The sequence below is a fragment of the Streptomyces zaehneri genome (assembly GCF_032248645.1).
GTDB classification, from domain to species: Bacteria; Actinomycetota; Actinomycetes; order Streptomycetales; family Streptomycetaceae; genus Streptomyces; species Streptomyces coriariae.
Genome location: NZ_JASTTJ010000023.1, coordinates 1 through 56,848, shown reverse-complemented (window position 1 = coordinate 56,848; position 56,848 = coordinate 1). Strand labels below are relative to the sequence as shown.

Below are 56,848 nucleotides of genomic sequence, written 5' to 3'. Positions count from 1 at the left end.
TACGGCCATGGTGTGGGCTCCGGCCGGGCCGCGCCATGGCGTACGCCACACCTGCCGCCGGGACACCCGGCGGCAGGGGGTCCCACCAGCGGCGCTCCCGCACCGGATTCCCGCCGCCGGGGAGCGGCAGGCACCTGTCGTCCCTCCCCGACCCTTGACGGTGAGTGTTCCCTAGGGATTTGCTGTGCGTGATCGGCCGATTGCGGGCCGATGCCAGATCCGCCGCCGATGAGGATGAGGAAGTCCCGCGGTGCCCTTACCCCCGCCCCCTCCCGGCCGTGATCACGAGCGCGTCCGCCGGACCCCCGACCCGGCCCTGGACGACACCGAGCTCGGTCTCGCCCGCGCCGCGCTGGCCCAGGGCCGTCGCCGGCCCGTCCGCTCCCTGCTGGCCCGGACCGGCGCCGACTGGGACCGCCGCGCCCACCGGACGGCGGTCCTCGCCCTCGAGCCCCACACGGCTGCCCGGGCTCACGAATGGCTGCTCGCCGAACCCGGCAGCGCCGACGCCGCCGTCCTGCTCGCCCTGGCCCAGGTCCGCCGGACCCTGCGCGGCAAGGAGGACGCGGCGGTCGCCCGAGCCGCGTGCCGGTCCGCCGCCGCGCTCGCGCCCGCCGACCCCACCCCCTGGCTCGGCCTGCTCCAGCTCGAACGGGACGGCGGGGCGGCGGCCGTGCGGATCTTCGAGGAGGTCCGGTCCCGGCACCGCGACCACCATCACGCGCACCACCTCATGGTCGCCCGGCTCGCCGAGCGCCGGGCGGACGGCGGCCCCGACCCGCTGCACGAGGTCCACGACTTCGCCGCCTGGGCCGCCGAACAGGCGCCCGCCGACTCCCCGCTGGCGATCCTCCCCGTCGTCGCGCACGCCGAGCGCTACCGCGTCCTGGCCGCCCACGGTTTCGTGCCCGCCGACCCCGCCGCCTCCGGGCACTGGCGGGACGGCCGGGCCCGGGGCGTGACGAAGGCCGCCTTCGACTGGTGGCTGGAGTGGGAGCACGACGACCACCCCCGCCACCTCATCGACCTGAACTTCCTCGCCCACGCCAAGGTCCTGGAGGGCCGGGGCGCCGAGGCCGCCGCCCTCTTCCGCCGCATCGGCCGGCACGCCACCCCCGAGCCCTGGTCCTACCCGGACCGCGACCCCCACCGGGCCTTCCACACGGCCCGCGCCGCCGTGCTCGGTCTGAGAGCCGGGTAAGAAGTGATGACGGAAGTCTGACGGCCGCCCGGGATCCCTGGCCCCGGCGGGCCCCCGAGTGCTCGAATGGAAGCGTGAACCCCGAACCATCCGAGCCGGCCGAACCCTCCGAGGCAGCCGGCCCGGACGCAGCGCCCGCGGAACGCGGCACACCCGTCGGCCGGCGGGTCTTCCTCGGCACGCTCGCCCTCGGCGCCCTGGGGGTCGTCGCGGCGCCCCCGCTCCAGCGCGGTATGGAGGCCTTCCTCGGCAGCGCCGCCGACAAGGACCCCACCGGCCTCACCGGTCTGCTCCCCAACGGCGGCGGCTTCCGCTACTACTCGGTGACGTCCTCGGTCCCGCACAGGAACGTCACGAACTACCGCCTCACCGTGGACGGCCTGGTCGACCGGCCCGCCACCTACACGCTGGCCGACCTCAGGGCCCTGCCCCAGACCCGGATGGTCAAGGACGTCCAGTGCGTCACCGGCTGGCGGGTGCCGGGCACGCCCTTCGAGGGCGTCCGGCTGTCCGCCCTGCTCGACGCGGCCGGAGTCCGCGCCGAGGCCGGCGCGATCCGCTTCACCTGCTTCGACGGCGCCTACACCGAGAGTCTCACCCTCGCCCAGGCCCGCCGCGCCGACGTCCTGGTCGCGCTGCGCATGCAGGACAAGGACCTCGGCCACGACCACGGCGGCCCCGTCCGCCTCTATGTGGCGCCCATGTACTTCTACAAGTCCGCCAAGTGGCTCTCCGGCATCACCGTCACCGAGAAGGTGGAGCCCGGCTACTGGGAGGAGCGTGGCTACGACGTCGACGCCTGGGTCGGCCGCTCGAACGGACGGGACGATGAGCCTACGAGCTGAGGCGCCGCCGGCGACCACCCAGATCCCCCGCTTCACCCGCGCCGAACGGTGGGTGCACCGCACCACGGCCCTGCTGATGGGCGTGTGCGTGGTGACGGCGGCCTTCCTCTACATCCCCGAGTTCGCCCAGCTCGTGGGCCGGCGCGAGCTGGTGGTCCGGGTCCACGAATGGGCCGGCCTGGCCCTGCCCGTCCCGGTCCTGGCGGGCCTCGCCTCCCGCGCGTTCCGTGCCGACCTGCGCCACCTCAACCGCTTCGGCCCGCACGACCGCCGCTGGCTGGGTGCCGCCCTGCGCCGGGACAAGCGCCGCGAATCGCGTCCGGCGGCCAAGTTCAACGCCGGACAGAAGATCTACGCGGCCTGGATCGCCGGGGCGACCCTCGTGATGGTCGGCACCGGCCTGCTCATGTGGTTCACCCACCTCACCCCGATCATGTGGCGCACCAGTGCGACCTTCGTCCACGACTGGCTCGCCCTGACGATCGGCGTCGTCCTGGCCGGCCACATCGGCATGGCCCTGGGCGATCCGGAGGCCCGCCGCGGGATGCGCACGGGCTCGGTGAGCCGGGAATGGGCCCGCCGGGAACACCGCCTGTGGCGCCCTTAGCCGACCCCTCACCCCGGTCTCCTCACCCCGGTCTCCTCACGCCGATGTCCTCACCCCGGTCTCCTCACGCCGATGTCCTCACCCGGCCTCTCGGCTCCCGAAGTCCAGCAGCACCTTGCAGGAGCGGTCCCGGTCCGCGGCGAGCGCGAACGCCGACTCCGCGTCCCGCACCGGGACCACCGCGCTGATCAGCGCGTCGAACGCGGGCTCGGCCGCGAGCAGGCGCAGCGCCGCGTCGAACTCCGTGTCGAAGCGGAACGCCCCGCGCAGCTCGATCTCCCGGCTGACCACCAGGTTCCCGGCGAACGGGCTCTGCCCCGGCGGCAGCATGCCCAGCTGCACGACGACCCCGCCACGGCGCACCAGCCGCAGGCAGCTGTCGAGACCGGCGGCCACCCCGGACGCCTCGACGGCCACGTCCACCTCCGACGGCCACCCGGGATCCGCCGGATCGTCGGCCCGTACGACGGCGTCGGCGCCCACGGCGCGGGCATGGCCGAGCGCGGTGGGCAGCAGGTCGGTCACGGTCACCCGGGCCGCCCCGGCCGCCTTCGCCGCCGCGACCACCAGAGCGCCGATCGGTCCGGCACCGGTGACCAGGACGTGCCGCCCGGACACCGCCCCGGCCCGCCGCACCGCGTGCAACGCCACCGACAGCGGCTCGGTGAGCGCGGCCCGACGCGGCCGAAGCCCTTCCGGCAGCGGCCGCACCTGCTGGACGGGGACGACGATCTCGCCCGCGAACCCGCCCTGCACGTGCGGCGTCCGGGCCGCGCTGCCGAGGTAGCGGGTGTCGCGGCAGACATGGCGCCGCCCGTCCGCGCACTCCGGGCACACCCCGCAGGGCGTGGCCGGGTGCACGGCGACCGGCGTACCGGCAGGGGGAACCGAAGGGGAGGGGGAGCCGTATGCGACGACCGTCCCCACCACCTCGTGTCCCAGCACCATCGGCTCCTTCAGGCGGAAGTCACCGACCCCGCCGTGCCGGGTCCGGCCGCCGATGTCGAACAGGGGATGACTCATGCTCGTCCTCCTTCTCCGTCCCGCTCCGGTTCCTGCTCTCGCCGTACCGCTATATGACCAGCGAGAGGAGCAGGACCAGGCCGCCGGCGACCACGGAGATGATGGTCTCCATGACCGACCAGGTCTTGATGTTCTGGCCGACGGTGAGCCCGAAGTACTCCTTCACCAGCCAGAACCCCGCGTCGTTGACATGGCTGAAGAAGAGCGAGCCGGCGCCGATGGCCAGGACCAGCAGCGCGGTGTGCGTGGTCGACATGTCGGCCGCGAGCGGCGCGACCAGGCCGGCCGCCGAGATCGTCGCCACGGTCGCCGAACCGGTCGCCAGCCGGATGGTCACCGCGATCAGCCAGGCCAGCAGCAGCGCCGGGATCGACCAGTCCTTGGAGATGTCCAGGACCATCTGGCCCACGCCGCAGTCGATCAGCGTCTGCTTGAAGCCGCCGCCCGCGCCGACGATCAGCAGGATGCCCGCGATGGGCGCGAGGCCTTTCTCGACCAGCCCGGAGATCCGGTCCTTGGCGAACCCGGCGGGCCTCAGCAGGGTGAAGATGCCGACGAGCACGGCGGTGAGCAGCGCGATCAGCGGGGATCCGACGACGTCGAAGACGCGCTGCACGGTGTGTTCGGGGTCGTCCACGACGATGTCGACCAGCGCCTTGGACAGCATGAGGACGACGGGCAGCAGGATCGTCGCGAGCGTGGCGCCGAAGCCGGGCCGCTTCTCCAGGTCCTCGGAGGGCCGCTGCGCGATCATGCGGTCGGGAGCGGGGACGTCGACCCAGCGGGCGGCGACCCGCGAGAACAGCGGACCCGCGACGACGACCGTCGGGATGGCGACGAGCACGCCGAGCGCCAGGGTGACGCCCAGGTTGGCGCCGACCGCGTCGATCGCGACCAGCGGACCGGGGTGCGGCGGGACGAGACCGTGCATCACCGACAGACCGGCCAGCGCCGGGATGCCGATCCGCATGAGCGAGTAGTTGCCCCGCTTGGCGACCATCAGCACGACGGGGATCAGCAGCACCACGCCGACCTCGAAGAACAGCGGCAGACCGATCACGGAGGCGATCAGCACCATCGCCCACGGCATCGAGCGGCCGCCCGCCTTCGCGAGGATCGTGTCCACGATCTGGTCGGCGCCGCCGGAGTCCGCGAGCATCTTGCCGAGGATCGCGCCCAGCGCGATCAGTACGCCCACCCCCGCGACGGTGGCGCCGAGGCCGGTGGTGAACGAGGCGATGGCCTTGTCCAGCGGCGCCCCGGCGAACGCGCCCAGCGCGAGCGAGCCGATGGTCAGCGCCAGGAAGGCGTGGAGCTTGAACCGGGTGATGAGCAGGACGATCACGGCGATGCCCGCCAGAACGGCGATGCCCAGCTGCGCGTGGCCGGCCGAGGTGATCGGCTCGACGGTGTCCGCTGCCAGCATCTCGACACTGAGTCTGGTCACGGGTGATTCCCTTGCAGGTGACGGGGACGGGGGAGGGAAGTACGGGGTGTTACGGGAAGGTCAGGCAGCCTGAGGGAGCGCGTCGAGCGCGGTCACGGCCCGCCCGGTGATGGCTTCCGGGCTGCCGGAGACGTCGACGACGACGCCCGCCTCGTCCGCCTGGAGGGGCTGGAGCGTGGCGAACTGGGAGTCGAGCAGCGCGGTCGGCATGAAGTGGCCCTGCCGGTGCGCCATGCGGTCCTCGATCAGCGCGCGGTCACCCGCGAGATGCACGAAGACGACCCCGGGGGCCGTCGCCCGCAGCCGGTCGCGGTACGACCGCTTCAGCGCGGAGCAGCTGACGACCCCGCCGAGCCCGGCGCGCGCTTGCGCCCAGCCGCCGATGGCGTCGAGCCACGGCCGGCGGTCGTCGTCGTCGAGCGGGGTGCCGGCCGACATCTTGTCGATGTTGGCCTGCGGGTGGAAGTCGTCGCCCTCGGCGTACGGAACGCCCAACCGGGCGGCGAGCAGGGGACCGATGGTGGTCTTGCCCGTGCCGGCGACGCCCATCACCACGACGACATGGGGGGTGCGCATCTCTGCCTCGCTGTCTGCCTCGACGTCTGACGCCAACGGACGCCGACGACACTGAAACCGATTAGGTACGACGAATTCAAGAGTGTGTGACAAATAAGTCTGACTTTTTGGCTCCGTGATCTACCCCGTACTCTGAGTGCATGACCACTCCGGGCCGGGGTCTGCACGGCCAAGTACTGGACGCCCTGGGCCCCGCCATCACCGCGGGTGAGTACCCGCCGGGCAGCGTTCTGCGTACCGACGAGCTGGCCCAGCGCTTCGACGTCTCCCGCTCGGTGATGCGCGAGGCGGTCCGCGTCCTGGAGTCCATGCACCTGGTCGAGTCCCGCCGTCGCGTGGGCGTGACGGTCCGTCCCCGGGCCGCGTGGAACGTCTACGACCCGCAGGTCATCCGCTGGCGGCTGGCCGGCGCCGACCGCCCGCACCAGCTGCGCTCGCTCACCGTCCTGCGCTCGGCGGTCGAGCCGGTCGCGGCGGGCCTGGCCGCGAAACACGCCACGGCGGAACAGTGCGCCGAACTCACCGAGTGCGCGCTCGGCATGGTGGCCAACTCACGCGGCCACCGGCTGGAGGGGTACCTCGTCCACGACGTCGCCTTCCACCGGGTGATCCTCGCCGCCTCGGGCAACGAGATGTTCGCCCGCCTCGGCGACGTCGTCGCGGAGGTCCTGGCGGGCCGCACCCATCACGAGGTCATGTTCGAGGACCCCGACCCGACCGCCGTCACCCTCCACGTCCAGGTCGCGGAGGCGGTCCGCGAGGGCGACGCGGCCCGCGCCGAACGACTGACCCGGGAGATCACGGTCGGCGCGCTCCAGGAACTGGACATCCTGGCGCCCTAGCGGATCATGCGGAGCCCTCCGGGAACTCCCCGTCCACGTACACCCACGCCCCGGCCACCCGCTCGAAGCGGCTGCGCTCGTGCAGCGCGCCGCCCCGGTAGGAGGCCCGGAACTCCACGGTCCCGGTCGTGTGGAAGGCGCTTCCGTCCGCCGTCCCGATGATCTCCAGGCCCGTCCACCGCATCCCGGGATCGAGCTCGAGCCGCTCCGGCCGCGTCCGCGGATGCCACGTCCGCAGCAGATATCCCACGTCACCCCGCACGAAGGCGCTGTACCGCGACCGCATCAGCGCCTCGGCACCGGGCGCGGCCTCGGCGCCCGAATGGTAACGACCGCAGCAGGCTTCGTAGGCGGCGGGCAGCCCGCACGGGCAGTCGGCGGGGGAGGTGCGGACGGCGGCGGAGGCACGCTGTCGCGGGCGGGCGGTACGTCGGGCCATGACCCCATTGTGCCCGCCTCGCCGATCACGCCCCTCGGGGGGCGTCGTGCCCCGTGAGGGGCGCGGGGAACCGCGCGATCAGTCCCCGCCGGCCCGCGGGCCGAACACCGTGCCGGCTCACCACCGGTCGGCTCGTCACCGCGAGCACGGCGGCGGAGCGCTTACGCCGACTCCGCGCCCCGCCCGGCCGACGGGACCGGAAGGGGCGGCAGCGCCGTGCCGTACACCCACGCGTCGAACAGATCGTCCAGGGGCTCCGGTGCGAACCGTGCCACGTGCGCGGTGAGCGTCGACGTCGTCACCGAACCGCCCCGGTGCAGCCCGAGCCAGGCGCGCAGCATCCGGAAGAACGCGTCGTCGCCGAGCGCGCAGCGCAGCGCGTGCACGGTGAGCCCGCCGCGCTCGTAGAGCCGGTCGTCGAACATCGACTTTCGGCCGGGATCGGCGAGGCGCAGGTCCTGCGGCAGCGAGGCCAGCGACCGGTGCGCGACCGCGGCGAGCTGCTGAGCGCTGCGCCCGCCCGACCGCTCCGACCACAGCCACTCCGCGTACTTCGCGAAGCCCTCGTTCAGCCAGATGTGCCGCCAGTCGGCGATGGACACACTGTTGCCGAACCACTGGTGCGCCAGCTCGTGCGCCACCAGCCGCTCCGAACCCCTGGCGCCGTCCACGTGGTTGGCGCCGAACAGCGACAACCCCTGTGCCTCGACCGGGACATCGAGCGCCTCCTCGGTCACCACGACCGCGTACTCGTCGAACGGGTAGGGCCCGAAGAGCTGTTGGAAGAGGTGCATCATCCCGGGCTGGCGCGCGAAGTCCCGCGAGAACTCCGCCAGCAGCTCCGCCGGCAGATGCCCGTGCTGGGGGATGCCCCCGAGCCCCGGGTCGCCCAGCAGGACGGTCTGGTACTTCCCGATCGACAGGCCGACCAGATAGCTCGACGTCGGCGCCGCCTGCTCGTACACCCACGTGGTCGTCGAGGCCTTCGTGGTCCGCGTCAGCAGCCGGCCGCCCGCCACCACCGAGTACGCCGACGGTGTCGTGACCGATATCAGGTACGACGCCTTGTCCGCGGGCCGGTCGTTGCACGGGTACCAGGAGGGCGCCCCGACGGGCTGGCTCGCCACCAGCGCCCCGTCGCCCAGCTCCTCCCAGCCGATCCCGCCCCAGGGGCTGCTCACCGGCTTGGGGTTGCCCGACCAGTGCACCTCGACGGTGAAGGCGGCCCCGGCGCGCAGCGGCTTGGCCGGCCGCACGCGCAGCCGGCCGCCGCGGTGGGTGTAGTGCGTGGGCCGGCCGTCCACCCGGACCCGGCCGATCTTGAATTCGGCCAGGTTCAGCTGGAACTCCGGCAGCGCCGAGCGTCCCACGATGGCGTTGATCCGCGCCGCGCCCGACAGCCGGTTCGGGGCGGGCCGGTAGTCCAGCGTGAGCTCGTAGCGGTGCACCCGGTAACGGGAATCACCGTTCGCCGGGAAATACGGATCCGGCCCGACCGCCTGCTGAACTGCCACGTCCCCGTCCGCTCCCTGACCTGTGCTCGAACCACCCGCCGCCGGCGCGCCGCCCACCGACTGCGAGTAGCCCCTTCTCAGGGACGCCATGCCTCGATCGGATTGCCGAGCCAGCGGGTGTCGTCCGGGACGGACTCCGCGGCCATGACGAGCGACGCGGGACCCAGGGTCGTCCGGGCCCCGATCGTGCTGCCGGGCAGCACGATCCCGCCAGGGCCCAGCGTGGCACCCTCACGGAGGACCACAGTATCCGTCCGCAAGATCCGGTCGTGGAAGAGGTGAGTCTGCAGGACGCACCCACGGTTGACCGTCACCCCGTCCTCGAGCGTCACCAGGTCCGACTCGGGCAGCCAGTAGCTCTCCACCCACACGCCCGCGCCGATCCGTGCGCCGAGCCCGCGCAGCCACGCCGTCATCACCGGCGTGCCCGGCACGGCGCCCGCCAGCCACGGCACCGCCACGACCTCCACGAACGTGTCCGCCAGCTCGTTGCGCCACACGAAGCCGGACCACAGCGGATGCTCCCCGCTGCGGTGCCGTCCGACGAGCAGCCACTTGGCGACGATCGAGACGACGGCCGCCGCGCCCCCCGCCGCGAGCAGGACGAGCCCGGACAGCAGCGGCGCCCAGACGCCCAGCGCGCACAGCACCGCCACCGTCAGCACGGCCAGACCCGCCGAGCAGAACACCGGCACGATCCGGCACAGCTCCACCAGGGCACGCGCCCACAGCAGCCGCGCGGGCGGCTCGTACGTCCGGCTCTGGTCGCCCCCGGTCGTGTTCCGCGGCAGCTTCACCGGCGGAAGACCCAGGTAGGAGCTGCCCTTCTTCGCCTTCTTCGGCGTCGCCGACAGCACCCCCACCAGGCCGCCGTCCGGCACGCTCCGCCCCGGCGCGGTCATCCCCGAGTTGCCGAGGAAGGCCCGCCGCCCGATCTCCGCCCGCCCGATCCGCATCCAGCCGCCGCCGAGCTCGTACGGCGCGGTCAGCGTGTCGTCGGCGAGGAACGCGCCCTCGCCGACCGTGGTCAGGCTGGGCAGCGCGAGGACGGTCGAGACCTCGGCGCCCTTGCCGATCCGCATCCCGAGCAACCGCAGCCACACCGGCGTGACCAGCCCCGCGTAGAGCGGGAAGAGGGTCTCGCGCGAGTGGTCCATGAGCTGCGTGACGGTCCACGCCTGCCAGCCGATCCTGCTGTGCGTGGGATGCGTTCCCTCGCGCAGACCGACGCTCAGCAGCCGTACGGCGATCAGCAGCAGCACGGCGTACGCCAGACCGAACGCGAGCGTGGCCGGGACCAGGGCGAGGGCGGCGCCCCGCAGGGCCTCACCGAGCCCGCCGCCGGGCGTCACGAAGCGGCTCGCCACCAGCAGGGCCGCCCCGGCCGCCAGCACCGGCAGCGAGGTCAGCGCGAAACCGGACAGCCCGTACAGCACCCGCCAGGACGTGCCGCGCGCCGGCCGCTCCTTGGGCCAGTTGCGCTTGGCCTTGCCGAGCTTGACCGCGGGCGCGCCCGCCCACCGCTGACCGGTGGGAACCTGACCGGTGACCGCCGAGCCCGGCGCCACCTCGGCCCGCTTGCCGACCCGGGCGCCCGGGAAGAGCATGCTGCGCGTGCCGACGACGGCGTGCGCGCCCACCTTGACCGTGCCGAGCTCCAGCCGGTCGCCGTCCAGCCACCAGCCGGACAGATCCACCTCGGACTCCACGGCCGCGCCCCGGCCCAGCTTCAGCATGCCGGTCACCGGCGGAAGCGAGTGCAGGTCCACGTCCGGCCCGACCTTGGCCCCCAGGGCCCGCGCGTAGCGCTCCAGCCAGGCCCCGGTCAGCGAGGTCGCCCCGCTGAACTCGGCGAGCCGCTCCGCCGTCCACAGCCGCAGATGGACGCCGCCACCGCGCGCGTACCGTCCCGGCTGCACACCGCGCAGCAGCAGCCGCGCCCCGCCCGCCGCGACCGCGAGCCGTCCGGGCGGACTGAACAGCAGCAGGGCCGCGGACACGACCAGCCACCACGGGGCGGTCGGCAGCCAGGCGTACCCGGGCAGCAGATTGCCGGCGGCGACCAGCGGCACCGTCCAGCGCAGCCCCAGCAGCGTGAACAGCGGTACGAGCAGCAGCGTCTGGATCACCTTGGCGCGCGCGGGCACCGGGGCGACGACGCGGGTCGCCCCGTCGTCCTGCGCCGACCTCTCCAGATGCCGGGCCAGCTTGCGCAGGGTGGGCTGCTGGTAGATGTCGAGGACGGCAGCGCTGGGGTAGCGGGTGCGCAGCCGTGTGGTCAGCTGGGCGGCCGCGAGGCTGCTGCCGCCGATCGCGAAGAAGTCGTCGCGGGCACTGCCCACGGGGATGCCGAGGACCTCGGTCCACTGCTCCGCCAGCCAGGCCTCGGTGCCGTAGAGCTGCTCGGCCGGGCCACCCGTCTCCACGCCCTCCAGGGGCCAGGGCAGTGCGTTGCGGTCGACCTTGCCCGAGGTGCGGGTCGGCAGATCGGCCACCGGCGCGAGCAGCGGCACGAGGGCGGCCGGCAGCTCGGCGCGCAGCCGCCGCACGGCCGCCGCCTGGTCCCAGCCGTCCTGCGTCACGACGTACCCGACCAACAGCTGGTTGCCGCTGCGGGCGGTCCGCACGGCGGCGGCGGCCCCCGCGACACCCGGCAGCGCCTGGAGCGCCGCGTCCACCTCGCCCAGCTCGATCCGCCGCCCGCCGAGCTTGATCTGTTCGTCGGCCCGCCCGAGGAAGACGAGCCCCTCGGCGTCGGCGCGCACCAGGTCACCGCTGCGGTACGCCCGCTCCCAGCCCAGCGACTTCAGGGGCGCGTACTTCTCCGCGTCCTTCTCGGCGTCGAGATACCGGGCGAGTCCGACCCCGCCGATCACCAGCTGGCCGCTGCCGCCCAGCGGCACCGGTTCCCCGGCCTCGTCCACGACGGCCAGTTCCCAGCCCCTGAGCGGCAGCCCGATCCTGATCGGCTCCTCGCCGGACATCAGCGAGGCACAGGCGACGACGGTCGCCTCGGTCGGCCCGTACGTGTTCCAGACCTCCCGTCCCTCCGTCACCAGCCGCTGCACCAGCTCGGGCGGGCAGGCCTCACCGCCGAAGATCAGCAGCCGTACGTCGTTGAGGGTCTCGGGCTCCCACAGCGCGGCCAGCGTCGGCACCGTGGAGACGACCGTGATCTCCTGCTCGACCAGCCAGGGCCCCAGATCGGCGCCGCTGCGGACCTGGGAGCGGGGCACGGGCACCAGACAGGCCCCGTAGCGCCAGGCCAGCCACATCTCCTCGCAGGAGGCGTCGAAGGCCACGGAGAGCCCCGCCATGACCCGGTCGACGGGTCCGATCGGCTCCTCGGTGAGGAACAGCGCGGCCTCGGCGTCCACGAAGGCGGCGGCGCTGCGGTGACTGACGGCGACGCCCTTGGGCTTACCGGTGGAGCCGGAGGTGAAGATGATCCAGGCGTCGTGCTCGGTGCCGGGCCGGGCGGCGGCCGACGCCGGCGTGCCGTGGACGGTGATCTCGTGCCCGGTGCCGACGACGGCCCGGACGTCCGCCTCCCCGAAGACCAGCTCGGCCCGCTCGTCGGGGTCCTCGGCGTCCACCGGGACGTAGGCCGCGCCGGCGGCGAGGACGGCGAGGATCGCCACGTAGAGGTCGTTGGTGCCGGAGGGGACACGGACGCCCACCCGGTCGCCGAGCCCGACCCCGGCGGCGGCGAGCCTGCGCCGGAGGTTCTCCACCTCGACGGCGAGGGCGCGGTAGGTGAGGGTCGTGCTGCCGTCGTCCAGGGCGAGTTCGTCCGGGAAGGACCGCACGGACGCGTCGAAGATGTCGACGAGGGTGCGGGGGGAGGCGGCGGGGCCGCCGGAGAAGCGGGCGGTGTCGCCGAGTTGTGCGCGGATTTCTTCGTCGAGCAGGCCGAGAGCACTGCTCTCGTCGATGGCTGCCATCGGTCCTCGCGTCTCGATCCCGGAAGCCTCCGGGGAGCCGGCGGGCCCGCAGGTCTGCCTGGGGTTGTCCGGTCCAGCTCCGTAACAAGCCGGAAATTTTAGTACGACGCTAGGCTCGCCGTGGTGGCCCGGCCACTCGGGGAGGCCGACCGGGGCGCCGAGGAAGATCAACGGCACCGCTCTGACCTGGAAGCCTCGCGCTGCGGCGAGACTTGCCCCACATCGGCGGGAAGAACGCCTCTGCCGACCTGATGTCCCGGTTCGAGGCGCGCGCCGAGGGCGCGAACGGGGGGCGAACCGGGTTTCGGGGGTTCCGGCCGGCCCGCCGGAACCCCCGAAACCCGAAGCCGCCCGACACCTCGGCGGACGATCCCCCGGGACCGGGACCGGGACCGGGACCTGGACCGGGACCTGGACCTGGATCTAGACCGGGACCGGGAGGGACCGGGAACGGCGGCGGATCCGACGACGCGCACCGTGCGCCACGCGCTGCGGCGCCGCAGCGCCTCCGCGCCCATCGAGCGCGTTCGGTGCCGGCCTCGAAGGGCGCACGCCGGGTGTCGGCGGCGACCTCGTAGCGGAGCGCAGAGGAGCCACGTCCCGTGGGCGCCCCGCTCGGTGGCCTCTCCCGGCAGTTGCCCGGCTGATCACACCGGGTGCGGCGCGACCGGGACGCGGTGCGGCGCGGACCTGGGTCGCGCTTTCGGCCGGCCCCCGCTGGCGGCGCCGGAGGCCGGGTGTCCCGACCCGCGCCCCGGAGTCCTCCCACGTGGCTCCGGCAGTCGTATGGTTTGGGGTGATTTATGGTGAGCAAAGGAGTACGCCCCTACCGGAGGTGCAATGATGCGCGCCGCGGCAGCGATCGTCTCTCTGGCTGTCAGCGTGGCGCTCATCGTCGCGACGTCGGCTTGTGACCAGGGCGGGTCGCAGTCGTCGAGCGTCCACTACGGCGACTGCCCGGTCTCGGGACATCACGGCGAGTTCCACCTGTCTCCCGAGACGGCGGGCGCCCTCACGGTCAGGACGACCCTGCCCGCGCCCGGCTGGTGGAACGGCGACACACCGGACTCCATCAAGAGCGGCTACGAGTACTGCATGGCCGCCAACATCGCCTATCGCTCCGGACTCGACCGGGTGAAGGTCGAGAACGCCCCGTTTCCGGAGGTCGTGTCCGGCCGGTCCAAGGACTTCGACCTGGCCCTGGCGCAGATCACGATCACCCCGGAACGGGGCAAGGTCGCCGAGTTCTCCCCGCCCTACCTCTCCTCGACCCTGGGAGTGCTGATCAGGGACGGTGAGAAGATCGACGAGGACAACATCCGTGACGTCCGCATCGGAGTGGCCGAGGGCACCACGGGCGAGGAGTTCGTCGAGAAGCGCCTCAAGCCGACCAAGCCCGTCACCTCATTCCCCAACGACCCCGACATGGTCACGGCGCTGGAGGAGGGACGGATCGACGCGGTCGTCCACGACACGACGATTCTGCTCGCGTATCCCCAGAAGCGGGAGGGGAAGGTGCGCCTCGTGGGCCAGTACCGGACCGACCAGGGCTACGGCGCCCTGTACCCGAAGGGGTCGCCCGACAAGGACGAGCTGGACCGGATCATCAGGCAGCTGATCGACGACGGAACGCTCACCAAACTGTCGGCCGTCTATCTCGGGGCCGCTTTCGGCCAGGACCCGGCCAAGATCCCGTACTTCACGGTCGGCGGCGGCTCCTGAACGCTCCGGGCGTGCGCGCAACCGGGGTGGCGGTCCGGATTCCGTCCCGCTTCACAGGTCCGTCATCAGCAGACCGCTCAGGTCTCCGGGGACTCCGGCGGCGAGCGCCTGCTCCGCCCAGATGATCTTGCCTCGGTCGGTGTACCGGGTCCCCCAGCGGCGGGACAGTTGCGCGACGAGAAGCAGACCGCGGCCGCCCTCGTCGGTGAAGGCCGCGCGGCGCAGGTGCGGGGAGGTGCTGGTGCCGTCGGCGACCTCGCAGATGAGGCTGTCGCGGTCGTGCAGCAGCCGCAGGCTGATGGGGCTCGCTCCGTACCGGATCGCGTTCGTCACGAGTTCGCTGAGGATCAGCTCGGTCGTGAAGGCGGCCTCCTCGAGCCCCCAGGATTCCAGCCTGCGGGTGGCCGCGGCGCGGATCCGGGAGACGGCCGCCGGGTCGTCGGGCACCTCCCACTCCTCGACCTGCTCCGGGTCGAGCAGCCGGGTGCGTGCGACGAGCAGGGCGACGTCGTCACTCGACCTGGTGCGCAGCATCGCGTCGAGCACCGCCCGGCAGGTGTCGTCCGGGGTGGCGCCGTCCGTACGGGCGAGCGCCTGCCTCAGCATGCCGAGCCCGGTGTCGATGTCACGGCCGCGGGCCTCGACCAGGCCGTCGGTGTAGAGGACCAGCCGGCTGCCGGCTGCCAGCCGGAGTACGGCCGTCTCGACCGGCAGACCTCCTCCCACGCCGAGTGGCGGGGCGACGGGGATGTCGGGGAAGGTCACGGAGCCGTCGGGCGAGACCAGCGCCGGACCGGGATGACCGGCCCGGGCGAGGACACACCGCCCGGAGACCGGATCGTAGACCGCGTACAGGCAGGTGGCACCGGTGACGGCCTCGGTGTCGCCCTCGGCCGCCGCGTCCTGGTCGATCTGCGCGATCAGGTCGTCCAGGTGCGCGAGAAGCTCGTCCGGAGGCAGGTCCAGGGCGGCGAAGTTGTGCACCGCGGTCCTCAGACGACCCATCGTCGCGGCGGCGTGCAGACCGTGTCCGACGACATCGCCGACCACCAGGGCCACCCGGGCCCCCGGCAGCGGGATGACGTCGTACCAGTCGCCGCCCACCCCCGCCTGGGCGGGCAGGTAACGGTGCCCGACCTCCAGGGCGGACAGCTCGGGGAGCGCGCCGGGCAGCAGGCTGCGTTGGAGGGTGACGGCCGTGGTGTGCTCGCGGGTGTACCGCCGCGCGTTGTCGATGCACACGGCCGCCCGGGCGGCGAGTTCCTCGGCGGGGGACAGGTCGTCCGGCTCGAAGGAATCCTGCTCCGAACGCCAGAACTCCACGACACCCAGCAGCTGGCCTCGGGCCTGGAGCGGTACCGAGATCATGGAGTGGATACCGAATTCGACGACCCTCCGGGCCCGCTCCGGGTTCTGGACCCGCCATCCGTCGGCCATGGCGAGGTCCGCCACCAGGACCGGCCGGCCGGTGGTCATACCGATGGCCACGGGGTTGCCGGGCGCGTAGCGCATACGCCTCCCGACGGGATAGAGGGGCACGTCGTCCCGGATGCCCGCGGCCGCGATACGCCGCATTTCCCTGCTCGCCCCCGTCGGTTCACCCCCTTGCAGCACGGGCTCCAGCAACTCGACGGTGGCGAAGTCGGCGAAGCGCGGGACCGCCACCTCGGTCAGTTCCTCGGCGGTGCGCTTCATGTCGAGGGTGGTACCGATCCGCGTGCTGGCCTCGTAGAGCAGTTGCAGGCGCCCGCCCGCCACGTCCGCCCGGCCCGCGAGGGCGCGCAGCTCAGTGGTGTCCCGCAGGGTGGCCACGCTGCCGCCCTGCGAGCCCACCTGCCGCACGCTGACCGCGAGCAGGATGTCCCCGGCCAGGAAGACCTTGTCCGTGGCCGCCTCGTCCGACATCAGCAGTCCGGCCAGGGCCGGGCTCAGCCCGAGTCCGGTGACCGGCCTGCCCTCGGCCTCCGGCGGCAGTGCGAGCAGCCGGCGCGCCTCGTCGTTGACCAGCAGCAGCCTTCCGTCACCGTCCAGAATGATCACGCCCTCGCGGACCGCGTGCAGCACCGCGTCGTGGTGCTCGTACATGCGGGTCATCTCCACCGGCCCGAGCCCCCGGGTCTGGCGCCGCAAACGCCCGCTGACCAGCGCCGACCCACCCGCGGCCAGCAGCAGTGCGACACCGCCGGCGGCGAAGATCACCGGCAGTTGGCGCTGCACCACACCGGTCACCTTGTCCACCGTGACTCCCACGGTGACGAGGCCGACCGCGGTCCCCTTCTCGTCGAAGACGGCCACCGTCGAGTCGACCGCCTTGCCCAGACTGCTGTCGAACGTGGTCTGGTGGGGCTCGCCCTCGAGCGCCTGGCCGTAGGAGGTGGAGACGTGCTTGCCGATCTGGTCCGGGTCCGGGTGGGTCCACCGGAAGCCGTAGGGGCTCAGCGCCACGACGTAGTCGACGCCGGTCCTCTTGCGCACCGCCTCGGCATGCGGCTGGAGCGCCGCCGTCGGGTCGTCGCTCTTCATCGCCTCCGCGGTGCCCGGGGCGTACGCGAACGACTCGGCCGCCACCAGTGACCGGTCGCCGGCTTCCTGGATCGCGCGGTTGCGGTCCTGGATGACGAGTACCACCACGGCCGTGGTGATGAGCAGGAGGACGACCACCAGTTGCAGCAGGAAGACCTGACCGGCGACGCTGCGCGGTTTCCGCAACGACAGCAGACGTCGGCCGGCCGAAGGGTGACGGGCCTTCGGGCCGGCCTCCGGCGGCCCGTCCTTCGGTGGCACGCGGGCGGCCCGTCGGCTCGCTGGGGCATATTGCCCAAGTTTGCCCATTTTCCCAGTATCGGCGACCGGCCCGGCGGGCGCGGCCCAGGACCGGCCCGCCGGACCGGCGCGGTCAGCCCGGCGCCGCAGCAGGCGGGGAGCTGTCCGTCGCGGGGGTCCTGCGCGGACGCGGCGCGACACCCCGGCCCCGCGCCCGGCCGCTCGCCCTCGGACCGACGTGGCCCGAAGCCGACCGAACCGAGATCCGCGGGAACCCCGGCTGTGGCGCCCGAGGGCTCCGAGGAACGAAGAAGTGCCGGTGAGTCATATGACTCACCGGCACTCTGCGAACCTGTCGAGGACGATCTTTGATCGCCTTGTCTGGTTCTGTCTCTGTGTCCGAGGGGGGACTTGAACCCCCACGCCCGATAAAGGGCACTAGCACCTCAAGCTAGCGCGTCTGCCATTCCGCCACCCGGACAAGGTGTCTGTCGTGCGGGGTTTCCCTCGCGGCGACGTCGTAAACATTACCAGGCTTTCCGGGGTGCCCGATCACAGGCAGTCGCGCCCGTCGGATGCCGCGTCCCGCGTGAACGGCGTGTGTCGGGCCGGGACCGGCCTTGGGCGGGGAGCGGGGGAGAGGGAGGATGAAGGGGACCCACCAGCAGTGACAGCGGGAGGAACCAGCGTGAGCGCGACCGACGGCACGGCCAGGAGCGTCACCGGCGAGGACGAGGTCGTGGACCTCTGCCGCGAGCTGATCCGGATCGACACCAGCAACTACGGCGACCACTCGGGGCCGGGTGAACGCAAGGCGGCCGAATGGGTCGCCGAGAAGCTCGCCGAAGTGGGACTCGAACCGAAGATCTTCGAGTCGCACCCGGGCCGCGCCTCCACGGTGGCCCGCATCGAGGGCGAGGACTCGTCGAGGCCCGCGCTGCTCATCCACGGTCACCTCGACGTCGTTCCGGCCAACGCGGTCGACTGGACCCACCACCCCTTCTCCGGCGAGGTCGCCGACGGGTGCGTGTGGGGCCGCGGCGCGGTCGACATGAAGGACATGGACGCGATGACGCTGGCGGTCGTCCGCGACCGGCTGCGCTCCGGGCGCAGGCCGCCCCGCGACATCGTGCTCGCGTTCCTCGCCGACGAGGAGGCGGGCGGCACCTACGGGGCCCGTCACCTCGTCGACAACCACCCCGACCTGTTCGAGGGCGTCACCGAGGCGATCAGCGAGGTGGGCGGGTTCTCGTTCACCGTGAGCGAGGAGCGGCGGCTCTACCTCATCCAGACGGCCGAGAAGGGCATGCACTGGATGAAGCTGACCGTGGCCGGCACCGCCGGACACGGTTCGATGATCCACCGGGACAACGCCATCACCGAACTCTCCGAGGCGGTCGCGCGGCTCGGCCGGCACACCTTCCCGGTGCGGGTCACCAAGACGACCCGCGCTTTCCTCGACGAGCTCGGCGACGCGCTCGGCACCGAGCTGGACCCCGAGGACATGCAGTCGACCCTCGCCAGGCTGGGCGGGATCGCCAAGCTGATCGGCGCGACGCTGAGCAACACGGCCAACCCGACCCAGCTCGGTGCCGGTTACAAGGTCAACGTCATCCCGGGTGAGGCCACCGCGCACGTCGACGGGCGGTTCCTGCCGGGGCACGAGGACGAGTTCCTCGGCGACCTCGACCGGATCCTCGGCCCGAAGGTGCGCCGCGAGGACGTGCACTCCGACAAGGCGCTGGAGACCTCCTTCGACGGGCCACTGGTCGAGGCGATGCAGTCCGCGCTGCTCGCCGAGGACCCGACCGCCAAGGCCATCCCCTACATGCTGTCCGGCGGCACGGACGCCAAGTCCTTCGACGACCTCGGTATCCGCGGCTTCGGCTTCGCCCCGCTGAAGCTGCCGCCGGAGCTGGACTTCGCCGGGATGTTCCACGGCGTGGACGAGCGGGTCCCGGTGGACGGGCTCCAGTTCGGGGTGCGTGTGCTCGACCGGTTCATCGACGCGTCCTGAAGTGTCCTGGTGAAACGAGAATTCACCGGGCGGAGAACAGTCGAGGATAATCGGCCGCCTGTACGGGCGGAACTGGGAAGGGTGAATGCGCCGATAAGCTCGTAGCCTCATTAATTCCTCCTCGTTACTGGTGATGCGATCCGCTGCTTGGGATCGCATTGCCAACAAGGAGGAATAATGATCAAGAAGGTCGTCGCTGCTGCGGCTGCCACTGGTGGGCTGGTTCTCGCGGGCGCGGGTCTGGCTGTTGCCGATGCCGGTGCCCAGGGTGCTGCCGTGCACTCCCCGGGTGTCGCCTCGGGCAACGTGATCCAGGTGCCCGTGCACGTCCCGGTGAACGTCTGCGGTAACACGATCTCGGTGATCGGGCTGCTGAACCCCGCCTTCGGCAACACCTGCATCAACAAGTGACGTCGACCCGCTGAGGGGTCGTCCGTCCATACCTTCGGCCCCGGAGTGCGCGCCATGCGCTCCGGGGCCGACCGGTCTTTTTCCGAAGGAAAAGCCGAAGAAGTCGAAGAGCCCGAAATGAATCGAACAGCTGCCATGATGCGAGCGCATTCGGGACGAATGACAAGATCGAAAGCAGGGATTCAGCAATGCGACAGGTCACCCGTAAAAGCCTCATGACCGTGGCGGCGGCGACGGGGGTGATCGCCGCCGCGGGCGGCTACGCCCACGCCGACTCCGGCGCGAACGGCGGCGCCTCGGACTCACCCGGCGTGCTGTCGGGCAACTCCGTGCAGGCGCCGGTCAACGTTCCGGTGAACGTCTGCGGCAACACCCTCGACGTCGTCGGGGCGCTCAACCCGACCTTCGGCAACTCCTGCGCCAACAAGGGCGGCGGTGCGCGGTCGGGCGGCTACGGCGACCACCGGGGCGGCGGCTACGGCGGCCACCAGGACGGCGGCTACGGCGGCCACCACCAGGGCGGTGGCTACGGCGACCACCAGGGCGGCGGCGGAGGCCGGGGCGGAAGCCACGGCGGCGGCTACGGCGGGAACCACGGCGGCGGCCACGGCGGCTCCGGGACGCAAGGAGGCTCCGGGGGCGCTCACGCGGGCGGGCACACCGGCGGGTCGCCCGGTGTCGGCTCCGGCAACCACGTCCAGGCGCCGATCGACGTGCCGGTCAACGTGTGCGGCAACAGCATCGACGTCGTCGGGATCCTCAACCCGTCCTTCGGCAACGACTGCGCCAACGACAGCGGCACCGGCTCCCACACGCCCCCCTCGCGCGGCCACGAGACGCCGGGCAAGCCCGGAGAGCACGGCCCCGGCAAGCCGGGCGGGCACGGCCGGACCAACCCGTCCCGACCCGGGGGTGTGCCGTCCACCTCGGATCACGTGACCCCGGCCGGCGCCTCCGCCGTCCACGGGCCCGCCGCCCCCGCCGCGCAGCTCGCGCACACCGGCAGCGAGCTGCCGATGGGCCTCGCCCTGCCGGCCGGCGTCGGCGCGCTGCTCGCGGGCGCGGTCCTCTACCGCAAGGCGCGCCCCTCCGCGTAGGCCTGCGGGGTGCCCACGACGGAGCGGGCCCCGCCTCGGCGGGGCCCGCTCCGTACCCGTGGGATCACCTCACCACGTGGCCCGCACCTGGCGGATGATCCGCCGGCGCAACCGCACCCTGCGGCTGCCGTCACGCAGCAGGCTCAGGCGGTCCAACTCCCAGTGTCCGTACTCGGCATGGTCGGTCAGCAGTCGGGTCGCGTCCTTGCGGGAGACCCCGCGCGGTACGTAGACGTCGACAAATTCGTATTCCGGCATCGCATCTATTGTGCGGTCTGGGGTCCGGTACGGATAGCGTCTGCACTATGTCTGATGCTGCGCAGCCCACCGCTGCCGAGGTACGCGCCGCCGCCGAGGCGGTCAAGACCGCGCTCGACCGCCACCTGGCCGCGGTCGAACGCAGGACGGGGGAGGACGACCCGGCTGTCTACGAGGCGTTCAACGAGCTGGCCGCGGCCGCCGAGGTCTACGACGAACTGCTCTACGACCGATATGACGAGGTCACGCCCTTCGAGATCCCCGGCGCGGAGGACTCCCTGCCGCCGTACGCGGGTCCCGAGGAGCCGAACGCGCTGAGTGTGCTGATCCGCCGCGACTACGCCGTCGCCGAGCCACAGCGGCTGCTGGCGCAGGCCCAGCGGATCGAGGCGGCGGACGACGAGGGAGTGGGCGGGGCGGTCTCGGACACGGTGCACGGGGCGCTGGGCATCCTGTTCGGCGAGTTCGAACCGGACGAGATCGCCTCCCGGCACAAGGAGTTCGGCCTGGAGGAGGGCGACTCCACGCTGTGGGTGCTGGCGGCCGACGAACCGGCCGAGCCGGGCGAGTGGCTGGAGACACCCTTCGAGCAGGCCGACCCCGGGCGGGTGGTCTGCCGCTTCGACGTGAGCTCGGTGTTCGACGAACTCGACGACGGTGACGACGACGGCGACGACGAGGATCTCGTGGACGACGTCGAGGACGAGGAACTGGAGCCTCTGGACGCCGACCGCCGCTGACCGGCGGCCGGCAGCGGCCTGCGGGAGCGGCGTGCGGGAAACGGGAAGCGGAAGCTTCCGGATCTGCGTGACGGCGGCGGTTCCGAGGGGGAGACCCTCGGGACCGCCGCCGTTCGCGCTACTCGGCTGCCGGGACCTGGGTGCGCAACAGCACCGCGAGCCGGGTCGTGCGGGGCTTCGCCGGGACCTCGGCGACGGCCTTCGGCAGGGCCTGTTCCACGCCGTGCACCACGGACAGATGGCGCTCCCCCCGGCCGAACGCCGTGTACACCCAGGGTCGTGAGAGTGCCTGCCCGGCGTCCCCGGGCAGGACCACGACCGCCGCGGGCCACCGGCTGCCCGCGGCCTGGTGCGCGGTCAGCGCCCACCCGTGCCGCACGACCTGCTCCACCCGTTCCCTCGGCACGACCACCGGGCCGTCGGCGCAGGACAGGTGCAGCCCCTCCGCGTCGGCCGTCACCACCCGTCCGGGCACGGTACGGCCCGGCGCGGGCGAGTAGGCGATCCGGTCGCCGGGGTCGAAGCCGCCGAACCGGCCGGGGCCGGGATTGAGCCGTTCCTTGAGGGCGGCGTTCAGCGCGCGCGTGCCGGCCGCGCCGCCGTGCCCCGGGGTGATCGCCACCGTCTCCTCGGGGGTGATCCCGAAGGCCCGCGGCACCGAGTCGGCGACGAGCTGGACGGTCCGGTGCACGGCCTCGCCCGCCTCCCGCACCGGCACGATCACGATCTCCTTGCCGGGCGCGTCGACCTGGTTCAGCTCGCCGATGCCGACGCCGGAGACGAGTTCACCGATCGGCCCCGGGTCGGGCGTGCGCGAGGCGACCTGCGGGCACGCGCGCGCCGCGAGCAGATCGGCGAAGACCCGGCCCGGGCCGGCCGACCACAGCACCGCCGGATCACCGCTGAGCACCAGCCGTGCCCCGTCCGGCAGCGACTCCACCAGCATCGCGGCGCTCTCCACGTCCAGTTGCGGTGCGTCGAGCAGGACCAGCAGGTCGAGGGCGAAGGCCCCGTCGGCGTCCCGCCCGGGACCCTCGGTGCCGGCGAGCAGCCCGGGGACGGTCACGACGGCGCCGTCCTCGGCCCGCTCGCCGAGCAGAGCCGCGAACCGCTGCCGTCCGTCCGGCGTGTGACAGGCCGCGACCGCGCGCAGGCCCAGGGTCCGCGCCGCGGTGAGCAGCGCCGCCGGTTCGGCCCGGGAGGCGTCGCCGCCGGTGTGCAGCACCAGGCCGTGTCCGGCGACGGCGCGCAGCAGTTCGGCGGTGCTGCCGGACGCGCCGGCCGTCACCGACTCCCACCGCGCGGAGGACTCCTTGGCCAGGGAGTTGACCACCCGGGCCAGCGCGTCGGCGAGGCTCTCCTCGGCCAGTGCGTACCGCTCCAGGCCCACCAGGACACGGACCGGCCGGGACTCCGCGCCGTCTTCCCCGCCCTCTTCCTCGTCGGCCGCGCCGTTCGCGTGGTTCTCGGCGGGCTCCTCGGGCCGGCCGGTCCGGGCGGCGTCCACCGGGTCCAGGGCGTCCTGGAAGACGAGGGCCTCGCCCTCGGCCAGCGCGCTCTGCACGGCCGCCTCGGCGTCCGGCACGGCCTGCCGGCCGAGGGCGGCGGTGAGCGTCGGCAACTCCAGGGCGGTGTGCCCGGCCAGGGCAGCCTGTTCGAGCAGCCAGACCGTCACCGCGCGGCCGCGCCGTTCGTCGTCGGGGGCGCACTGCGGGCCGAGCAGCGCCCGCGCGAACCCGTCGGCCTGCTCGGGACGCACACCGGGGACGCGCAGCAACTGCCACGGGTCCTCACGCAGCAGATCCTCGGCGCCCTCACCGAGCACGGCGGCGGTCTGCGGCGCGAGTGCCTCGGGTGCGCCGCCGCCGGAGAGCACGCGACGCACGCCCTCGACGGCCTCGGCCGCGGGTGCCGGTGCGGCAACCGCCGCCGACTCGGGGGTCGCCGGCCGGTGACGGCGGACCGGCTCCGGGGCGGGGCGGCGCGGGGCAGGCGCCGGCTCGGCGAACACGGCGGCCGGGGGCTTCGCTCCGCCCTCCACCGCACGCACCGCCGCCAGCAGATCGGCGGCCTTCCCGCTCAGCTTGGTCCCGCTGGCGATGGGCTCCGCCTTCTCGGCCCGGCGCCGCTCGATCCGCTCCCGCTCGAGCTTCTGCGCGGCGAGCTCGGCCTGCGCCTCGGAGAGCTGCGCGGCCGCTTCGGCGGCCTCGTCGGCCTTGCCCGCCTCCGTCCCCGCTTCTGCCTCTGCTTCCGTCTCTTCTTCTGACTCCGCCGACGGGTTTGCGTCTGCGGAGAGGGTCTCCTCGCCTTCGCTCACGTCCTCCGCGTCGCGCGCGGGAGGGGTGTCGTCGTCGTTCGTCGAAGCGCTGTCGGCCGGCGCCGGTTCGGGCTGCGCCGTCGCCGTGTCGTCCGGGGTCCCGGGCTCCCCGGCGGCCTCCGGCGTCGCCGGTCCGGCGTTCTCGGTGCTCTCCGGGGGAACCGACTCCGTGCTCACAGCGTGCTCCAGTCGTGATCGGGATAGCGGTGCACGGGCGCCGACACGTCGTCGAGGGCCCGGCAGATCTCGTCAGGAAGACTAAGGGCCTCCACTGACAATGCGGCCGTGAGCTGCTGCGCGTTGCGCGCGCCGACGATCGGGGCGGCCACGCCCGGCCGGTCGCGGACCCAGGCGAGGGCGACCTGGAGTGGGGTCACCGCCAGCCCGTCCGCGGCGGTCGCGACGGCGTCCACGATGCGGCTCGCGGTGTCGTCGAGATACGGCTCCACGAAGAGCCCGAAGTGGTCCGAGGCGCCGCGCGAGTCGGGTGGCAGGGCGTCACCCCGGTACTTGCCGGTGAGGACGCCGCGGCCCAGCGGAGAGGAGGGCAGCAGACCGATGCCCAGATCCAGGGCGGCCGGCAGCACCTCGCGCTCCACGCCGCGTTGCAGCAGCGAGTACTCCATCTGTGTCGCCGCGAGGCGGGTCCGGGTGCCCGGCGCGGAGAGCTGCCAGGTGGCCGCCTTGGCGAGCTGCCAGCCGCAGAAGTTGGAGACCCCGGCGTATCTGGCGCGGCCGCTGGTGACAGCGATGTCGAGGGCCTGGAGGGTCTCCTCCAGCGGGGTGTCGGGATCGAAGGCGTGCACCTGCCACAGGTCGACGTGGTCCGTGCCCAGCCGGGCCAGCGAGGCGTCCAGGGCGGCGAGGAGGTGCCCCCGGGAGCCGTCGTAGCGGCGGTCCGGGTCGGGGACGCTGCCCGCCTTGGTCGAGATGATCAGGTCCCGGCGCGGCACCAGGCCCTCCATCAGTCGTCCGAGCAGGTATTCGGCGTCCCCGTCGCCGTACACGTCGGCCGTGTCGAGGAGGGTCCCGCCCGCTTCCCAGAACGTCTTCAGGACGTCCGCGGCGTCGTGCTCGTCGGTGTCGCGGCCCCAGGTCAGGGTGCCGAGCCCGATGCGGGACACACGCAGGCCGGTGCGGCCGAGATGCCTCTGCTCCATGGTCGCCGAGATTACTGGCCAGAACTGGGCAGTGGGTTGCCTGTGGATAACCGAATTTCCGGGAGGCGGAGCCGAGTTCCGCAGGCCGGGACCCCGGCTCCGATCGGCGCGACCCTCGCCACACCGCCCTCCCGTGCCCCCGGCCCCCGCGCTAAGGTCTCCGCAACAGCGTCGTTACTGATCAGTAAGGGGATCGGCCATGCAGCTCGGGATCAACCTCGGCTACTGGGGTGCCGGAATGGACGGCGACAACCTCGCCGTCGCCCAGGAGGCCGACCGCCTCGGATACGCCGTCTGCTGGGCCGCCGAGGCCTACGGCTCCGACGCGGCCACCGTGCTCACCTGGGTGGCCGCGCAGACCGAGCGCATCGACGTCGGCTCGGCGATCTTCCAGATCCCGGCCCGCCAGCCGGCGATGACCGCGATGACCGCCGCCACCCTCGACTCGCTGTCCGGCGGCCGTTTCCGCCTCGGCCTCGGTGTCTCGGGACCGCAGGTCTCCGAGGGCTGGTACGGCGTCAAGTTCGACAAGCCGCTGTCCCGCACCCGGGAGTACGTGGAGATCGTCCGCAAGGCGATGACGCGGGAGCGGCTGTCGTACGACGGCGAGCACTGGACGCTGCCGCTGCCGGGCGGTCCGGGCAAGCCGATCAAGCTGACCGTCCACCCGGAGCGCGAGCACATCCCGCTGTACATCGCCGCGATCGGCCCGAAGAACCTGGAGCAGACCGGCGAGATCGCCGACGGCGCCCTGCTCATCTTCCCGTCCGCCGAGCACCTCGAGGACACCGCGATCAAGCACCTGCGGGCCGGGCGCGAGAAGGCCGGCAAGACGCTGGAGGGCTTCGACGTCTGTCCGACGCTGCCGCTGGCCCTCGGCGACGACAAGGACGTCGAGCGCCTCGCCGACACCTTCCGTCCCTACACCGCGCTGTACGTCGGCGGCATGGGCAGCCGCAAGCAGAACTTCTACAACCAGCTCGCGCGCCGCATGGGTTACGAGGCCGCGGCCGACGAGATCCAGGACAAGTACCTGTCCGGTGACAAGCAGGGCGCCGCGGCCGCGGTACCGCACGAGCTGATCGACCGGACCACGCTGCTGGGTTCGGTGGAGCGGATCGCCGACCGGATGAAGGCCTACGCGGCGGCCGGTGTCACGACGCTCACCCTCGCCCCCGCGGGCTTCACCCTGGACGAGCGCCTCGCCTCGCTGCGGGCCGGCGCGCAGGCCATCGAGCTCGCCGGACTGAGCTAGCCGGACTGAGCTGGCCGCTCCGGGCAGGCCGGTCGCTGCCGCCCGGTCCGGGCCGACCGGGACGGGGGAGCGCTGGAATTTCAGCGGCCGTGGTGGGGGCTCGGGGGTCTTCCCCGCCACGGCCGTCACGCGGAACAACGCGCCACGCGGTGCCTGGTTACGCTTCCGGGCCGACTCCCGGGGTACCTCTTTCGGCGGAGTTGTCGGACACAGCTGTTGCAGCGCCTCCCGTGCCGCATTTGACTCGTTCCTTGCGGAATGCTGCGGAATCCTGCGCAATGCGGAGAGGTGCCCCACGATGCTTTCGGCCAAGAGCCTGTTCCAGGAGATCATCGACAACGACGAGTCCTTCGCGCTCTTCTGTTCCATCGCCGCAGGCGGGGAGTCGCAGGGCGGCTGGGAGAACGCCCGGATCGCCGCGCTCGTCCCGCGGAGCGAACGGCACCTCGCTCCCAAGATCGCCCGGCACGGCGCCGACGAGGACAAGCACGGGCGGATCTTCAACGCCCTGATGCGCAAGCGCGGGCTCGCCCCCGTGCCCGTTCCGCGCGACACCGACTACACGATGCTTCTGGAGCGCGCCGGCATCGGCCTCGCGCACGACCGGCTCCGGGCCGACCATCCGCTGACCGCGCACGACATCGTCACCTACCTCGCCCACAGCCGGGTCACCGAACAGCGGGCCGCCGAGCAGATGGAGCTGCTGCGCAGGCACTTCGCCGACCACCCCGACCTCGGCCGCGCGGTGAAGATGATCTCGAACGACGAGGACAACCACCTCGCCTACTGTCACGAGGAACTGCTGCGCCTCGCCCGCGCGGGGCACGGCCGCGCCATCCAGCAGACGCTCCGCCGCTGCGCGCTCGCCGAGATCCGGATCTACCGCGACGTGAGCCTGGCCGTCATGGCCCACATGGGAGACATCCTCGGCTGGCCGAGGGTCAGGTCGGCGCTTCTCGCGGCCGGCATCCACGCCGTGTACGCGTGGGAGCGGTTCGCGGGCTGGCGGCGGATGGTCTCCCTGGAGATGCCCGAGCGCCGCGACGCGCTCGGCGGTCCGGCGGTCCCGGCTCCCGAGTACGCCTGACCCCCGACGGCGGGGCCGCCCCCAACCGTCCCTAGAGCCATCCGCGGTGCTTGAACAGCCGGTACAGCAGCACCTCGAGCCCGGCCATCAGCGCGATCACCGCCGGATACGACCACACCCACCGCAGCTCCGGCATGTGCTCGAAGTTCATGCCGTAGATGCCCGCGATCATCGTGGGGACCGCGGCCATCGCCGCCCACGCCGAGATCTTCCGCATGTCGTCGTTCTGCCGGACGCTCATCTGCGCCAGGTGCGCCGAGAGGATGTCCGTGACCAGCCGGTCCAGCCCCTCCACGGACTCGTTCACCCGCATGAGATGGTCGCTGACATCACGGAAGAAGGGCCGCGCCCGTTCGTCCACGAACGGCACCCCCGGGCCGGACACGCTGGTGCCCGCCAGCCGGTTCAGCGGCGGCCCCAGCGGGCCGGTCGCCCGGCGGAACTCCAGGATCTGCCGCTTGAACCGGTAGATCCGCGAAGCGGTGTGCCGCGAGCCGCCGCCGTCCGGCGAGAACACCTCCGCCTCCAGCTCCTCCAGGTCCGTCTGGAGTTCCGTCGCCACGTCCAGGTAGTGGTCCACCGTGGCGTCGGCGATCGCGTACACCACCGCCGTGGGGCCCTTGGCGAGCAGCTGGGGCTCGTGCTCGAGCCGGTGCCGTACGGCGGCCAGCGGAGCGCCCTCGCCGTGCCGGACGGTCACCACGAAGCCGTCACCGAGGAAGACCATCACCTCGCCCGAGGAGACCGAGTCGCTCTCGGGCTCGTAGACGACCGGCTTGAACACCAGGAAGAGCGAGTCGTCGTAGATCTCCAGCTTGGGCCGCTGGTGGGCCTTCAACGCGTCCTCGACGGCCAGCGGGTGCAGGCCGAACTCGTGCGTGACGTGGTCGAACTCCTTCTCCGTCGGCTCGTGCAGCCCGATCCACACGAAACCGCCCGCGGCCCGTGCCTCGGCCAGGGCGTCCGAGAAGTCCTCCGGGCCCTCCGTACGGTGCCCGTCGCGATACACAGCGCAGTCGACGATCACTCGGCGCATTCTCCCTTCGGACGCTCACCGGCGCACGCCCGCGTGCGCCTACCCTGGGCCGCATGCCCACGTTGATCCTCGTCCGGCACGGCCGGTCCACCGCCAACACCTCCGGACTGCTCGCCGGCTGGACGCCCGGCGTCGCCCTCGACGAGCGGGGAGCCGCGCAGGCGGCCGCCCTGCCGGGGCGGCTCGACGCGCTGCCGCTCGCCGAGGTCGTCGCAAGCCCCCTCCAGCGGTGCCAGGAGACGATCCGGCCGCTCCTCGACGCCCGCCCCGGGCTGCGCGCCCACACCGACGAGCGGATCGGGGAGTGCCACTACGGCGACTGGTCCGGACGCAAGCTCGCCGAGCTGATGGACGAGCCCCTGATGGAGGTCGTGCAGGCGCACCCCTCCGCCGCCGCGTTCCCCGGCGGCGAGTCCATGCGGGCCATGCAGACCCGCGCCGCCGAGGCGGTGCGCGAGTGGAACGCGCGCGTGGAGCGCGACCACGGAGCCGACGCCGTCTATCTGATGTGCTCGCACGGCGACATCATCAAGTCGCTCGTGGCGGACGCCCTCGGGCTTCATCTCGACCTCTTCCAGCGGATCTCTGTGGAACCGTGTTCCGTCACCGCGATCCGTTACACCCGGCTGCGCCCCTTTCTCGTGCGCCTCGGCGACACCGGCGACTTCGCGTCGCTCGCCCCGCGCGAGGAGCCGCCGGCCGGGGACGCGACGGTCGGGGGTGGTGCGGGCGCACCGTGATCGTCGGCCGCAGTAGGGTGAAGCGGTCCGCAAACGCGCGCGTACCCGCAGGGACGTTCCCCCACTCGTTCCCCGGCCCACGATGACCCACGATTCCCATGGAGACAGGACGTGTCCCGTCAGGTGTTCCTCTACGACCCCCCGGACCGCTTCGTGGCCGGTACGGTCGGACTGCCCGGGCGCCGTACCTTCTTCCTCCAGGCCACCGCCGGCTCCCGAGTGACCAGCGTGGCCCTGGAGAAGACCCAGGTCGCCGCGCTCGCCGAGCGCATGGACGAACTGCTGGACGAGGTCGTACGCCGCACCGGCGGCAGCGCCCCCGTGCCCGCGATGTCGCCCGCCGAGAACACCGACACGGCCCCCCTCGACACACCGATCGAGGAGGAGTTCCGGGTCGGCACCATGGCCCTCGCCTGGGACGGCGAGGAACAGCGCATGATCGTCGAGGCGCAGGCCCTCGTGGAACTCGACGCGGACTCCGAGGAGGACCTCGCCGAGGCCGAGGAGAAACTTCTCCAGGACGAGGAGAACGGGCCCCCGATGCTGCGGGTCCGGCTCAGCGGCGCGCAGGCGAGGGCCTTCGCCAAGCGCGCTCTCGACGTCGTCAACGCGGGCCGGCCGCCGTGCCCGCTGTGCAGCCTGCCGCTCGATCCGGAAGGACACGTATGTCCGCGCCAGAACGGATACCGCCGGGGGGCGTGACGACCACCGACCCGGCCGCCGCCGAACTCCTCGCGCGCGGCGAGCTCACCGTCCGCGGGCGCATCCGCGACGCCTCCAACGCGGCCCTGTACTGCACCGTCGCGCACGAGGGCCGCGAGGCCGCCTGCGTCTACAAGCCCGTCGCCGGGGAGCGGCCGCTGTGGGACTTCCCCGACGGCACCCTCGCCCAGCGTGAGGTCGCCGCCTACGAGGTCTCCGAGGCGACCGGCTGGGGCCTCGTGCCGCCCACCGTGCTGCGCGAGGGGCCGTACGGCGAGGGCATGTGCCAGCTGTGGATCGAGACGGCCCCCGAGGCCGACCTGCTCGCCCTGGTGGACGCGCAGGAGCCCGAGCCGGGCTGGAGGGCGATCGGCTTCGCCGAGGTCGGCGAGGGCCGCACCGCGCTGCTCGTGCACGCCGACGACGAGCGGCTGCGCCGGCTCGCCGTCCTCGACGCGGTGATCAACAACGCCGACCGCAAGGGCGGCCACCTCCTGCCCACCGCCGACGGCCGGCTGTACGGCATCGACCACGGGGTCACCTTCAACGCCGAGAACAAGCTGCGTACGCTCCTGTGGGGCTGGGCGGGGGAGCCCCTGAGCGGCGAGGCCCTCGACGTGCTCAAGGGCCTCAGAGGCGCCCTGGAGCCCGGCGGGCGGCTGGCGGTCACCCTGGCCGCGCTCCTCACCCCCGCCGAGGTCGACGCCACGCGCGCGCGTGCCGACGCGCTGCTGGCGGCCGGGAAGCACCCGGAGCCGAGCGGCGACTGGCCGGCCATCCCCTGGCCCCCGGTCTGAACCGTCCGGCATGCGGACCGCCCCCACCGGCCCGGAGCATGCCGGACGGAATCACACAAGAGGGTCTTCCCGGCCATCTGGCCTGCTCCGGTTCGTATACGCAACTTCCGTCCGGTTAGGCTCATGACATGCATGCCTGGCCCGCTTCCGAGGTCCCCGCCCTGCCTGGTCAGGGCCGCGACCTGAGGATCCACGACACCGCGACCGGCGGCTTGGTCTCCCTCGACCCCGGTCCCGTCGCCCGTATCTACGTCTGCGGCATCACGCCGTACGACGCGACCCACATCGGTCACGCGGCGACCTACAACGCGTTCGACCTCGTTCAGCGCGTGTGGCTCGACACCAAGCGGCAGGTTCACTACGTCCAGAACGTCACCGACGTCGACGACCCGCTCCTGGAGCGGGCCGAACGCGACGGCGTCGACTGGGTCGCCCTCGCCGAGAAGGAGACGGCGCTCTTCCGCGAGGACATGACGGCCCTGCGGATGCTGCCGCCGCGGCACTACATAGGCGCCGTCGAGGCGATACCCGGCATCGTCCCGCTCGTCGAGCGGCTGCGGGACGCGGGAGCCGCCTACGAGCTCGAGGGCGACGTCTACTTCTCCGTCGAGTCCGACCCGAACTTCGGCCGGGTCTCGGGCCTGGACGCGGCCGCCATGCGGCTGCTCTCCGCCGAGCGCGGCGGCGACCCCGACCGCCCCGGCAAGAAGAACCCGCTCGACCCGATGCTCTGGATGGCGGCCCGTGAGGGCGAGCCCAGCTGGGACGGCGGCTCGCTCGGCCGCGGCCGGCCGGGCTGGCACATCGAGTGCGTGGCCATCGCCCTGGACCACCTCGGGATGGGCTTCGACGTGCAGGGCGGCGGCTCCGACCTCGCCTTCCCGCACCACGAGATGGGCGCCTCCCACGCCCAGGTGCTGACCGGCGAGTTCCCCATGGCCCAGGCGTACGTCCACGCCGGCATGGTCGCCCTGGACGGCGAGAAGATGTCCAAGTCCCGGGGCAACCTCGTCTTCGTCTCGAAGCTGCGCCAGGACGGCGTCGACCCCGCCGCCATCCGCCTCACCCTCCTCGCCCACCACTACCGGGCCGACTGGGAGTGGACCGACCAGGTCCTCGTCGACGCCGAGGCCCGGCTCGGGCGCTGGCGTGCCGCCGTCTCCCGGCCCGACGGGCCGCCCGCCGAGGCGCTCGTCGAGGAGATCCGCGAGGCGCTCGGCAACGACCTCGACGCCCCGGCCGCGCTCGCCGCCGTCGACCGCTGGGCGGCGCTCCAGCAGGAGCACGGCGGTACGGACATCGGCGCCCCCGGCGTCGTCTCGCGGGCCGTGGACGCGCTGCTGGGCGTGGCGCTGTAGCCGAAGGCGCCCGTACACCGGGTACGACGAGGGGCGGTGCGCCGATGCGCACCGCCCCTCGTCGTTCTGCGTCCCGCCCGGTGTCCTAGTCCTCCGAGGAATCGCTGTCGTCGGAGGCGTCGCCGCTCGGCTTCGGCGGCTTCGGGGGCCGGGTCCGCTCCCCGGGGTCCGGCGGACCGCCGCCGTCCCGGCGCCGCAGATAGCGCTCGAACTCGCGGGCGATCGCCTCGCCCGACGCCTCCGGCAGCTCCGCCGTGTCCCGCGCCTCCTCCAGCGTCTGCACGTACTCGGCGACCTCGGTGTCCTCGGCGGCCAGCTGGTCCACGCCCACCTGCCAGGCACGCGCGTCCTCGGGCAGCTCGCCCAGGGGGATGCGCACGTCGATCAGGTCCTCCAGGCGGTTGAGGAGGGCCAGCGTCGCCTTCGGGTTCGGCGGCTGCGAGACGTAGTGCGGCACGGCCGCCCAGAGGCTCACCGCCGGCACCCCCGCGTGCGTGCACGCCTCCTGGAGGACGCCGACGATGCCCGTGGGGCCCTCGTACTTGGTCTCCTCCAGGTCCATCCGCTGGGCCAGGTCCGCGTCGGACGTGGTCCCGCTGATCGGCACCGGACGCGTGTGCGGGGTGTCACCGAGCAGGGCGCCCAGGATGACCACCAGCTCCACACCCAACTCGTGCGCGAAGCCCAGCAGCTCGTTGCAGAACGAGCGCCAGCGCATGGACGGTTCGATGCCGCGGACGAGCACCAGGTCGCGCGGCTTGTCGCCGCCGACGCGGACGACCGACAACCTTGTCGTCGGCCACGTGATCTTGCGCACGCCGGCGTCCATCCACACCGTGGGGCGGTTCACCTGGAAGTCGTAGTAGTCCTCGGCGTCCAGCGCCGCGAACACCTCGCCCTTCCACTCCCGCTCCAGATGCCCGACCGCGGTGGAGGCTGCGTCGCCGGCATCGTTCCAGCCCTCGAACGCGGCCACCATGACCGGGTCGATCAGCTCGGGTACCCCCTCGAGCTCGATCACCCAGCGCCTCCTTCCGACGTGCCCTCGCTTGACCACCCAACCTTACGGCGTTCCGCGGGGGCGCTCGCAGCCCCCTTGTGCGGGGGAGTGAACGGATCACTGCCCCGTTCGCCACCCCCGAACACCCCGTCCCGCACCCGACTCACGGCGTCGGGGCACAGGCAACGCACAGGGTGGCCGCGCGCCGCGGACTCACAGCGTCGAGCGCAGCCACTGCTCCACACTCGCGATGTGCACCGTCGCCCACGACCGCGCCGCCTCCGCGTCCCGGTCGCGCAGCGCCGCCAGGATCGCCCGGTGTTCGCGGAGTGTGCCGGTGACCGCGTCCTCCTGCGTCAGGCCGCGCCAGATGCGGGCCCGGGTGGTGGGCCCGGACAGTCCGTCGAGCAGCGAGCACAGCACCGAGTTGCCGGCGCTCTGCACGATGCCCCGGTGGAACTCCAGGTCGCCCGCGACCAGTTCCTCCACCGAGGGATCGGCCCCGAGCTTGTCCAACTGGGCGTCGAGCGCGTCCAGTTGCTGCTCACTGATCCGCAGGGCGGCCATCGCGGTGGCGGCCGGCTCCAGGATGCGGCGTACGGCCAGGAACTCCAGGACCGTGTCGTCGCGGTGGAAGTCGACGACGAAACTCAGCGCCTCGAGGAGCAGTTGCGGATCGAGACTGGTGACGTAGGTGCCGTCGCCCTGTCGCACGTCCAGGATCCGGATCAGCGACAGGGCGCGCACCGCCTCGCGCAGGGAGTTGCGTGACAGACCCAGATCGGCGGCCAGCTCGCTCTCCTTGGGCAGCCGGTCCCCGGGGCGCAGCGCACCCGAGACGATCATGCCCTTGATCTTCTCGATCGCCTCGTCGGTGACTGCCATGCCGGCCTCCCTGTCGTTCATCGCCCGGACGTCGGATCCGGGCGGCGGACCCGGACATCGCATCCGGACATCGGATCTGGACATCAGATCTAGACATCGGATGTCTCAGCGCCATTATGGGGGCAGATCAGAGCAGTGCCTCCAGGTCCGCGATCACCGCCCGCTCGTCGACCGTGGTCAGCCCACGATCGCGCATCAGCACCCGCCCGTCGACGACGGTGTCCCGCACGTCCGAGGGGTGCGCCGCGTACGCCAGCGTCGACCACGGGTCGTGGCGCGGCCGCAGATGCGGTGCGTCCAGGTCGATGACGATCAGGTCGGCCCGCTTGCCCGCCTCCAGCGAACCGAGCTGCTCGCCGAGCCCGAGCGCCCGCGCGCCCTCGATCGTCGCCATCCGTACGGCCTGCTCGGCGCCGACTGCCGTCGGATCGCCGGACGCCTTGTGCACCAGCGCCGCCTGCCGTACGGCCCCCAGCACGTCCAGCGAGTTGGAGCTGACGGCGCCGTCCGTGCCCAGTCCCACCGTCACGCCCGCGCTCAGCAGCCGCGGCACGGGCGCGATGCCGCAGCCCAGCTTCAGGTTCGACACCGGACAGTGGGCGACGGCCGTGCCCGTCCGGGCCAGCGCCGCGATCTCGGGCCCGGTGAGGTCGACGGCGTGCGCGAGCAGCACGTCGGGGCCGAGCAGCCCGAGGGAGTCGAGCAGCTCCACCGGCCGCTTCCCGTGCTGCACCTCGACGGTGGCGACCTCGGTGGCGTTCTCGGCCGCGTGGATGTGCACCAGCGCCCCGAACTCCCGGGCCAGCGCGAAGACATCGGTGAGCTGCCTGGGGGAGAGGGCGTACGCCGAGTGCGCGAAGACGACCGGCCGGTGTCCGGGCCGGGCGGGCCCGCGCGCCTCGAGGTCGCGTCGCGCCCACCCGAGCCGCTCCTCGTACGCCATGCCGTCCGGCGGCCCGGGAACGTCCATGAAGGTGGGCCCGGTGTGCAGCCGCCAGCCCGTCTCGCGGGCCGCCCGCTCGGCCGCCTCGTGGAACCAGTACATGTCCAGCGCCGAGGTCACCCCGGCCCGCAGGCTCTCGGCGACCGCCAGCCGCACCGCCGCCGCCACGTTCTGCGGCGCCAGCAGCTCCGCCTCCCACTTCAGCACCCGCTCCAGGAAGCCCTGGAGGGTCACGTCGTCGGCGCGGCCGCGCAGCAGGGTCATCGCGAGGTGGGTGTGCGTGTTGATCAGCCCGGGGAGGACGAGACAGCCGCCGGCGTCGATCTCCTCGGCCGCGGTGTGGCGCTCGCGCAGCTCGTGGGCCGGTCCCACGGCGAGGACGGCGCCCTCGTGGACGGCTACGGCCCCGCCCTGGACGACGGTTCCGGCGTCGTCCATCGTCAGGACGTCGCCGCCGTGCACCAGCAGGTCGATGCTCACGCCTGTGCACCCCGCGCTTCCGCTTCCGCGAGCAGCCGCAGCGCCTCAAGCGACACCACCGCGCCCCGTTCGACGCCGGCCGCGACGATCTCCCGGTGCGGGTCGTAGCCGCCGGTCGCCTGCTCGTCGACCAGCTCGTCCGCGTTGGCCCCGTCGATCACCAGCACACCGCCCGCGACCAGGCCGCGCAGCGAGGCGGTGACCAGCAGCGCGGACAGTTCCATCTCGATGGCGGCGAGCCCGGCGCCCTCGTAGGAGAAGAGCGGGAGCAGGCCCGGCTGGAAGGCCGCCCGGGTCCACACGACGCCCCGGTGGTGCGGGGCGCCGGCTTCGCGGGCCGCGCGCTGGAGGGCGAGGACCGCCTCGGGCGCGGACACCGCCGGGTACTCCGGGGGCAGCAGCTGATGGGTGACGCCGTCGTCGCGTACGGCCGCCTCCGCGACGACCAGGTCGCCGTCCCCGATGCCCGGCTTCATGGCGCCCGCCGTACCGAACCGCAGGAAGGTGCGCACGCCCGCGTCCGCCAGCTCCTGGAACAGCAGGATCGCGCCGGGCGCGCCCACGCCGTGCGAGGCCACGACGACCGGCACGCCCTTCCAGCTTCCGCTGAACACCCGGTACTCGCGGTGGTACGAGACCTCCTCGGCGCCGTCGAGGAGCGCGGCGACGGCGGCGGCGCGGGCCGGGTCGCCCACGACCACGGCGTGCGCCGGGAGACCGGTGCGCGGAATGCGGGTGACGGGCAGCAGGTCCTGTGTCATTGGACGGCTCCGGTGGTACGGGGGCGGCGACGGCGGCGGGCCGTCGTGAGGAACAGGGCGCCGAGCGTGACGACGTAGGGCGCGGCGTCGGTCGCCTGCTGCGGCAGGCCGAGGCCCTGGAGGCGGAACCCGGCCGCTTCGGCGAGCCCGAACAGCAGCGCGGCGAGCAGGACGCCCAGGGGTGCGGCGCGGCCCAGCATGACGGCCACGACAGCGATCCAACCACGGCCCGCCGTCATGTTCTCCGTGAACAACGTGACGTTGCCGAGGGCGAGCTGGGCGCCCGCGAGACCGCACAGCACTCCCGACAGCAGGATCGCGCCGTACCGGTACTTCGCCGGGCTGACCCCGAGGGTGGCCGCCGCGTCGGGCGCCTCGCCGACCCCGCGCAGCCGGAGCCCCCACACATGGCGCGACAGCAGCAGGGCGGCGACCGCGACCGCCGCCCACGACAGGTACGCGAGCGGGGTGAAGCCACCGATCAGCGGCAGCCCGGCGAGGGAGGGATCGTCGAAGGTGCCCTGCACGCCGAAGACGGTGCGCAGCAGGAAGCTGGTCAGGCCGACGGCCAGGAGGTTCATGGCGATGCCGAGGACCACCGCGTCCCCGCGCAGGGTGACCGCCCCCACGGCCAGGATCAGCGAGTACGCGGCCGCCGCGAGGGCCGCCGCCAGGACGCCGAGCCAGGGGCTGCCGGTGAACCAGCTGGTCGCCACGGAGGTGAAGCAGCCCATCAGCATCATGCCCTCGAGGCCGATGTTGAAGACCCCGGCACGCTCGCACAGGGCGCCGCCGAGGGCCGCCAGCAGGATCGGGGTGAGCGCGCGCAGCGCCGACATGAGGAGATCGGAGTCGAGGAACATCACACCGCCTCGCTTTCCCGGGTGCGACGGCCGAACCAGCGGCTGGGGAACAGGCGGCTGGGGAAGCGCAGCCGGGCCGCGAGGAACACGATCACGATCGCCTGGAGCACCTGGGTCAGTTCGCGCGGCACCTCGGTGGTGCGCTCCATCGCCAGTCCGCCGACCTGGAGGACGGCGAAGAAGAACGCGGCGACGACCGTGCCCAGCGGAGCCGCGGCGGCGAGCAGGGCCGCCGTGAGGCCGGTCCAGGTGTAGCCGGGGGCGGTGAGCGAGCCGTCCACGAAGCGGTAGGGGAAGCTCAGCACCCCGATGGCGCCCACGAGGCCTGCGAGGCCGCCGGAGAGCGCCATCAACTTCAGGGTCAGGCCTCGGCGTTCGACGCCGGCGTACGCGGAGAAGCGGGGGTTGAGGCCGGTCATGCGGATCTCGTAGCCGACGGCGGTGCGCTTGTCGGTGAACCAGTACGCGGCGGCGGCGATCGCGACGAGGACGAGCCCGAGGGTGACCGTGGAGTCGCCGAACGCGGGCAGTGCCACCCCGTCCGGCAGCGCACGGGTCTGGGGCAGGCTGGAGCCCGGCTCCTTCAGCGGGTAGCGCGCCAGGTAGGAGGCGAGCGACACCGCCGGATAGCTGAGCAGCAGGCTGCTGACCAGCAGCGGGACCCCGAGGTGGTTCTCGCACAGGGCGGCCAGGACGGCGTACCCGGCGCCCGCCGCCATCCCGGCGAGCAGCGCCAGGACCACGGTGAGGGGCGCGGGGAGCGGCGAGTAGAGGCCGGTGACGGCGGCCGTGATCCCGCCGAGCACCATCTGTCCGTCGCCGCCGAGGTTGATCAGCCCGGCCCGCAGCGGGATCGCCAGCGCGAGCGCCAGACCGAGCACGCTGGTGCCGGTGGTCAGGGTCGAGCCGATGCCGTCGGCGCCGAGCGCGCCGGTCACGACGGCCCGGTACGCCGTGACGGGGTCCGCGCCGGTGCCGAGCAGGAACAGCGCGCCGATGACGAGGCCCGCGAGGACGGAGAAGGTGAGGGGGGAGCGCAGGGCTCCGGATATGCGTGTCATGTCAGTGGGTTCATGTCGGTGGCCTCCACGGGGGCGCCCGCCATGGCGAGGCCCAGCGTCCGCTCGTCCGCCTCTTCCTTGGTGTACGAGGCCGCGACCCGGCCCTCGTACATGACGAGCACACGGTCCGCGAGGCCGCGGATCTCGCTCAGCTCGGCCGAGACGAGGAGGACGGCGTGACCGGCGTCGCGGTAGGCGATCAGCTGGTCGTGGATGTTCTGGATGGCGCCGATGTCGACGCCCCGGGTCGGCTGTTCGACCAGCAACAGCGGTGCTTCGTGGGCGAGTTCGCGGCCGATGAGCAGCTTCTGGAGATTGCCGCCGGACAGCGCGGAGGCCGGGACCTCGGTGGTCGACGCCTTGATGCCGAAGCGTTCGACGAGCCGCCGGGCGTGCGCGCGGACGGCCGCAGGCGGCAGCAGGCCGCGGGCGGAGAGGGTGGTGCGGTGGTGTCCCATCGCCAGGTTGTCCGCGACCGAGGCGGCGGGGGCCGTACCGACCGCGTGCCGGTCCTCGGGGACGTAGGCGAGCCCCTTCACACGCCGCTCGGTGGCCGAGGCGTGCGTGATGTCGTCGCCCTGGAGCGTGACCTGTCCGGCGGAGACGGGTCGCAGCCCGGCCAGCGCCTCGACCAGCTCGCTCTGGCCGTTCCCGGCGACGCCCGCGATGCCGACGATCTCACCGGCGCGGACGGTGAGGTCCACATCGTGGACGGAATCCGTGCTGAACCCGGTGACCCGCAGCACTGCTTCACCGGGCGTTCCCGGCGCGTGGACACGGTCCAGTTCCACCGCGCGGCCGGTCATCGCGGCGGCGATCTCGTCGGCCGTCGTCTCGGAGGTGACCAGCCGGGCGGCGACCCGGCCGTCCCGCAGGACGGTCACCCGGTCACTGCCCTCCAGCACCTCGCGCAGCTTGTGCGTGACGAGGACGACCGTACGGCCCTGCGCGGTCAGCGACTTGAGCACGCCGAACAGGGTGTCCGCCTCCGCCGGGGTGAGCACGGCCGTCGGCTCGTCGAGGATGAGCGTACGGGCGCCGCGGTGCAGCAGCTTGAGGATCTCCACGCGCTGCCGCAGCCCGACCGGCAGGCCGCCGACCCGGGCGTCGGGATCGACGGCCAGCCCGTGCTCCTCGGCGAGCGCACGCACCCGGCGGCGGGCCGCGGCCCGGTCCACCAGGCCGAAGCGGCGCGGTTCGGCCGCGTAGACGACGTTCTCGGCGACCGTCAGCGAGTCGAACAGCTTGAAGCTCTGGTGGACCATGCCGAGCCCCGCGGCCATGGCGTCGGAGGGGCTGGCGAAGCGCACCTCCCGCCCGTCGACCCGGATCGACCCGGCGTCGGCGCGCTCCATGCCGTACAGGACCGACATCAGGGTGGACTTGCCCGCGCCGTTCTCGCCCATCAGGGCGTGGATCTCACCGTGACGGACGGTCAGGTCGACGGCGTCGTTGGCGAGCGTGCCGGGGAACCGCTTGGTGATTCCCCGGAGCTCGACGGCGACGCCGGTCACGCCCGCGCCGCTCTCTTCCGTGCCGGTCCCAGGTTCAGCCGGCGGCGGGGTCATCGACCTTCAGCTCTCCGGAGACGATCTGGTCGCGCAGCGCCTCGACCTTCGTGAGGACGTCCTTGTGGTCGGCGATCACGCACTTCGACGTGTCCACGCCGTCCTCCAGGCCGGTCAGGCTGATGCCGCCCTCCTTGAGGCCGTACGAGACGGTCGTGCCGGTGGTGCCGCCGAGGACCGACTCGATGCCCTTCTCGACGGCGATGTCCGTGCGCTTGATCACGTTGTCGACGACCGTGCCCGGCGCCGAGGCGCACTGGTTGACGTCGACGCCGTACGCGAACGCGCCCTTGGCCTTCGCGGCCTCGAAGACGCCGTAGTTGCCGGCCGCCGCGGCCGCCATGATCTGGTCGTAGCCCTTGGCCAGCAGGGTGTTCGCCTGTTCCTTGGCGCGCGCCGAGTCGTCGAAGGGGGACTGGCCGCCCACGAAGCGGGTCGACGCCTGCGTCCCCGCGGCGACCTTCTTGGCGCCGGCCGCGAACGGGTCGCTGTAGCGGCGGAACTGGGGAGTGTCGAGCACGTCGACGGCGCCGACCTTGCCGGACTTGCTCAGCAGGCCCGCCTCGGCGCCGGCGAGGTAGACGCCCTCGTGCTCACGGAAGACCGCGCAGCTGACGTTCTTGAAGGTCTTGGTGGTGCACGCGTCGATGATCAGGAACTGCTGGCCCGGGTTCTTCTCGGCCTGCTGGGCGACGAGGTCGGCGAACTCGAAGCCGACGAGGACGATGACGTCCGGCTTGGCGTCCACCGCGGCCTGCACGTTCTGCTGCTGGGAGGCGGTGTCGGTGGACTCGTAGACCTTCTGGGTCCCGTCGTGCTGCTTCGCCGCGCTCTTGATGCCGGTCACCGCGAGCTTGAGGAACTCGTTCTGGCCGACGGCGTCGGGGGTGACGAGGGTGAAGGACTTGCCGCTGCCGCCGCTCGCGGCCGTGGCCGAGTCGTCCTTCTCCGCGGCGGCGTTGCAGGCGGTGGCGAGGAGCACGGTGCCGGTCGCGAGGGCGGCGAGCTGCACGGAACGGCGGTGTCTGCGGGGCATCGGGGAACCTTCCGGGTATGCCGAGAGAGGCGCATCGCGATGCTGAGGTGCGCGCGTACGGCGGGGTGAGGTGAGCGACGGTGCTCGGTGCGGCTCAGACCGCGGGGGAGGGCCGAGAGGACGGACTCAGCCGCGACAGCCGTCGCCGGCGCAGCGGCCGAAGTCGAGGAAGCGGCGCCTGGTGAGCAGCGGCATGCGTTCCCCCTCCGTCTCGTTCTGCGGGATGCTGGTATCGCCCTGCGGATGCAGGTGCTGGACTCTAACACTCGTTTCCGGACATCCGACGGGGTGTCTCGAACTGTGGTTCGCTCGCCGTCCGTCGAGGGTTCTTCGAGGTCATGTACGGTGTCGAACACCATTGGAACATCAGGAGCGTCCCGTTATGTCCCAGGAACTGCGCGCCGTCGAGTGGACCGGAACCGGCCTCGCGCTGATCGACCAGACCGCTCTCCCGCACCGCACCGCGATCGTCGATGTCCACGATGTGGACACCCTGGTCGACGCGATCCAGCGGCTGGTCGTGCGCGGCGCCCCCGCGATCGGCGCGGCGGGCGCCTACGGCGTCGCGATCGCGCTCATGGAGGGTGAGCGCGAGGGCTGGACGGCCGACGAGATACGCAAGGCCGTCGCCCGCGTCCGCGAGGCCCGCCCGACCGCCGTGAACCTCATGGTGTGCGTGGACCGGGTCATGACCCGCTTCGACGAGGGGCTCGACGCGGTTGTGGCGGAGGCGGCCGCGGTGCAGCGCGAGGACGTCGAGGCCAACCGCGCGATGGGCGCGTTCGGCGCGGACTGGCTGTTGGAGCGGGTCGGCGCGGACCGCCCGCTGCGGATCCTGACGCACTGCAACACCGGCGCGCTGGCCACCGCCGGCTGGGGCACCGCCCTCGGTGTCATCCGCGAACTGCACGCGCGCGGACGCCTCGAGGTCGTCTACGCCGACGAGACCCGCCCGCTGCTCCAGGGATCGCGCCTGACCGCCTGGGAGCTGGTCCAGGAGGGCATCGCGCACTTCGTCCAGGCCGACGGGGCCGCCGCCGGCACCATCCTGCGCGGCGAGGTCGACGCGGCGATCGTGGGCGCCGACCGCATCGCGGCCAACGGCGACACCGCCAACAAGGTCGGCACCGTGGGCGTCGCCCTCGCCTGCGCCGACGCGGGCATCCCGTTCCTGGTGGCGGCGCCCACCACCACGGTCGATCTCTCGACGCCGGACGGCGCCGCCATCCACATCGAACTCCGCGGCGAGGACGAGGTGCTGGAGTGGGCCGGGGTGCGCACCGCGCCCGCCGAGTCGCGCGGTCACAACCCGGCGTTCGACGTCACGCCGGGCCGGCTGGTGACGGGCCTGGTGACCGAGCGGGGCGTACTTGAGGTGTCCTCGGGGGAGTTGCCCGGGGACCGGCTGCGCTGAGCCGCGCCGAGCACACCGGCCGCGCCGGACGCACCGAAGGCCACGGTCGAGGGACCGTGGCCTTTCGCGTGTCTCGCGCGTCCCCTGTGCGTCGCGGGTCTCTCGTGGTCAGCGCCGCGTCAGCTCCAGCTCCAGGAGCCATTCGACGACCTCGGTGTGGTGACGGGCCTGGCGCGGGGTGTCGCCCCACACGTACAGACCGTGCCCGGCCACGACCACCGCGGGCATCCGCGGTTCGCGGGCCGCCTCCAGCCGGTCGCCGAGGACCTTCATGTCCTGGCTGTTGGCGATGACCGGCAGGGTGACCTCGACGTCGTGCGCGGGCTGGCCGACGCCCTTGAGCATCTCGATGTCCTTGAAGACGATCCCGCCCGGGTGCCGGTGGCCGAGCGCCACGGACGCCACCGTGTGCACGTGCACGACCGCGCCCGCACCGGTCAGCGCGGCCACGCGCGCGTGCAGTTCGGCCTCGGCGGACGGCTTGCCCTCGTGCACGGCGGCGCCGTTGCCGTCCACCAGCACCACGTCCGCCGGGGTCAGTTCACCCTTGTCGTGGCCGCTCGCGGTGACCGCGAGCCGCAGCGGGTCGCGGGTGAGCACCACCGACAGGTTGCCCGAGGTGCCGCGCATCCAGCCGAAGGAGGCGAAGCGGGCGGCCTCGGCGGCGAGGACCGCCCCCGCCTCCTCCAGGTCCGATGCGGTGAGGTCGGCGGTCATGAAGTGCTCCTGGAGTTGCTCACGGTGATCTCGTCGAACGTCCCCGCCTGCGCGTGGTCGCCGACGCCCTGCTCGAAATACGGTTCCCCCGGCCGCCGGACGCCGACCGTGTGCCAGCCGGCCTCGCGGGCCGCGTCCAGCTCGCCGGGCCGGTCGGAGAGGAACAGCAGCCGGTCGGCCGCCACTCCGGTCGACGCGGCGATACGGCGGTACGACTGCGGCTCCTGCTTGGGGCCGGCGTTCTCGGTGTCGTACAGCCCGGAAAGCAGCGAGGTGAGGTCGCCCGCCGGGCTGTTGGTGAACCACGCTTGCTGGGCGGACACCGCGCCCGACGAGTAGACGTAAAGTCGCAGCCCCGCCGCGTGCCAGGCGCGCAGCCGCGGCACGACGTCGTCGTAGAAGTGCGAGACGAGGTCGCCGCGCGCGAAGCCCTCGGACCAGATGACGCCCTGCAGGCTCTTCAGCGGGGTCGCCTTGCGGTCCTCGTCGAGCCAGGCGTTCAGCGTCTTCTCGATCGCGGCCGCGTCGGCGTCCGGTTCGCCCGTCAGCTCACGTACCTGCGCGATCGCCCGTGCCACCGCGGGCTCCCCGGCCCGTTCGGTGAGCAGCTCGGCGAAGCGGGCGCGGGAGTACGGGTACAGCACGTCCACCACGAAGCCCGTGGCGCTCGTGGTGCCCTCGATGTCGAGCACCACGGCGTCCACGTCGTACGCCGGGCCCGGCAGGCTCACGCGGCGGCCCGGTCGGCCTCGTAGCCGGCCGCGATCGTGTCGTAGTCGGGGAAGCGGCCGGCGATGGTGGAGCCGGTGAAGCTGCCGATCCAGCCGTCCTCCTCGTGGAAGAAGCGGATCGCCGTGAACGAGGGGCTGGTGCCCATGTCGAACCAGTGGGTGGTGCCGCGCGGCACGCCCAGCAGATCGCCCTTCTCGCAGAAGACCGCGTGCACCTCGCCGTTCACGTGCAGGTAGAAGATGCCGGAGCCGGAGACGAAGAAGCGGACCTCGTCATCGTCGTCGTGGGTGTGCTCCTGGAGGAACTTCTCGCGGGCGGCCTTCGCCTTCGCCGGGAACTCCGGGTCGTCGCTCGGGTGCAGACCGAGGACGTCGACGGTGGTGAAGCCCTCCTGCGCGTTCAGCTTCTCGATCTCCGGGCCGTACGCCGCGAACACCGTCTCGCTGTCGGCGTCGAACGGCACGTCCGCGCGGACCGGCCACTGTTCGTAGCGCACGCCCAGCGGCTCGAGGGCCGCGGCGATCTCGACGGGGTCGCAGGTGCGGCGGACCAGGGTCTCCGGGCCGGACTCGGACCAGGTCGTCAGCAGCGTCATGGAAGCAACTCCAGGCTTCTGGAAGGGGTGTCCGGATACCGAGACGGATCGGACGGGGAGAGGGGCAGGAGGGGGAGAGGCGGGGCGGCGGGGGACGGTCACTCAGCCGCGACACGGCGCGCCGGGACAGCGCCGCATGCAGGGCATGCGCAGCGCGTTCGCGCGATATGACGTCATCGGGGCCTCACTGTGCCGGGTCGGATGCCGGTTCCGTGATGGTAACTCCCGGCGGCGCGTACCTCGCCTGTGACGTAATCGTTGTCTCGAATACTGAGATATGGTGTCCATTCCTTTGACGGGTGGCTGAAATCGTTCTCATGATCTGCATATGAAGACGCTGCTGCTCGTGCGGCGGCTGTACGTGGACTTGCTCCGGTCGACCACGGCCAGCTGTCGCTGACCCCTCCCGGAGCTTTGTCGCGCCCCCGTTCCCGGGGCGCTCCCCGCCACGCGCGGTGGCTCGTTCCCGTCCTTCGCTCCGGGCTCACGCACCCCTGCTTCGCCTCCCCCGCGCCCCACCCCTCTGCGCCACCTTGCACCTGGAGCCCCTCATGTCCCGTGTCCGTCTGCCTCTCGCCGCGCTGTCGCTGGCCTCCGTCTCCGCCCTGGTCCTCTCCGGCTGCGCGCAGTCCACGGACGCCTCGAAGGACACCGGCGACTCCGCCGCGTCGGCCTCCGCCGCCACCGGCAAGAAGCCCGCCCCCTTCAGCGCGGGCGCGGTCAAGGTGGCCCTGGTCCGGCAGAGCGGCGCCGGCGACTACTTCGAGCAGTGGGGCAACGGCGCGAAGGCCCAGGCCAAGGCGCTCGGTATCGACCTGACCGTGTACGACGCCCAGGCCGACAACGCCAAGCAGGCCACCGACCTGTCCTCGGCGATCAACTCCGGGGCGAAGGCGATCATCATCGACCACGGCTTCCCGGCGACCATCCAGCCGGAGATCGACAAGGCGGTGAAGAAGGGCGTCAAGGTCGTCGTCTACGACGTCGAGACCGCCACGAAGGGTGTCGTCTCCACCAAGCAGGACGACGCGAGCATGGCCCAGGCGGTCCTCGACGTGATGGCGAAGGAGGTCGGCAAGAACGCCAAGGTCGGCTACGTCAACGTGGCGGGCTACGCGGCCCTCGACAAGCGCGACGGCGTCTGGAGGTCGACGGTGACCTCGCAGGCCTGGAAGCAGCAGTTCAAGGTCGGCAAGGTCACCGACTCCACGGCCACCGACAACGTTCCCCTCGTCTCCGCCGCGCTCACCCAGCACTCCGACGTGGCCGGCGTCTTCGCGCCCTACGACGAGCTGGCCAAGGGCACCGTGCTCGCCGTGCAGAACAAGAAGCTCCAGGACAAGGTGAAGGTCTTCGGCGCCGACGTCTCCAACGCCGACATCCAGCAGATGACCGCCGCCGACAGCCCCTGGGTCGCCACCGCGGGCACCGACCCGTCCGCCGTCGGCGCGGCCGTCGTCCGCACCACGGCGCTGGAGCTGGCCGGTCAGCTGAACAAGACCTCCGTCGAGTTCCCGGCCGTCGCCATCACGCAGGACTTCCTGCGCGAGAAGAAGATCGCGAACATGGACCAGCTGCGGGAGGCGCTGCCCGCGCTGAACCTGTCGCAGGTCTCGACCGCGGACTGGATCTCGAATGTCGCCCACTGAGTCCGGCCCTTCGCGGGCCGTCCCGGCGGTCGGTCTCACCGATGTCAGCATGGCCTTCGGCGGCAAGACGGTGCTCGCCTCCGTGACGCTGGACATCGCACCGGGCAGCGTGGTCGCGCTGCTCGGCGCGAACGGCGCCGGCAAGTCCACGCTGATCAAGATCCTCTCGGGCGTCCACACGGACCACGGGGGAGAGGTGCGCGTCGACGGCGCCCCGGTCGCCCTCGCCTCGCCGCTGGCCGCCCGTCAACTGGGCATCCAGACCGTGCACCAGCGGATCGGCGAGGGCATCGTGCCCGGCCTCACGGTCGCCGAGAACCTGGTCTTCGAGGAGCTCGCGCAAAAACGCGGCAACCCGTTCCTGAGGGGTCGCGCCACGCTCGCCAGGGCCCGCGAGATCCAGGCCGGCCTCGGCCTGGACTGGAACGAGCAGGTGCTCAAGCAGGACGTCGGCGAACTCGGCATCTCCGACCGGCAGTTGCTGATCCTGGCCCGCGCCCTGGCGACCCGCCCCCGGCTGCTCATCCTCGACGAGCCGACCTCCGCGCTCTCCGCCGCCGAGGCGGAGCGGCTGTTCGCGCTCGTCGAGCGGATGCGCGAGGACGGCATCTCCGTGCTCTACGTCTCCCACCGGCTCGGCGAGATCGACGCGCTCGCCGACCGGCTGGTCGTCCTGCGCGACGGTCTTCTCACCGAGGACCAGGCCAGGCCCTTCGACTGGGACGCGGCCCTGCGCGCGATGCTGGCTCAGGCCCACGAGGTGACGACGGCCCGGCCCGTCAGGGAAGGAGCCGAAGGCGAGGTCGCCCTCTCGCTGCGCGGCGTCCGCCTCTTCGAGGGCCGCACCCCCCTCGACCTCGACCTGCGCGCCGGGGAGGTCACCGGCGTCGTGGGCCTGCTGGGCGCGGGCAAGACCGAGCTGGCGCGCGGTCTGTTCGGCGCGGAGCCCTTCGCCACCGGCACCGTCGCACTGGACGGCACGGCCTACGCGCCCCGCCGCCCCTTTGACGCCATCCGCGCCGGCGTCCACCTCGTCCCCGAGGACCGGCACGCCGACGCCCTGGTGCCCGGCTGGTCGGTCGCGCGGAACATCTCGCTGCCGTTCCTGAAGTCCTTCTCCCGGGCCGGTCTCATGAACCGGCCGAAGGAGGACGCCCTCGGCCGCGAGACGATCGACGCCCTCGGCGTCGTCGCCCGTGACGAGCACAGCACCGTCGAGGAGCTGTCCGGCGGCAACCAGCAGAAGGTCGTCGTCGGCCGCTGGCTCGCCCACACCCCACGTGTCCTCATCCTGGACGAACCGTTCCGAGGCGTGGACATCGGGGCGCGGCGCGACATCGGCCGCCGGGCCCGTGCCCTCGCCGCCGAGGGCGCGGCCGTCCTCGTCCTGTCCGCCGACGTCGACGAGGTCCTGGAGGTGGCCGACCGGGTCGTCGTCCTCGCGGCCGGTGAGGTCCACCTCGACGCGTACGGCGAAGACGCGGAACGCGACCGCGTGATCCAGACCATCTCGGCGTCCGTCTGATGCCGGCCCGCCCCCACGAAGGCCCAGGAATCACCCCATGACCACCACCCAGAGCACCGAGGTCCCCACCAAGGCGGCGATCCGGCCGGCGGCCGGCACCGCGGTGCGCGTCCAGAACGCCGTGATCAAGTACGGCTTCATCTTCGTGACGGTCGCGCTGTTCCTGTACTTCGCCCTGAGCGAGGGCTCCTTCCGCGAGTCGGCCACCCTGCTCGACACCCTGCGGTACGTCTCCGTCGCCGCCATCCTCGGCCTCGGTGTCACCCTCACCATGGCCGTCGGCGGAATGGACATGTCCGTCGGGGCCGTCGCCGGACTGGGCGTCTCCGTCGCCGCCCAGACCATGGTCGTCTTCAACCAGGTCGGCACGGTCGCGATCCTCGCGGTGCTGGTGGCGGGCGCGCTCGCCGGCCTGCTCAACGCCCTGCTGATCGTCGTACTGAAGATCCCCGACATGCTCGCCACGCTCGGCACGATGTTCGTCATCCAGGGCAGCAAGCTGATCCTCGTCGACGGCCAGTCGATCACTCCGGGCATGACGATGTCCGACGGATCGACCGCGCCCGGCAGGTTCACCGACGGCTTCCTGAAGATCGACCGCGGCACGGTCGCCGGCATCCCGATCTCCGTGCTGATCTTCGGCGGTCTGACGATCGCCGCCTGGGTCTTCCTCGCCCGCACCCGCTGGGGCCGCGTCCTCTACGCCATCGGCGCCAACCCCGAGGCCTCCCGGCTGGCCGGCATCCGGGTCGGCGCCTACCGCGCCCTGGCCTACGTGATCTCCGGCGTCCTCGCCTCGGTGGGCGGCCTCATCCTGGCGTCCAGGATCGGCCAGGGCGACGTGTCGGCCGGCACCTCCCAGCTGCTGGAGGCGGTCGCGGTGGCACTCGTCGGCACCTCCGTCCTGGGCCGCGGCCGGCCGAACGTCTGGGGCACGGCCCTCGGTGCGGTGCTCATCGGCATCATCACCACCGGCCTGACCATCAAGGGCCTGCCGTACTACACGCAGGACGTCGTCGAGGGCGCGGTGCTGATCCTCGCCCTGGTCTTCAGCTTCACCCTGTCCAAGCGCCGCACCGCATAAGGGAGTTCACGACCATGGGCTACCGCATCCTGGAGACCGACGACATCCCCGCCTACCTCGGCGAGCGGGGCCACTGGGAGGACCTCGCGGACATCCGGGTCCGGGAGGTGTCGGACGGCAACATGAACCGGGTGTTCCTGGCCTCCTCCGCCGACGGCGCCCGCAGCCTCGCCGTCAAGCAGGCCCTGCCCTGGGTCCGCGTCGCCGGTCCGTCCTGGCCGATGAACCCCGACCGCGCCGACGCCGAGGCCCGCGCCTACCAGCAGGTCGCCAAGGTCGCCCCCGACAAGATCCCGGCGGTGCACGGCTACGACCCCGAGAACTACGCCCTCGTCATGGAGGACATGTCCGACCTCGAGGTCCTGCGCACGCTGCTCAACGAGGGCGCGGCATACGGCCCGCACACCTCGGCGAGGATCGGCGAGTTCGTCGCCCAGTTCTCCTTCGCCACCAGCGACTTCGGCATGCCGTCCGCCGAACGCAAGGCCCTGATCGCGGCCTCCGTCAGCCCGGAGCTGTGCAAGATCACCGAAGACGTCGTGCTGTCCGAGCCGTACGTCGAGCACGAACACAACCACTGGCACCCCGGCCTCGACGACCTGGCCGCGGCCTTCCGCGCCGACGCCCTGCTGCGCACCGAGGTCGCCGACCTCCGCCACACCTTCATGACCAGCGCCCAGGCCCTCCTCCACGGCGACCTGCACACCGGCAGCGTGATGGTCGGCAGGCGCGAAGGGGCCCCCGTGGTCCGGGTCTTCGACCCCGAGTTCTCCTTCGTCGGCCCCATCGGCTACGACCTGGGCCTCTACTGGGCCAATGTGCTGGTCTCCGAGGAACGGGCGCGGGCGCTGGGCGCGCTGTCCGACCACGCCGACCAGCTCCGGCTCTCCTGGGAGGCGTTCGAGGCCGAGTTCCGCCGCCTGTGGCCGACCCGCGTCGACGCCTTCTTCGACGACGCCTACCTCGACCGCTTCCTGCGCCGCCTGTGGACCGACGCCGTCGGCTACGCCGGCACGGAGATCGTCCGCCGCATCATCGGCTTCGCCCACCTGACCGATCTGACGACCCTGCCGGACCCGGTGCCCGCCTCCCGGCGCGCGCTGCTGCTGGGGCGCGAACTGATCGTCCGCCGCGAGGAGCTGACGGACGTGGAGGCGGTACGTGCGGTCGTGGAGTCGCTCGGCTGACCGGCCTGAGGGGGTGACGGTGACGCCTCACGCGGCGTCGAACCACTCCCTGCCGGCCGCCCAGTGCGCGACCCAGCCAGCGAAGCCGGGCGCGGAGGTCGTATGGCCGAACTCCGCGCCGAACGGCACGGCACCCGCCTCGGTCACCTGCCAGATCTGCCCCCGGTGCGGGCCGGTGACGACGAGATGCCAGTTCATGGCGCACCCGTCCGTCCCCAGCACGACGGAACCGTGGTTGAGCACCTGCTCGACGACCGCCTCGGGGTCCTGGTCCTCGTAGGGCACGTCCTCCTCCTCCCACAGCCACTGCCGTGTGAGCGGGAACGGCTTGGCCAGATCTCTCCTCCTGCCGTCGTCGCCCCAGTCGGATGGCAGCTCGGCCAGCCCCACGAGTCCGTACTCCGGCGGCCCCTGGAACGACCCGTCGGACACCTCCGCCACGAACGTGCGGTACGGCTCCGGCAGCACCACCCCGTGCTCCGCCTCGAAGGCGCGCACCGCCTCCCAGCCGAGCGCCGGCCCCCCGCCGTCGTCCACGGCGAAGGCCGCCCGCAGGGCCGCCAGTTCGGCGGGATCCGCCTGATCGATGTTCATGTCCCCAGGAAAGCACCCGGCACTGACAACCGGACCGCCGCGAGGACGGACGGGCAGGCGAAAGGGGCGGCTCCATAGGGGTGGAGCCGCCCCTTCCTGTTCCGGCCCCGGTACGGAGGGGCCGTCCCTGACGCCGGCCCCGGTCAGGGGAGCGGGCCGGCGGAGGGTCTTCCGGAGGGTTTGCCGGGCGGACCGGGACCTACTTCTCGTCGAGCAGGTCCTGCACCTTGCCGCGGACGTCGTCCGTGGCGAGACCGCGGATCGTCAGCGTCGTACGGCGGCGCAGCACGTCGTCCGCCGTCTGGGCCCACTCGTTGTCGCGGGCGTACACGACCTGCGCCCAGATCTCGGGGGCGTCCGGGTGGACGCGCGCGCCCAGCTCGGGGTTCTCGTTGGCCAGCCGCGCGATGTCGAAGGCCAGCGAGCCGTAGTGGGTGGCCAGGTGCCGGGCGGTGTCGGCCGCCATGCGCGGGCCGGGCGCCGGGTTGTCGACCAGCAGCCGGTGGGCGACCGCGCGCGGGTTGGCGACGCCGGGCAGCGGCAGCTTCTTCGGCAGCGAGGAGATCGGCTCGAAGTCGTCGCCCAGCGGGTGGCCGGGCAGCGCCTCCAGCTTCTGCATGACCGTACGGCCGATGTGCCGGAAGGTCGTCCACTTGCCGCCGGCGACGGACAGCATGCCGCCCCTGCCCTCGGTCACCACGGTCTCGCGCTTGGCCTTCGCCGTGCTGCCGGGACCGCCCGGCAGCACGCGCAGGCCCGCGAAGGCGTAGGTGATCAGGTCACGGTCGAGCTGCTGGTCGCGGACGGAGAACGCGGCCTCGTCGAGTATCTGGGCGGTGTCCTTCTCGGTGACAGCGACGTCCGCCGGGTCGCCCTCGAACTCCTCGTCGGTGGTGCCGAGCAGCAGCATGTCCTCCCAGGGGAGGGCGAAGGTGATGCGGTACTTGTCGATGGGGGTCGCGAGCGCGGCCTTCCAGGGGGCGGTGCGCTTCAGGACCAGGTGGGCGCCCTTGGACAGGCGGATGGACGGAGCCGCGTTCGGGTCCTCCATCCTGCGCAGGTGGTCCACCCACGGACCGGTCGCGTTGAGCACCAGCCGGGCACTCACGCCGAACTCGTCGCCGGAGAGCCGGTCGCGCAGCTCGGCGCCGGTGACCCGGCCCTTGGTGAAGCGCAGCCCGCAGACCTCGGCGTGGTTCAGGACGACGGCGCCCGCCTCGACGGCCGCGCGGACCGTCATCAGCGCCATGCGCGCGTCGTTCATCTGGTCGTCGCCGTACACGGCCACGGCCTTGAGGTTTTCGGTGCGCAGCTCGGGCACGTCCTGCGCGGCCTTGGCCGGGGACAGGAGGTGACCGACGCCGTCGCCGAACGCCGACAGCGCGGAGTAGGCGAAGACGCCCGCCCCGAGCTTCGCCGCGCCGTGCGGCCCGCCCTTGTACACGGGGAGGTAGAACGTGAGCGGGTTCGCCAGGTGGGGGGCCACCTGGCGGGAGACCGCACGGCGCTCGAAGTGGTTCTCCGCCACCAGCTTCACCGCGCCGGTCTGCAGGTAGCGCAGACCGCCGTGGAGGAGCTTGGAGGAGGCGGAGGAGGTGGCGCCGGCGAAGTCGCCGGCGTCGACCAGAGCCACCCTGAGCCCGGACTGCGCGGCGTGCCAGGCGGTGGAGATGCCCAGGATGCCGCCGCCGATGACGAGAAGGTCGAACGACGCCTTGGAGAGCTGTTCCCGGGTCTCGGCGCGGCTCGGGTTCGAGCCGGACGCCGGGTGCGTCCCCAGGGCAGGCACGGACTTCAGGGTGGTCTGACTGGTCATGTGGGGTTCTTACTCCTCGTCCTCGAGCCAGCCCATGGTCCGCTCGACGGCCTTGAGCCAGCTCTTGTACTCACGGTCGCGGGTCTCCGCGTCCATGCGGGGGGTCCACTCGGCGGCCCGGCGCCAGTTGGCGCGCAGATCGTCGGTGCTGGTCCAGAAACCGACGGCGAGGCCGGCGGCGTAGGCGGCGCCGAGGCAGGTGGTCTCGGCGACCATCGGGCGCACCACGGGGGCGTCCACGAAGTCCGAGAGCGTCTGCATCAGCAGGTTGTTGGAGGTCATGCCGCCGTCGACCTTGATCGCCGCGAGCTCGACGCCGGAGTCCTTCGTCATGGCGTCGGTGATCTCACGGGTCTGCCAGGCCGTGGCCTCCAGGACGGCGCGCGCGAGGTGCGCCTTGGTGACGTACCGGGTGAGGCCGGCGATCACACCGCGGGCGTCGGAGCGCCAGTACGGGGCGAACAGACCGGAGAAGGCCGGCACGAAGTAGGCGCCGCCGTTGTCCTCGACCGAGAGCGCGAGGGTCTCGATCTCGGCGGCGGTGGAGATCAGGCCCATCTGGTCGCGCATCCACTGCACCAGCGAACCGGTGACGGCGATCGATCCTTCGAGGGCGTAGACCGCCTTCTGGTCGCCGATGCGGTAGCCGACCGTGGTCAGCAGGCCGTTGTAGGAGTTGACCGGCTTCTCACCGGTGTTCATCAGCAGGAAGGTGCCGGTGCCGTAGGTGGACTTGGCCTCGCCCTCCGCGAAACAGGTCTGGCCGAACAGGGCCGCCTGCTGGTCGCCGAGCGCGGAGGCGACGGGGATGCCGCCGAGCAGGTCGCCCAGCTTGCCGCCGGTGATCTCGCCGTACACCTCGGCGGAGGAGCGGATCTCCGGGAGCATCGCGAGCGGCACGCCGATGGACTCGGCGATCTTCTCGTCCCACTCCATGGTGTGCAGGTTCATCAGCATGGTGCGGGAGGCGTTGGTGACGTCGGTGACGTGCCGGCCGCCGTTCACACCGCCCGTCAGGTTCCAGATGACCCAGCTGTCCATGGTGCCGAAGAGGATGTCGCCCGCCTCGGCGCGCTCCCGCAGGCCCTCGACGTTGTCGAGCAGCCAGCGGGCCTTGGGGCCGGCGAAGTACGAGGCCAGCGGCAGGCCGGTCTCGCGGCGGAAGCGGTCCTGGCCGACGTTGCGGCCCAGCTCCTTGCAGAGCGCGTCGGTGCGGGTGTCCTGCCAGACGATGGCGTTGTGGACGGGCTCACCGGTGTTCTTGTCCCACAGCAGCGTGGTCTCACGCTGGTTGGTGATGCCGATGGCCTTGATGTCGTCGCGGGTGATGCCGGCCTTCGCGATGGCGGAGGCGACGACCTCCTCGACGTTGGTCCAGATCTCGGTGGCGTTGTGCTCCACCCAGCCCGGCTTCGGGAAGATCTGCTCGTGCTCCTTCTGGTCGACGGAGACGATACGGCCGTCCCGGTCGAAGACGATGCAGCGCGAGGAGGTGGTGCCCTGGTCGATGGCGGCGATGAAGGGGCCGGCGGTGTGCGCGTCGGTCACGGTGTGCTCCTGGGTTTCCGTGGTGAGGGGGCTGTCTGTACGGCGCTGCTGACTACGCGGTGTGGCTGGTGCTCTCAAGCAAAAGCGACGTTGTAGATACCCGCAGCGATCGCGCCGCCGATCAGCGGACCGACCACCGGGATCCAGGCGTAGCTCCAGTCGGAGCCGCCCTTGTTGGGCAGGGGCAGGAGGGCGTGCACGATGCGCGGACCGAGGTCACGGGCCGGGTTGATCGCGTAACCGGTCGGGCCGCCGAGGGACAGACCGATCGAGACGACCACCAGCGCGGTGATCAGCGCGCCCAGGTTGCCGAGGCCGTTGCCCTTGTCGTTCAGGCCCTGCGTGAGCACGGCGAGGACGAGCACGATGGTGCCGATGATCTCCGTGGCGAGGTTCTGCCAGACGACCCGGACCTCCGGGCCGGTGGAGAAGACGCCCAGGACCGGTCCTGCGCCCTGTTCCCGCGCCTCGACCGACTTGGCCTTCGCGGTCTCCGCCGCCGGCTCGCCGACGATCTCCTTGTCGGTGAGGTGCGCGTGGAACTGGCCGTAGTAGGCGACCCAGACCAGGGTGGCGCCGATGGCGGCACCGAGCAGCTGCCCGGCCCAGTAGACCGGAACGTTGCTCCAGTCGTCGTCCTTGATCGCGAGGGCGAGGGTGACCGCCGGGTTGAGGTGGGCGCCCGAGAGGGGCGCCGAGGTGTAGACAGCCGTCAGAACGGCGAAACCCCACCCGAAGGTGATGGCGAGCCAGCCGGCGTTACGGGCCTTGGAGGCCTTCAGCGTCACGGCGGCGCAGACGCCACCGCCGAGCAGGATGAGTATGGCGGTACCGATGGTCTCGCCGATGAAGATGTCGGAGCTGGACACCCGCGACTCCTTTGTCCTTCGTCCAGGGAAGCCGAACCCCGGGTCCCGCCGGGGGTTCGAGCGCCCTCGGGGGTGAGAGCGATGCCGGCCTTTGGCGTTGTCACACTCTAGCGCGTATTGCCGTTAGGTGTTCGACAATGTCGACCGATGGACGGGAGTCTTGCCGCGGTGTTACGTGTGCGTCAAGAGTGTTGTTATCGAAAGTGCGATCGTTATTGATCGCTGCGAGTTATCGATCTTCGCGCCGGTGCGCACGCACTCGCCCTCTTTGGCCGTTTCGAGCGGTTATTTCTGCGTATGGCAAAGGCCGGAAACGTCGCGGGACGTCCCGGCCTGCTCATGCGTACCCCTCGGAAACGGAGGGTCGGACGGTGGGCCGCTCAGAAGCGTCCGGCGCCCAGGTCGCGCGAGACCGCGCGGGCGCAGTCCCGTACCGCGGCGATCAGCTCGGGGCGCACCTCGCCGTCCCGCCCCAGCCGCTCCACCGCGCCGGTGATGCCGACCGCGCCCACGGGCATGCGCCGCCGGTCGTGGATGGGCGCGGCGATGGAGGCGACGCCCTCCCAGGTCTCCTCGACGTCGGCCGCGTAGCCCCGCGCGCGGGTCAGGTCGAGGACCCGTTCGAAGGCCTCCGGTTCGCACACCGTGCGGTCTGTGAACGGCTTGCGCTCGGCCTCCAGTACCTCGCTGTGCGCGACCGGGTCGTAGGCCGCCAGTACCTTGCCCAGGGCCGTGGAGTGCAGCGGCTGCATCGCCCCGATCTCCAGTACCTGCCGGCTGTCGTCGGGCCGGAAGACGTGGTGCACGATCAGTACGCCCTGCTGGTGCAGCACCCCCAGGTGGACGCTCTCGCCGCTGGAGCGGGCCAGGTCGTCCGTCCATACGAGGGCACGCGCGCGTAGCTCGTGCACGTCCAGATAGGTGGTGCCCAGGCGCAGCAGCTCCGCGCCCAGCTGATAGCGCCCGGAGGCGTCGTCCTGCTCGACGAAGCCCTCCTGCTGGAGGGTGCGCAGGATGCCGTGGGCGGTGGCCTTGGCCAGGCCGGTGGACGAGGCGATGTCCGACAGGCCCAGTCGCCGCTCGCCACCGGCGAGCAGCCGCAGCATCGCGGCCGCACGTTCGACCGACTGGATGTTCCGTGCCATCGCCGTCCTGCCTCCGTCCCCTGGACCGTCCACGCGCGACATCTCCTGCCGCCGTTCGGCAATGTCGAACACTACCGGTCGATGCCGACCTCTCGCTAATGTTCGGTCGATACGTGTTACGCCATTCGTCTCCACGGAGTGACGCGGCCGTCGCACGCTCGTGCTCCGGTCGTACTGCGCTCGTGCCCGGCTCGTGGCCGCCCTGTGAGAGGCCGCCACGCCCGTCCGTCCCGTGGACGCCCTGACCATAAGGCCTCCGTCCCGGCTACCCTGACGGCGTGCGCTCGCCCCGGGAAGTGTTTCTGCCCGCATCCTGAGGTGACGCAAAGCCGACAGCCGTCGCATCTGAGGGAGCCCTTTCATGGCCTCTGTGCCGCCGACCCCTTCCGCCGACAGCCGGACCCGTGTGTCCGCGCTCCGAGAGGCGCTGGCCACCCGTGTGGTGGTGGCCGACGGAGCCATGGGCACCATGCTCCAGGCCCAGGAGCCCACCCTCGAGGACTTCGAGCAGCTCGAGGGCTGCAACGAGATCCTCAACGTCACCCGGCCGGACATCGTCCGCTCCGTGCACGAGGAGTACTTCGACGCGGGTGTGGACTGCGTCGAGACCAACACGTTCGGCGCAAACCACTCGGCCATGGCCGAGTACGACATCTCCGAGCGGGTGTTCGAGCTGTCCGAGGCGGGCGCCCGTATCGCCCGTGAGACCGCGGACGCCTTCGCCGGACGCGACGGGCGCACGCGCTGGGTGCTGGGCTCGATCGGCCCGGGCACCAAGCTGCCCACCCTCGGCCACATCGCCTACGGCACCCTGCGCGACGGCTTCCAGGCCAACGCGGAGGGCCTGCTGGCCGGCGGCGCGGACGCGCTCATCGTGGAGACCACGCAGGACCTGCTCCAGACCAAGTCCTCCATCCTCGGCGCCCGGCGCGCCATGGAGGCGACCGGCGTCGAGGTGCCCCTGCTGGTCTCGATGGCGTTCGAGACGACCGGCACCATGCTGCTCGGCTCGGAGATCGGCGCGGCCCTGACCGCCCTCGAGCCCCTCGGCATCGACATGATCGGTCTGAACTGCTCGACGGGCCCGGCCGAGATGAGCGAGCACCTGCGCTACCTCGCCCGCCACTCCCGCACCCCGCTGCTGTGCATGCCCAACGCCGGTCTGCCGATCCTCACCAAGGACGGCGCCCACTTCCCGCTCGACGCCGAGGGCCTGGCGGACGCCCAGGACACCTTCGTACGCGACTACGGGCTGAACCTGGTCGGCGGCTGCTGCGGCACGACCCCCGAGCACCTGCGGCAGCTCGTGGAGCGGGTCCGGGGTGCCTCGCCCGCCGAGCGGCGGCCGCAGCCCGAGCCCGGCGCCGCCTCGCTCTACCAGACGGTGCCGTTCCGCCAGGACACCGCCTATATGGCGATCGGTGAGCGCACGAACGCCAACGGTTCGAAGAAGTTCCGTGAGGCGATGCTGGAGGGCC

At 72.3% G+C, this 56,848-nt stretch carries 48 protein-coding genes and 1 tRNA gene; 21 read left to right on the top strand and 28 right to left on the bottom strand.

The genetic code is table 11. The annotated features are described in order from the left end of the window. Positions 1-250: 250 nt before the first annotated feature. The 3 genes from QQM72_RS31245 to QQM72_RS31235 all read left to right on the top strand — a co-directional run bounded on the left by QQM72_RS31245 (position 251) and on the right by QQM72_RS31235 (position 2,653). A complete protein-coding gene (locus QQM72_RS31245) occupies positions 251-1,201 on the top strand; it encodes a hypothetical protein (protein ID WP_314224194.1) in 951 nt (316 codons plus the stop codon). Between the two features lie 74 nt (positions 1,202-1,275). Further along, positions 1,276-2,046 (top strand): molybdopterin-dependent oxidoreductase, encoded by a 771-nt coding sequence (locus QQM72_RS31240; RefSeq protein WP_314224193.1) that lies wholly within the window; start codon positions 1,276-1,278, stop codon positions 2,044-2,046. After that, positions 2,030-2,653 (top strand): cytochrome b/b6 domain-containing protein, encoded by a 624-nt coding sequence (locus tag QQM72_RS31235; protein ID WP_314224192.1) that lies wholly within the window; start codon positions 2,030-2,032, stop codon positions 2,651-2,653. Before QQM72_RS31240 ends, QQM72_RS31235 begins: the two co-directional genes overlap by 17 nt. A 78-nt stretch (positions 2,654-2,731) precedes the next feature. Here the strand turns inward: QQM72_RS31235 and QQM72_RS31230 are convergent, their stop codons facing one another. Genes QQM72_RS31230 through QQM72_RS31220 form a run of 3 tightly spaced genes read right to left on the bottom strand, consistent with a single transcriptional unit; the run spans position 2,732 to position 5,699 of the window. After that, positions 2,732-3,676 (bottom strand): zinc-binding dehydrogenase, encoded by a 945-nt coding sequence (locus tag QQM72_RS31230; protein WP_314224191.1) that lies wholly within the window; start codon positions 3,674-3,676, stop codon positions 2,732-2,734. Between the two features lie 49 nt (positions 3,677-3,725). Further along, positions 3,726-5,123, bottom strand: coding sequence for a GntT/GntP/DsdX family permease (locus tag QQM72_RS31225; RefSeq protein ID WP_314224190.1), 1,398 nt, complete (start codon positions 5,121-5,123; stop codon positions 3,726-3,728). Positions 5,124-5,183: 60 nt separating this feature from the next. Next, positions 5,184-5,699 (bottom strand): gluconokinase, encoded by a 516-nt coding sequence (locus tag QQM72_RS31220; RefSeq protein WP_314224189.1) that lies wholly within the window; start codon positions 5,697-5,699, stop codon positions 5,184-5,186. Positions 5,700-5,839: 140 nt separating this feature from the next. On the opposite strand from QQM72_RS31220, the gene QQM72_RS31215 reads away from it, so the two are divergent. After that, entirely contained in the window at positions 5,840-6,541 is a 702-nt protein-coding gene (locus QQM72_RS31215) for a FadR/GntR family transcriptional regulator (RefSeq protein WP_314224188.1), read from the top strand. Positions 6,542-6,545: 4 nt separating this feature from the next. Here the strand turns inward: QQM72_RS31215 and QQM72_RS31210 are convergent, their stop codons facing one another. The 3 genes from QQM72_RS31210 to QQM72_RS31200 all read right to left on the bottom strand — a co-directional run bounded on the left by QQM72_RS31210 (position 6,546) and on the right by QQM72_RS31200 (position 12,438). Then, entirely contained in the window at positions 6,546-6,980 is a 435-nt protein-coding gene (locus QQM72_RS31210) for a YchJ family protein (RefSeq protein WP_314224187.1), read from the bottom strand. A 161-nt stretch (positions 6,981-7,141) separates the two neighbouring features. Further along, positions 7,142-8,494: a M1 family metallopeptidase gene (locus QQM72_RS31205; protein ID WP_314224186.1), complete on the bottom strand. Its 1,353-nt coding sequence runs from the start codon at positions 8,492-8,494 to the stop codon at positions 7,142-7,144. A gap of 77 nt (positions 8,495-8,571) precedes the next feature. Then, on the bottom strand, positions 8,572-12,438 hold the full coding sequence (locus QQM72_RS31200; RefSeq protein ID WP_314224185.1) for a Pls/PosA family non-ribosomal peptide synthetase: 3,867 nt from the start codon (positions 12,436-12,438) through the stop codon (positions 8,572-8,574). A gap of 843 nt (positions 12,439-13,281) precedes the next feature. Between QQM72_RS31200 and QQM72_RS31195 the strand changes: the two genes are divergently transcribed. Next, a complete protein-coding gene (locus QQM72_RS31195) occupies positions 13,282-14,160 on the top strand; it encodes an ABC transporter substrate-binding protein (RefSeq protein ID WP_314224184.1) in 879 nt (292 codons plus the stop codon). 51 nt (positions 14,161-14,211) lie between these two features. Here QQM72_RS31195 and QQM72_RS31190 read toward each other — a convergent pair whose 3' ends face one another. Both QQM72_RS31190 and QQM72_RS31185 read right to left on the bottom strand, forming a co-directional pair. Next, on the bottom strand, positions 14,212-16,944 hold the full coding sequence (locus QQM72_RS31190; RefSeq protein WP_314224183.1) for a SpoIIE family protein phosphatase: 2,733 nt from the start codon (positions 16,942-16,944) through the stop codon (positions 14,212-14,214). A gap of 375 nt (positions 16,945-17,319) precedes the next feature. Further along, positions 17,320-17,404, bottom strand: a tRNA-Leu gene (locus QQM72_RS31185). Between the two features lie 207 nt (positions 17,405-17,611). On the opposite strand from QQM72_RS31185, the gene QQM72_RS31180 reads away from it, so the two are divergent. The 3 genes from QQM72_RS31180 to QQM72_RS31170 all read left to right on the top strand — a co-directional run bounded on the left by QQM72_RS31180 (position 17,612) and on the right by QQM72_RS31170 (position 20,448). Beyond that, positions 17,612-18,940, top strand: coding sequence for a M20/M25/M40 family metallo-hydrolase (locus QQM72_RS31180; RefSeq protein ID WP_020128277.1), 1,329 nt, complete (start codon positions 17,612-17,614; stop codon positions 18,938-18,940). A 177-nt stretch (positions 18,941-19,117) separates the two neighbouring features. Beyond that, positions 19,118-19,351, top strand: a complete 234-nt coding sequence (chpH, locus tag QQM72_RS31175; RefSeq protein ID WP_028806602.1) for a chaplin ChpH — start codon at positions 19,118-19,120, stop codon at positions 19,349-19,351. Between the two features lie 188 nt (positions 19,352-19,539). Continuing rightward, positions 19,540-20,448 carry a chaplin gene (locus QQM72_RS31170; protein WP_314224182.1) on the top strand — a complete coding sequence of 303 codons (909 nt, stop codon included), beginning with the start codon at positions 19,540-19,542 and terminating at the stop codon, positions 20,446-20,448. 69 nt (positions 20,449-20,517) lie between these two features. Here the strand turns inward: QQM72_RS31170 and QQM72_RS31165 are convergent, their stop codons facing one another. Next, positions 20,518-20,706, bottom strand: coding sequence for a DUF5703 family protein (locus QQM72_RS31165; protein ID WP_005485166.1), 189 nt, complete (start codon positions 20,704-20,706; stop codon positions 20,518-20,520). Positions 20,707-20,753: 47 nt separating this feature from the next. On the opposite strand from QQM72_RS31165, the gene QQM72_RS31160 reads away from it, so the two are divergent. Further along, positions 20,754-21,446 carry a hypothetical protein gene (locus tag QQM72_RS31160; protein WP_314224180.1) on the top strand — a complete coding sequence of 231 codons (693 nt, stop codon included), beginning with the start codon at positions 20,754-20,756 and terminating at the stop codon, positions 21,444-21,446. Between the two features lie 118 nt (positions 21,447-21,564). On the opposite strand, the gene QQM72_RS31155 is transcribed toward QQM72_RS31160, so the two are convergent. Then, positions 21,565-23,940, bottom strand: coding sequence for a helix-hairpin-helix domain-containing protein (locus QQM72_RS31155; protein ID WP_314224179.1), 2,376 nt, complete (start codon positions 23,938-23,940; stop codon positions 21,565-21,567). After that, the gene (locus QQM72_RS31150) at positions 23,937-24,923 is read right to left on the bottom strand and encodes an aldo/keto reductase (RefSeq protein ID WP_314224178.1); all 987 of its coding nucleotides are present in this window, start codon (positions 24,921-24,923) and stop codon (positions 23,937-23,939) included. Before QQM72_RS31150 ends, QQM72_RS31155 begins: the two co-directional genes overlap by 4 nt. Positions 24,924-25,122: 199 nt before the next feature. On the opposite strand from QQM72_RS31150, the gene QQM72_RS31145 reads away from it, so the two are divergent. Beyond that, positions 25,123-26,178, top strand: coding sequence for an LLM class F420-dependent oxidoreductase (locus QQM72_RS31145; RefSeq protein ID WP_142269509.1), 1,056 nt, complete (start codon positions 25,123-25,125; stop codon positions 26,176-26,178). A gap of 298 nt (positions 26,179-26,476) precedes the next feature. Then, positions 26,477-27,265 (top strand): ferritin-like domain-containing protein, encoded by a 789-nt coding sequence (locus QQM72_RS31140; protein WP_314224177.1) that lies wholly within the window; start codon positions 26,477-26,479, stop codon positions 27,263-27,265. A 31-nt stretch (positions 27,266-27,296) separates the two neighbouring features. Here QQM72_RS31140 and corA read toward each other — a convergent pair whose 3' ends face one another. Continuing rightward, the gene (corA, locus tag QQM72_RS31135; RefSeq protein WP_314224176.1) at positions 27,297-28,292 is read right to left on the bottom strand and encodes a magnesium/cobalt transporter CorA; all 996 of its coding nucleotides are present in this window, start codon (positions 28,290-28,292) and stop codon (positions 27,297-27,299) included. A 62-nt stretch (positions 28,293-28,354) separates the two neighbouring features. On the opposite strand from corA, the gene QQM72_RS31130 reads away from it, so the two are divergent. The 4 genes from QQM72_RS31130 (at position 28,355) to mshC (ending at position 31,898) form a co-directional block, all read left to right on the top strand. Beyond that, positions 28,355-29,041 (top strand): histidine phosphatase family protein, encoded by a 687-nt coding sequence (locus QQM72_RS31130; protein ID WP_314224175.1) that lies wholly within the window; start codon positions 28,355-28,357, stop codon positions 29,039-29,041. Positions 29,042-29,152: 111 nt separating this feature from the next. Then, complete coding sequence (locus QQM72_RS31125; RefSeq protein ID WP_020128287.1) at positions 29,153-29,743, top strand: DUF3090 domain-containing protein; 591 nt, start codon at positions 29,153-29,155, stop codon at positions 29,741-29,743. Further along, the gene (locus QQM72_RS31120) at positions 29,707-30,540 is read left to right on the top strand and encodes an SCO1664 family protein (RefSeq protein WP_314224174.1); all 834 of its coding nucleotides are present in this window, start codon (positions 29,707-29,709) and stop codon (positions 30,538-30,540) included. Before QQM72_RS31125 ends, QQM72_RS31120 begins: the two co-directional genes overlap by 37 nt. 128 nt (positions 30,541-30,668) lie before the next feature. Continuing rightward, the gene (gene mshC / locus QQM72_RS31115) at positions 30,669-31,898 is read left to right on the top strand and encodes a cysteine--1-D-myo-inosityl 2-amino-2-deoxy-alpha-D-glucopyranoside ligase (protein ID WP_314224173.1); all 1,230 of its coding nucleotides are present in this window, start codon (positions 30,669-30,671) and stop codon (positions 31,896-31,898) included. An 85-nt stretch (positions 31,899-31,983) separates the two neighbouring features. Here the strand turns inward: mshC and QQM72_RS31110 are convergent, their stop codons facing one another. From QQM72_RS31110 to QQM72_RS31075, 8 genes are all read right to left on the bottom strand, one after another. Further along, positions 31,984-32,919: a PAC2 family protein gene (locus tag QQM72_RS31110; RefSeq protein WP_142269503.1), complete on the bottom strand. Its 936-nt coding sequence runs from the start codon at positions 32,917-32,919 to the stop codon at positions 31,984-31,986. A 192-nt stretch (positions 32,920-33,111) separates the two neighbouring features. Then, a complete protein-coding gene (locus tag QQM72_RS31105; protein ID WP_314224172.1) occupies positions 33,112-33,783 on the bottom strand; it encodes a FadR/GntR family transcriptional regulator in 672 nt (223 codons plus the stop codon). A gap of 127 nt (positions 33,784-33,910) precedes the next feature. Beyond that, positions 33,911-35,206: an amidohydrolase gene (locus QQM72_RS31100; protein ID WP_314224171.1), complete on the bottom strand. Its 1,296-nt coding sequence runs from the start codon at positions 35,204-35,206 to the stop codon at positions 33,911-33,913. Then, on the bottom strand, positions 35,203-35,967 hold the full coding sequence (locus QQM72_RS31095; protein WP_314224170.1) for a nucleoside phosphorylase: 765 nt from the start codon (positions 35,965-35,967) through the stop codon (positions 35,203-35,205). Before QQM72_RS31095 ends, QQM72_RS31100 begins: the two co-directional genes overlap by 4 nt. Then, complete coding sequence (locus QQM72_RS31090) at positions 35,964-36,830, bottom strand: ABC transporter permease (protein ID WP_314224169.1); 867 nt, start codon at positions 36,828-36,830, stop codon at positions 35,964-35,966. The genes QQM72_RS31095 and QQM72_RS31090 overlap by 4 nt, the downstream gene beginning before the upstream one ends. Further along, on the bottom strand, positions 36,830-37,891 hold the full coding sequence (locus QQM72_RS31085) for an ABC transporter permease (protein ID WP_314224168.1): 1,062 nt from the start codon (positions 37,889-37,891) through the stop codon (positions 36,830-36,832). Before QQM72_RS31085 ends, QQM72_RS31090 begins: the two co-directional genes overlap by 1 nt. Further along, positions 37,888-39,459 carry an ABC transporter ATP-binding protein gene (locus QQM72_RS31080; RefSeq protein ID WP_314224167.1) on the bottom strand — a complete coding sequence of 524 codons (1,572 nt, stop codon included), beginning with the start codon at positions 39,457-39,459 and terminating at the stop codon, positions 37,888-37,890. Before QQM72_RS31080 ends, QQM72_RS31085 begins: the two co-directional genes overlap by 4 nt. Then, positions 39,440-40,495 carry a BMP family ABC transporter substrate-binding protein gene (locus tag QQM72_RS31075; RefSeq protein ID WP_314224166.1) on the bottom strand — a complete coding sequence of 352 codons (1,056 nt, stop codon included), beginning with the start codon at positions 40,493-40,495 and terminating at the stop codon, positions 39,440-39,442. The genes QQM72_RS31080 and QQM72_RS31075 overlap by 20 nt, the downstream gene beginning before the upstream one ends. A 382-nt stretch (positions 40,496-40,877) precedes the next feature. Between QQM72_RS31075 and mtnA the strand changes: the two genes are divergently transcribed. After that, the gene (mtnA, locus tag QQM72_RS31070; RefSeq protein WP_314224165.1) at positions 40,878-41,909 is read left to right on the top strand and encodes an S-methyl-5-thioribose-1-phosphate isomerase; all 1,032 of its coding nucleotides are present in this window, start codon (positions 40,878-40,880) and stop codon (positions 41,907-41,909) included. Positions 41,910-42,017: 108 nt separating this feature from the next. On the opposite strand, the gene mtnB is transcribed toward mtnA, so the two are convergent. From mtnB to QQM72_RS31055, 3 genes are read right to left on the bottom strand one after another with little or no spacing between them, the layout of a single operon-like run. Then, complete coding sequence (mtnB, locus tag QQM72_RS31065) at positions 42,018-42,626, bottom strand: methylthioribulose 1-phosphate dehydratase (RefSeq protein ID WP_314224164.1); 609 nt, start codon at positions 42,624-42,626, stop codon at positions 42,018-42,020. Then, positions 42,623-43,357, bottom strand: coding sequence for an acireductone synthase (mtnC, locus tag QQM72_RS31060; protein ID WP_314224163.1), 735 nt, complete (start codon positions 43,355-43,357; stop codon positions 42,623-42,625). The genes mtnB and mtnC overlap by 4 nt, the downstream gene beginning before the upstream one ends. Further along, positions 43,354-43,953: a 1,2-dihydroxy-3-keto-5-methylthiopentene dioxygenase gene (locus QQM72_RS31055; RefSeq protein ID WP_314224162.1), complete on the bottom strand. Its 600-nt coding sequence runs from the start codon at positions 43,951-43,953 to the stop codon at positions 43,354-43,356. Before QQM72_RS31055 ends, mtnC begins: the two co-directional genes overlap by 4 nt. 551 nt (positions 43,954-44,504) lie before the next feature. On the opposite strand from QQM72_RS31055, the gene QQM72_RS31050 reads away from it, so the two are divergent. From QQM72_RS31050 to mtnK, 4 genes are read left to right on the top strand one after another with little or no spacing between them, the layout of a single operon-like run. Beyond that, positions 44,505-45,602, top strand: coding sequence for a substrate-binding domain-containing protein (locus tag QQM72_RS31050; RefSeq protein ID WP_314224161.1), 1,098 nt, complete (start codon positions 44,505-44,507; stop codon positions 45,600-45,602). After that, the gene (locus QQM72_RS31045; RefSeq protein ID WP_314224160.1) at positions 45,589-47,127 is read left to right on the top strand and encodes a sugar ABC transporter ATP-binding protein; all 1,539 of its coding nucleotides are present in this window, start codon (positions 45,589-45,591) and stop codon (positions 47,125-47,127) included. The genes QQM72_RS31050 and QQM72_RS31045 overlap by 14 nt, the downstream gene beginning before the upstream one ends. A 37-nt stretch (positions 47,128-47,164) precedes the next feature. Then, positions 47,165-48,211: an ABC transporter permease gene (locus QQM72_RS31040; RefSeq protein ID WP_314224159.1), complete on the top strand. Its 1,047-nt coding sequence runs from the start codon at positions 47,165-47,167 to the stop codon at positions 48,209-48,211. A 14-nt stretch (positions 48,212-48,225) separates the two neighbouring features. Next, positions 48,226-49,398 (top strand): S-methyl-5-thioribose kinase, encoded by a 1,173-nt coding sequence (gene mtnK, locus QQM72_RS31035; RefSeq protein ID WP_314224158.1) that lies wholly within the window; start codon positions 48,226-48,228, stop codon positions 49,396-49,398. Between the two features lie 27 nt (positions 49,399-49,425). Here the strand turns inward: mtnK and QQM72_RS31030 are convergent, their stop codons facing one another. The 5 genes from QQM72_RS31030 to QQM72_RS31010 form a co-directional block, all read right to left on the bottom strand. Then, positions 49,426-49,992, bottom strand: coding sequence for an SMI1/KNR4 family protein (locus tag QQM72_RS31030; RefSeq protein WP_314224157.1), 567 nt, complete (start codon positions 49,990-49,992; stop codon positions 49,426-49,428). A gap of 199 nt (positions 49,993-50,191) precedes the next feature. After that, the gene (locus QQM72_RS31025) at positions 50,192-51,808 is read right to left on the bottom strand and encodes a glycerol-3-phosphate dehydrogenase/oxidase (RefSeq protein ID WP_314224156.1); all 1,617 of its coding nucleotides are present in this window, start codon (positions 51,806-51,808) and stop codon (positions 50,192-50,194) included. 9 nt (positions 51,809-51,817) lie between these two features. Beyond that, positions 51,818-53,356, bottom strand: coding sequence for a glycerol kinase GlpK (gene glpK, locus QQM72_RS31020; protein WP_020128308.1), 1,539 nt, complete (start codon positions 53,354-53,356; stop codon positions 51,818-51,820). A gap of 74 nt (positions 53,357-53,430) precedes the next feature. Further along, positions 53,431-54,225 (bottom strand): MIP/aquaporin family protein, encoded by a 795-nt coding sequence (locus QQM72_RS31015; protein ID WP_314224155.1) that lies wholly within the window; start codon positions 54,223-54,225, stop codon positions 53,431-53,433. 380 nt (positions 54,226-54,605) lie between these two features. Beyond that, positions 54,606-55,370, bottom strand: coding sequence for an IclR family transcriptional regulator (locus QQM72_RS31010; protein ID WP_314224154.1), 765 nt, complete (start codon positions 55,368-55,370; stop codon positions 54,606-54,608). A gap of 361 nt (positions 55,371-55,731) precedes the next feature. Between QQM72_RS31010 and QQM72_RS31005 the strand changes: the two genes are divergently transcribed. Beyond that, a partial coding sequence (locus QQM72_RS31005; RefSeq protein ID WP_314224153.1) for a homocysteine S-methyltransferase family protein occupies positions 55,732-56,848 on the top strand: 1,117 nt, incomplete at its 3' end.

Coding starts and splice junctions, on each gene's coding strand:
- QQM72_RS31235 (WP_314224192.1), top strand. CDS start 2,030: ATGAGCCTACGAGCTGAGGCGCCGCCGGCGACCACCCAGATCCCCCGC.
- QQM72_RS31230 (WP_314224191.1), bottom strand. CDS start 3,676: ATGAGTCATCCCCTGTTCGACATCGGCGGCCGGACCCGGCACGGCGGG.
- QQM72_RS31220 (WP_314224189.1), bottom strand. CDS start 5,699: ATGCGCACCCCCCATGTCGTCGTGGTGATGGGCGTCGCCGGCACGGGC.
- QQM72_RS31215 (WP_314224188.1), top strand. CDS start 5,840: ATGACCACTCCGGGCCGGGGTCTGCACGGCCAAGTACTGGACGCCCTG.
- QQM72_RS31210 (WP_314224187.1), bottom strand. CDS start 6,980: ATGGCCCGACGTACCGCCCGCCCGCGACAGCGTGCCTCCGCCGCCGTC.
- QQM72_RS31200 (WP_314224185.1), bottom strand. CDS start 12,438: ATGGCAGCCATCGACGAGAGCAGTGCTCTCGGCCTGCTCGACGAAGAA.
- QQM72_RS31195 (WP_314224184.1), top strand. CDS start 13,282: ATGCGCGCCGCGGCAGCGATCGTCTCTCTGGCTGTCAGCGTGGCGCTC.
- chpH (WP_028806602.1), top strand. CDS start 19,118: ATGATCAAGAAGGTCGTCGCTGCTGCGGCTGCCACTGGTGGGCTGGTT.
- QQM72_RS31170 (WP_314224182.1), top strand. CDS start 19,540: ATGCGACAGGTCACCCGTAAAAGCCTCATGACCGTGGCGGCGGCGACG.
- QQM72_RS31165 (WP_005485166.1), bottom strand. CDS start 20,706: ATGCCGGAATACGAATTTGTCGACGTCTACGTACCGCGCGGGGTCTCC.
- QQM72_RS31160 (WP_314224180.1), top strand. CDS start 20,754: ATGTCTGATGCTGCGCAGCCCACCGCTGCCGAGGTACGCGCCGCCGCC.
- QQM72_RS31150 (WP_314224178.1), bottom strand. CDS start 24,923: ATGGAGCAGAGGCATCTCGGCCGCACCGGCCTGCGTGTGTCCCGCATC.
- QQM72_RS31145 (WP_142269509.1), top strand. CDS start 25,123: ATGCAGCTCGGGATCAACCTCGGCTACTGGGGTGCCGGAATGGACGGC.
- QQM72_RS31140 (WP_314224177.1), top strand. CDS start 26,477: ATGCTTTCGGCCAAGAGCCTGTTCCAGGAGATCATCGACAACGACGAG.
- QQM72_RS31130 (WP_314224175.1), top strand. CDS start 28,355: ATGCCCACGTTGATCCTCGTCCGGCACGGCCGGTCCACCGCCAACACC.
- QQM72_RS31120 (WP_314224174.1), top strand. CDS start 29,707: ATGTCCGCGCCAGAACGGATACCGCCGGGGGGCGTGACGACCACCGAC.
- mshC (WP_314224173.1), top strand. CDS start 30,669: ATGCATGCCTGGCCCGCTTCCGAGGTCCCCGCCCTGCCTGGTCAGGGC.
- QQM72_RS31105 (WP_314224172.1), bottom strand. CDS start 33,783: ATGGCAGTCACCGACGAGGCGATCGAGAAGATCAAGGGCATGATCGTC.
- QQM72_RS31095 (WP_314224170.1), bottom strand. CDS start 35,967: ATGACACAGGACCTGCTGCCCGTCACCCGCATTCCGCGCACCGGTCTC.
- QQM72_RS31090 (WP_314224169.1), bottom strand. CDS start 36,830: ATGTTCCTCGACTCCGATCTCCTCATGTCGGCGCTGCGCGCGCTCACC.
- QQM72_RS31085 (WP_314224168.1), bottom strand. CDS start 37,891: ATGACACGCATATCCGGAGCCCTGCGCTCCCCCCTCACCTTCTCCGTC.
- QQM72_RS31080 (WP_314224167.1), bottom strand. CDS start 39,459: ATGACCCCGCCGCCGGCTGAACCTGGGACCGGCACGGAAGAGAGCGGC.
- QQM72_RS31075 (WP_314224166.1), bottom strand. CDS start 40,495: ATGCCCCGCAGACACCGCCGTTCCGTGCAGCTCGCCGCCCTCGCGACC.
- mtnA (WP_314224165.1), top strand. CDS start 40,878: ATGTCCCAGGAACTGCGCGCCGTCGAGTGGACCGGAACCGGCCTCGCG.
- mtnB (WP_314224164.1), bottom strand. CDS start 42,626: ATGACCGCCGACCTCACCGCATCGGACCTGGAGGAGGCGGGGGCGGTC.
- QQM72_RS31055 (WP_314224162.1), bottom strand. CDS start 43,953: ATGACGCTGCTGACGACCTGGTCCGAGTCCGGCCCGGAGACCCTGGTC.
- QQM72_RS31050 (WP_314224161.1), top strand. CDS start 44,505: ATGTCCCGTGTCCGTCTGCCTCTCGCCGCGCTGTCGCTGGCCTCCGTC.
- QQM72_RS31045 (WP_314224160.1), top strand. CDS start 45,589: ATGTCGCCCACTGAGTCCGGCCCTTCGCGGGCCGTCCCGGCGGTCGGT.
- QQM72_RS31040 (WP_314224159.1), top strand. CDS start 47,165: ATGACCACCACCCAGAGCACCGAGGTCCCCACCAAGGCGGCGATCCGG.
- mtnK (WP_314224158.1), top strand. CDS start 48,226: ATGGGCTACCGCATCCTGGAGACCGACGACATCCCCGCCTACCTCGGC.
- QQM72_RS31030 (WP_314224157.1), bottom strand. CDS start 49,992: ATGAACATCGATCAGGCGGATCCCGCCGAACTGGCGGCCCTGCGGGCG.
- QQM72_RS31025 (WP_314224156.1), bottom strand. CDS start 51,808: ATGACCAGTCAGACCACCCTGAAGTCCGTGCCTGCCCTGGGGACGCAC.
- QQM72_RS31010 (WP_314224154.1), bottom strand. CDS start 55,370: ATGGCACGGAACATCCAGTCGGTCGAACGTGCGGCCGCGATGCTGCGG.